The organism is Actinomadura atramentaria DSM 43919 (assembly GCF_000381885.1).
Classification (GTDB): Bacteria; Actinomycetota; Actinomycetes; order Streptosporangiales; family Streptosporangiaceae; genus Spirillospora; species Spirillospora atramentaria.
In genome coordinates, this window is sequence record NZ_KB907214.1 from 344,958 (window position 1) to 401,693 (window position 56,736).

General features: G+C 73.8%; 56 protein-coding genes, 1 tRNA gene and 1 pseudogene (2 of these 58 running past the window's edge). 35 read left to right on the forward strand and 23 right to left on the reverse strand.

The genetic code is table 11. From position 1 onward, the window contains the following. The 14 genes from G339_RS0119060 to G339_RS0119125 form a co-directional block, all read left to right on the forward strand. Positions 1-325 carry the final stretch of a DUF4097 family beta strand repeat-containing protein gene (locus G339_RS0119060; protein ID WP_019632670.1) on the forward strand. The gene continues 542 nt to the left of window position 1, outside the view, so the window shows 325 of its 867 coding nt (coding positions 543-867); its start codon lies off the left edge, out of view; the stop codon is at positions 323-325. A 67-nt stretch (positions 326-392) separates the two neighbouring features. Next, positions 393-590 (forward strand): hypothetical protein, encoded by a 198-nt coding sequence (locus G339_RS34390; RefSeq protein ID WP_019632671.1) that lies wholly within the window; start codon positions 393-395, stop codon positions 588-590. Next, complete coding sequence (locus G339_RS0119070) at positions 587-967, forward strand: RRQRL motif-containing zinc-binding protein (RefSeq protein ID WP_019632672.1); 381 nt, start codon at positions 587-589, stop codon at positions 965-967. The genes G339_RS34390 and G339_RS0119070 overlap by 4 nt, the downstream gene beginning before the upstream one ends. Positions 968-1,049: 82 nt before the next feature. After that, complete coding sequence (locus tag G339_RS0119075) at positions 1,050-1,457, forward strand: hypothetical protein (RefSeq protein ID WP_019632673.1); 408 nt, start codon at positions 1,050-1,052, stop codon at positions 1,455-1,457. Positions 1,458-1,482: 25 nt separating this feature from the next. After that, the gene (locus G339_RS0119080) at positions 1,483-2,112 is read left to right on the forward strand and encodes a hypothetical protein (RefSeq protein WP_019632674.1); all 630 of its coding nucleotides are present in this window, start codon (positions 1,483-1,485) and stop codon (positions 2,110-2,112) included. Between the two features lie 87 nt (positions 2,113-2,199). Then, positions 2,200-3,513, forward strand: coding sequence for a DUF2637 domain-containing protein (locus G339_RS0119085; RefSeq protein WP_019632675.1), 1,314 nt, complete (start codon positions 2,200-2,202; stop codon positions 3,511-3,513). Positions 3,514-3,613: 100 nt separating this feature from the next. Further along, entirely contained in the window at positions 3,614-3,796 is a 183-nt protein-coding gene (locus G339_RS0119090) for a hypothetical protein (RefSeq protein WP_019632676.1), read from the forward strand. Beyond that, positions 3,793-4,074: a hypothetical protein gene (locus tag G339_RS0119095; protein WP_019632677.1), complete on the forward strand. Its 282-nt coding sequence runs from the start codon at positions 3,793-3,795 to the stop codon at positions 4,072-4,074. The genes G339_RS0119090 and G339_RS0119095 overlap by 4 nt, the downstream gene beginning before the upstream one ends. Next, positions 4,064-4,873, forward strand: coding sequence for a hypothetical protein (locus G339_RS34395; RefSeq protein ID WP_019632678.1), 810 nt, complete (start codon positions 4,064-4,066; stop codon positions 4,871-4,873). The genes G339_RS0119095 and G339_RS34395 overlap by 11 nt, the downstream gene beginning before the upstream one ends. Before the next feature lie 15 nt (positions 4,874-4,888). Further along, on the forward strand, positions 4,889-5,260 hold the full coding sequence (locus G339_RS0119105; protein ID WP_019632679.1) for a hypothetical protein: 372 nt from the start codon (positions 4,889-4,891) through the stop codon (positions 5,258-5,260). Positions 5,261-5,420: 160 nt separating this feature from the next. Further along, the gene (locus G339_RS0119110; protein WP_019632680.1) at positions 5,421-7,664 is read left to right on the forward strand and encodes a winged helix-turn-helix domain-containing protein; all 2,244 of its coding nucleotides are present in this window, start codon (positions 5,421-5,423) and stop codon (positions 7,662-7,664) included. Between the two features lie 197 nt (positions 7,665-7,861). Next, positions 7,862-8,176 carry a hypothetical protein gene (locus G339_RS36900; protein ID WP_019632681.1) on the forward strand — a complete coding sequence of 105 codons (315 nt, stop codon included), beginning with the start codon at positions 7,862-7,864 and terminating at the stop codon, positions 8,174-8,176. Positions 8,177-8,275: 99 nt separating this feature from the next. Further along, entirely contained in the window at positions 8,276-8,980 is a 705-nt protein-coding gene (locus G339_RS0119120) for a hypothetical protein (protein ID WP_019632682.1), read from the forward strand. A gap of 42 nt (positions 8,981-9,022) precedes the next feature. Then, a complete protein-coding gene (locus G339_RS0119125; protein WP_019632683.1) occupies positions 9,023-9,655 on the forward strand; it encodes a hypothetical protein in 633 nt (210 codons plus the stop codon). Positions 9,656-10,447: 792 nt separating this feature from the next. Here G339_RS0119125 and G339_RS41120 read toward each other — a convergent pair. Continuing rightward, a complete protein-coding gene (locus G339_RS41120; RefSeq protein ID WP_205625582.1) occupies positions 10,448-10,669 on the reverse strand; it encodes a hypothetical protein in 222 nt (73 codons plus the stop codon). Positions 10,670-11,131: 462 nt separating this feature from the next. On the opposite strand from G339_RS41120, the gene G339_RS41125 reads away from it, so the two are divergent. The 6 genes from G339_RS41125 to G339_RS34415 all read left to right on the forward strand — a co-directional run bounded on the left by G339_RS41125 (position 11,132) and on the right by G339_RS34415 (position 16,478). Beyond that, positions 11,132-11,281, forward strand: a complete 150-nt coding sequence (locus G339_RS41125) for a DNA cytosine methyltransferase (RefSeq protein WP_205625583.1) — start codon at positions 11,132-11,134, stop codon at positions 11,279-11,281. 29 nt (positions 11,282-11,310) lie between these two features. Continuing rightward, positions 11,311-11,586: a DUF4326 domain-containing protein gene (locus G339_RS41130; protein WP_420804500.1), complete on the forward strand. Its 276-nt coding sequence runs from the start codon at positions 11,311-11,313 to the stop codon at positions 11,584-11,586. Then, positions 11,583-11,981 (forward strand): hypothetical protein, encoded by a 399-nt coding sequence (locus G339_RS41135; protein ID WP_019632685.1) that lies wholly within the window; start codon positions 11,583-11,585, stop codon positions 11,979-11,981. Before G339_RS41130 ends, G339_RS41135 begins: the two co-directional genes overlap by 4 nt. 34 nt (positions 11,982-12,015) lie before the next feature. Beyond that, the gene (locus G339_RS34410; RefSeq protein ID WP_019632686.1) at positions 12,016-13,995 is read left to right on the forward strand and encodes a DUF3987 domain-containing protein; all 1,980 of its coding nucleotides are present in this window, start codon (positions 12,016-12,018) and stop codon (positions 13,993-13,995) included. Positions 13,996-14,238: 243 nt separating this feature from the next. Then, the gene (locus tag G339_RS0119150; protein WP_019632687.1) at positions 14,239-14,490 is read left to right on the forward strand and encodes a helix-turn-helix transcriptional regulator; all 252 of its coding nucleotides are present in this window, start codon (positions 14,239-14,241) and stop codon (positions 14,488-14,490) included. After that, the gene (locus G339_RS34415) at positions 14,487-16,478 is read left to right on the forward strand and encodes a tyrosine-type recombinase/integrase (protein WP_157407869.1); all 1,992 of its coding nucleotides are present in this window, start codon (positions 14,487-14,489) and stop codon (positions 16,476-16,478) included. The genes G339_RS0119150 and G339_RS34415 overlap by 4 nt, the downstream gene beginning before the upstream one ends. A gap of 86 nt (positions 16,479-16,564) precedes the next feature. On the opposite strand, the gene G339_RS0119160 is transcribed toward G339_RS34415, so the two are convergent. Both G339_RS0119160 and G339_RS0119165 read right to left on the reverse strand, forming a co-directional pair. Continuing rightward, positions 16,565-16,646, reverse strand: a tRNA-Tyr gene (locus G339_RS0119160). A 60-nt stretch (positions 16,647-16,706) separates the two neighbouring features. Next, positions 16,707-17,504, reverse strand: coding sequence for a peptidoglycan-binding protein (locus tag G339_RS0119165; protein WP_019632689.1), 798 nt, complete (start codon positions 17,502-17,504; stop codon positions 16,707-16,709). 253 nt (positions 17,505-17,757) lie between these two features. On the opposite strand from G339_RS0119165, the gene G339_RS0119170 reads away from it, so the two are divergent. Then, positions 17,758-18,246 (forward strand): YajQ family cyclic di-GMP-binding protein, encoded by a 489-nt coding sequence (locus G339_RS0119170; RefSeq protein WP_019632690.1) that lies wholly within the window; start codon positions 17,758-17,760, stop codon positions 18,244-18,246. Between the two features lie 124 nt (positions 18,247-18,370). Here G339_RS0119170 and G339_RS0119175 read toward each other — a convergent pair whose 3' ends face one another. Then, positions 18,371-18,637, reverse strand: coding sequence for a helix-turn-helix domain-containing protein (locus G339_RS0119175; RefSeq protein ID WP_019632691.1), 267 nt, complete (start codon positions 18,635-18,637; stop codon positions 18,371-18,373). A gap of 51 nt (positions 18,638-18,688) precedes the next feature. On the opposite strand from G339_RS0119175, the gene map reads away from it, so the two are divergent. Continuing rightward, the gene (map, locus tag G339_RS0119180) at positions 18,689-19,456 is read left to right on the forward strand and encodes a type I methionyl aminopeptidase (RefSeq protein WP_019632692.1); all 768 of its coding nucleotides are present in this window, start codon (positions 18,689-18,691) and stop codon (positions 19,454-19,456) included. A 4-nt stretch (positions 19,457-19,460) separates the two neighbouring features. On the opposite strand, the gene G339_RS36905 is transcribed toward map, so the two are convergent. From G339_RS36905 to G339_RS0119220, 8 genes are all read right to left on the reverse strand, one after another. Next, entirely contained in the window at positions 19,461-20,264 is an 804-nt protein-coding gene (locus G339_RS36905) for a hypothetical protein (RefSeq protein WP_019632693.1), read from the reverse strand. A gap of 108 nt (positions 20,265-20,372) precedes the next feature. Beyond that, complete coding sequence (gene htpX, locus G339_RS0119190) at positions 20,373-21,227, reverse strand: zinc metalloprotease HtpX (protein ID WP_019632694.1); 855 nt, start codon at positions 21,225-21,227, stop codon at positions 20,373-20,375. A 62-nt stretch (positions 21,228-21,289) separates the two neighbouring features. Then, positions 21,290-22,789, reverse strand: a complete 1,500-nt coding sequence (locus G339_RS0119195) for an NADH-quinone oxidoreductase subunit N (RefSeq protein ID WP_019632695.1) — start codon at positions 22,787-22,789, stop codon at positions 21,290-21,292. A 5-nt stretch (positions 22,790-22,794) separates the two neighbouring features. Continuing rightward, positions 22,795-24,282, reverse strand: a complete 1,488-nt coding sequence (locus G339_RS0119200; RefSeq protein WP_051107893.1) for a complex I subunit 4 family protein — start codon at positions 24,280-24,282, stop codon at positions 22,795-22,797. A gap of 11 nt (positions 24,283-24,293) precedes the next feature. Continuing rightward, a complete protein-coding gene (locus G339_RS0119205) occupies positions 24,294-26,390 on the reverse strand; it encodes an NADH-quinone oxidoreductase subunit 5 family protein (RefSeq protein WP_019632697.1) in 2,097 nt (698 codons plus the stop codon). Beyond that, on the reverse strand, positions 26,387-26,755 hold the full coding sequence (nuoK, locus tag G339_RS0119210) for an NADH-quinone oxidoreductase subunit NuoK (RefSeq protein WP_019632698.1): 369 nt from the start codon (positions 26,753-26,755) through the stop codon (positions 26,387-26,389). Before nuoK ends, G339_RS0119205 begins: the two co-directional genes overlap by 4 nt. After that, a complete protein-coding gene (locus G339_RS0119215) occupies positions 26,755-27,270 on the reverse strand; it encodes an NADH-quinone oxidoreductase subunit J family protein (protein WP_019632699.1) in 516 nt (171 codons plus the stop codon). Before G339_RS0119215 ends, nuoK begins: the two co-directional genes overlap by 1 nt. After that, a complete protein-coding gene (locus tag G339_RS0119220) occupies positions 27,267-27,740 on the reverse strand; it encodes a 4Fe-4S binding protein (RefSeq protein ID WP_019632700.1) in 474 nt (157 codons plus the stop codon). Before G339_RS0119220 ends, G339_RS0119215 begins: the two co-directional genes overlap by 4 nt. 221 nt (positions 27,741-27,961) lie before the next feature. Between G339_RS0119220 and G339_RS34425 the strand changes: the two genes are divergently transcribed. Further along, the gene (locus tag G339_RS34425) at positions 27,962-28,579 is read left to right on the forward strand and encodes a ComEA family DNA-binding protein (RefSeq protein WP_019632701.1); all 618 of its coding nucleotides are present in this window, start codon (positions 27,962-27,964) and stop codon (positions 28,577-28,579) included. Between the two features lie 80 nt (positions 28,580-28,659). Next, a complete protein-coding gene (locus G339_RS36910; protein ID WP_157407870.1) occupies positions 28,660-29,370 on the forward strand; it encodes a ComEA family DNA-binding protein in 711 nt (236 codons plus the stop codon). Between the two features lie 9 nt (positions 29,371-29,379). Here the strand turns inward: G339_RS36910 and G339_RS0119235 are convergent, their stop codons facing one another. The 4 genes from G339_RS0119235 to G339_RS0119250 all read right to left on the reverse strand — a co-directional run bounded on the left by G339_RS0119235 (position 29,380) and on the right by G339_RS0119250 (position 32,564). Next, positions 29,380-30,342, reverse strand: a complete 963-nt coding sequence (locus tag G339_RS0119235) for a complex I subunit 1/NuoH family protein (protein ID WP_019632703.1) — start codon at positions 30,340-30,342, stop codon at positions 29,380-29,382. Beyond that, entirely contained in the window at positions 30,335-30,934 is a 600-nt protein-coding gene (locus G339_RS0119240) for an NADH-quinone oxidoreductase subunit C (protein ID WP_019632704.1), read from the reverse strand. Before G339_RS0119240 ends, G339_RS0119235 begins: the two co-directional genes overlap by 8 nt. Further along, positions 30,931-32,064: an NADH-quinone oxidoreductase subunit B gene (locus G339_RS40500; protein ID WP_019632705.1), complete on the reverse strand. Its 1,134-nt coding sequence runs from the start codon at positions 32,062-32,064 to the stop codon at positions 30,931-30,933. The genes G339_RS0119240 and G339_RS40500 overlap by 4 nt, the downstream gene beginning before the upstream one ends. Before the next feature lie 128 nt (positions 32,065-32,192). Next, complete coding sequence (locus G339_RS0119250) at positions 32,193-32,564, reverse strand: NADH-quinone oxidoreductase subunit A (RefSeq protein WP_019632706.1); 372 nt, start codon at positions 32,562-32,564, stop codon at positions 32,193-32,195. A 158-nt stretch (positions 32,565-32,722) separates the two neighbouring features. On the opposite strand from G339_RS0119250, the gene G339_RS0119255 reads away from it, so the two are divergent. The 5 genes from G339_RS0119255 to G339_RS0119275 all read left to right on the forward strand — a co-directional run bounded on the left by G339_RS0119255 (position 32,723) and on the right by G339_RS0119275 (position 40,065). Next, positions 32,723-34,078 carry a hypothetical protein gene (locus G339_RS0119255; protein WP_019632707.1) on the forward strand — a complete coding sequence of 452 codons (1,356 nt, stop codon included), beginning with the start codon at positions 32,723-32,725 and terminating at the stop codon, positions 34,076-34,078. 117 nt (positions 34,079-34,195) lie between these two features. Continuing rightward, complete coding sequence (locus G339_RS0119260) at positions 34,196-35,731, forward strand: hypothetical protein (RefSeq protein ID WP_026341591.1); 1,536 nt, start codon at positions 34,196-34,198, stop codon at positions 35,729-35,731. Between the two features lie 361 nt (positions 35,732-36,092). After that, positions 36,093-37,934: a 2-oxoacid:acceptor oxidoreductase subunit alpha gene (locus G339_RS0119265; protein WP_019632708.1), complete on the forward strand. Its 1,842-nt coding sequence runs from the start codon at positions 36,093-36,095 to the stop codon at positions 37,932-37,934. Beyond that, on the forward strand, positions 37,927-39,009 hold the full coding sequence (locus tag G339_RS0119270; protein ID WP_019632709.1) for a 2-oxoacid:ferredoxin oxidoreductase subunit beta: 1,083 nt from the start codon (positions 37,927-37,929) through the stop codon (positions 39,007-39,009). The genes G339_RS0119265 and G339_RS0119270 overlap by 8 nt, the downstream gene beginning before the upstream one ends. A 327-nt stretch (positions 39,010-39,336) precedes the next feature. Further along, a complete protein-coding gene (locus G339_RS0119275) occupies positions 39,337-40,065 on the forward strand; it encodes a SecDF P1 head subdomain-containing protein (protein ID WP_033323639.1) in 729 nt (242 codons plus the stop codon). Positions 40,066-40,101: 36 nt separating this feature from the next. Here the strand turns inward: G339_RS0119275 and G339_RS0119280 are convergent, their stop codons facing one another. Together G339_RS0119280 and G339_RS41005 are read right to left on the reverse strand one after the other, a co-directional pair. Next, complete coding sequence (locus G339_RS0119280) at positions 40,102-40,962, reverse strand: YceI family protein (RefSeq protein WP_051107885.1); 861 nt, start codon at positions 40,960-40,962, stop codon at positions 40,102-40,104. Positions 40,963-40,973: 11 nt separating this feature from the next. Further along, positions 40,974-43,793 carry an MFS transporter gene (locus tag G339_RS41005; RefSeq protein ID WP_084693314.1) on the reverse strand — a complete coding sequence of 940 codons (2,820 nt, stop codon included), beginning with the start codon at positions 43,791-43,793 and terminating at the stop codon, positions 40,974-40,976. Between the two features lie 86 nt (positions 43,794-43,879). Here G339_RS41005 and G339_RS0119290 point away from each other — a divergent pair, with 86 nt between their 5' ends. The 4 genes and pseudogenes from G339_RS0119290 to G339_RS0119305 all read left to right on the forward strand — a co-directional run bounded on the left by G339_RS0119290 (position 43,880) and on the right by G339_RS0119305 (position 48,218). Further along, positions 43,880-44,509: a TetR/AcrR family transcriptional regulator gene (locus G339_RS0119290; protein ID WP_240489854.1), complete on the forward strand. Its 630-nt coding sequence runs from the start codon at positions 43,880-43,882 to the stop codon at positions 44,507-44,509. A gap of 13 nt (positions 44,510-44,522) precedes the next feature. Then, a pseudogene (locus G339_RS39930) lies at positions 44,523-44,855 on the forward strand (TetR family transcriptional regulator C-terminal domain-containing protein); the annotation flags it as partial. Positions 44,856-44,913: 58 nt separating this feature from the next. After that, on the forward strand, positions 44,914-47,373 hold the full coding sequence (locus G339_RS34445; RefSeq protein ID WP_019632715.1) for an alpha/beta fold hydrolase: 2,460 nt from the start codon (positions 44,914-44,916) through the stop codon (positions 47,371-47,373). Next, the gene (locus tag G339_RS0119305; RefSeq protein WP_019632716.1) at positions 47,370-48,218 is read left to right on the forward strand and encodes an ABC transporter permease; all 849 of its coding nucleotides are present in this window, start codon (positions 47,370-47,372) and stop codon (positions 48,216-48,218) included. Before G339_RS34445 ends, G339_RS0119305 begins: the two co-directional genes overlap by 4 nt. A gap of 77 nt (positions 48,219-48,295) precedes the next feature. On the opposite strand, the gene G339_RS38990 is transcribed toward G339_RS0119305, so the two are convergent. From G339_RS38990 to G339_RS0119315, 3 genes are all read right to left on the reverse strand, one after another. Next, complete coding sequence (locus tag G339_RS38990) at positions 48,296-48,487, reverse strand: hypothetical protein (protein ID WP_157407872.1); 192 nt, start codon at positions 48,485-48,487, stop codon at positions 48,296-48,298. Positions 48,488-48,675: 188 nt separating this feature from the next. Continuing rightward, the gene (locus tag G339_RS0119310) at positions 48,676-49,596 is read right to left on the reverse strand and encodes a hypothetical protein (RefSeq protein WP_157407874.1); all 921 of its coding nucleotides are present in this window, start codon (positions 49,594-49,596) and stop codon (positions 48,676-48,678) included. Positions 49,597-49,621: 25 nt separating this feature from the next. Continuing rightward, positions 49,622-50,413: a patatin-like phospholipase family protein gene (locus G339_RS0119315; RefSeq protein ID WP_019632718.1), complete on the reverse strand. Its 792-nt coding sequence runs from the start codon at positions 50,411-50,413 to the stop codon at positions 49,622-49,624. Positions 50,414-50,592: 179 nt separating this feature from the next. On the opposite strand from G339_RS0119315, the gene G339_RS34450 reads away from it, so the two are divergent. Further along, complete coding sequence (locus G339_RS34450; RefSeq protein ID WP_019632719.1) at positions 50,593-51,858, forward strand: MFS transporter; 1,266 nt, start codon at positions 50,593-50,595, stop codon at positions 51,856-51,858. Positions 51,859-52,080: 222 nt separating this feature from the next. Next, complete coding sequence (locus tag G339_RS36920; RefSeq protein WP_019632720.1) at positions 52,081-53,682, forward strand: SAM-dependent methyltransferase; 1,602 nt, start codon at positions 52,081-52,083, stop codon at positions 53,680-53,682. A gap of 164 nt (positions 53,683-53,846) precedes the next feature. On the opposite strand, the gene G339_RS34460 is transcribed toward G339_RS36920, so the two are convergent. Beyond that, positions 53,847-56,228 (reverse strand): sensor histidine kinase, encoded by a 2,382-nt coding sequence (locus G339_RS34460; protein ID WP_019632721.1) that lies wholly within the window; start codon positions 56,226-56,228, stop codon positions 53,847-53,849. 180 nt (positions 56,229-56,408) lie between these two features. Further along, a protein-coding gene (locus G339_RS34465; protein WP_019632722.1) for an isoprenoid biosynthesis enzyme family protein crosses the window boundary here: on the reverse strand, positions 56,409-56,736 show its 3' portion. 548 nt of this gene lie beyond the right edge of the window; only the last 328 of its 876 coding nucleotides appear in the window; the start codon falls outside the window, past its right edge; it ends in the stop codon at positions 56,409-56,411.

Here is a 56,736-nt window from a genome sequence, read left to right on the forward strand (position 1 = left end):
CCAGGTGAACGTCGAAACGGTGTCCGGCGACCTGTGGGTCGGCGCCGTCGGGGTGCTCGAAGCCGTGACGGTTTCCGGCGACGTCCGGGCTTGGCACGCGACCTACGCCAACGTCCGCACGACCTCGGGTGACGTCCTCCTCAGCGAGATCGAGGACCGGGTGCGCGTCCACTCGGTGTCCGGCGACGTCGACGTCTCCGACTGCCGCGGACGCGCCGAGATCACCACCGTGTCGGGCGACGCCCGGCTTCGCGCCCGTCGGCCCGAGGACGCCACCGTCCAGTCGGTCTCCGGTGTCGCGCGGGTGTCCGCCGCGCCCCAGTAGCCGAGCGCCCGACGGCGCGGCAACTCGCCCCTTCGACTCCCGCCGAAGCGGGAGAAAGGACGCCTTCATGTCGGTCACCTATCTGCGCCCGCGCGTCCCGCCCGGTCGCGTCGGGCCGGTCAAGCACTGCCCGACCTGCCGCACCGTCCTGGACGGCGGGCCGGTCCTCTTCCGCTGCGCCTCCTGCAACCGCTCGGTGCGCGCCGCCGACCTGCCGTGCGAGGTCGCCCTCCCGGGGCCGGACGAGTCCGGCCTGGCAGCGTGACCCGCCGCAGCAACGCCCGGTTCTGGGACCCGGCCGGTCGGCGGTTCGGAATTCCGACGTGGCCGTGGCGGATGGCGCCCGGCCATCTCGCCACCCGCCGTCAGCTCGCCGCGGCCGGTCTGCGGCCCGGCGGGCAGCCCGTCGCCGGGCAGGTTCTTCGGCATCGCCCCCGCGGCCTGTTGGTCGCCTACCTCTACGACGTCGCTTTCGCCAAACCCAAGCGCGTCCCGACGACGGCGCAGCTCGCCGCTCTGGATCGGGCGCTGGCCGCGCGGCGGACGTGCCCGCGCTGCCGGACCGACGTCGGTTACGTCCTGCCCCGCCGCGTCGGCGCGTGCCTCGACTGCGCCGAGCCGTGGGAGCTGGAAGCCGCCTGACACGTTCGCGCCCCTGCCCGGTCCTCGGGCGGGGGCGCTCGTGCTCCTCTCCACCGCTGCCCCTGAACGAAAGGACCCGCTCATGCCCCGGCCGCTTCCCGCGCCGCTGCCCAGTCCGGTGACGCACCCGACGTCCATCACGGTCGACGTCCCGTCCCGGCACGGGTTCCAGCCGCTCGGATCGGTGCCCGAGGACGGGCTGCTCGACCTGGTCGCCGTCCAGATCGCGATGAGCGGGGAGCGGCCGGTCGAGCTGACCGCGCTTGAACGCCTCGTCGCCGCCGCGCAGATCCTCGCGGCGGGCGGGCACCCCCGCGACATCGCCGACCGGCTCCGCGTGAGCGACACCATCGCCGACTCGCTCGTCCGCCGCGTGCGCCTGGCGACGCCGAAACTGCGCGCCGTCCTGGACGCCGCCGACGACGCGCTGCGCGGTCGCCGCCCCGCGCCCGAACGCCCGGCCCGCGACGCGCGCCGCGCCGCCGCCTGACCCGCTTCGACCGAAGGAGAATCCCGTGACCACGTCCATCACCACGCCGGACGGCCTGCCGTCGCGCGGTACGCGGCCGAACCTCACCGTCCCGGACATCGACCCGCCCGCGCCGGTTCCGCAGTGCCGGACCGAGCAGGACGTCGCCGACCTCGCCGAGCTGGACCGCCTCGACCGGTACGAGCGGCAGACCCGCCGCAAGATCGGCCTCACCCTCGGCGCGCTCGGCGTCGGTGTCGCCGTCCCGGCGCTCGCCGTCACGCCGCCGGACGTCCTGGCGGAGTACGGCACGCGCGGCCTGGCGGTGCTCGGCGTCCTCGCGGTCGCCGACACCGTCGCGGGCCGTCTGCGCGACCGCTTCCAGTCCGCCCCGCACGGCCGGTACTGGCAGGTGTGGCGCTGGCGGATCGCGCGCCGCTGGTACGCGCCCGGCTCGACCGTCTGGACCTGCGCCGACGACGCCTGCCCGCGCCCGCTGGCCGTCCTGGACTGGAACGGAACCGGCGACGAGAAGTGGGTGCTCGTCACCGACGGCAGCGGCCCGAACTGCGCGCCGACGTGGACGCGTCTGGACGAGGTTTCCGCCGTCCCGCTCCGGCACGCCGCCGACTGCCCGTCCGCGACCCGCGCCGTCGCCTCTTCGGCGGCGGCCTGATCACTCGCCGTCCGTCATCGTCTGAGCCGTCTCGCCAGGGTCCGGCGCACCCCGGCGGGACGGCTCGCGCGTCCTGGAGGACCCGTCATGAGCTGGGATGTCAGAAGCGAGCGGATCACCGCTCGCGCCGCCGCCGACAAGGCGTCGGCCGAAGCCGAGAACCTGCGCGCCCGCACCGCCCTGGAGCTGCAGCGGGCGCGCGCCGAGGACGCCCGCGCCGAACGCGCCGAGCGGCGCCGCGAGCACGCGGAGCGCCGGGCCGAGCGCACCGCCCGGCGCACGGCGCGGCGGGCCGCCGCCGTCACCGCGGTCCGGACGCACGGCGCGTTGCTGCCGTCGATCGCCGCGATCGGCGCGCCCGCCGTCATCGCCTGGCGCGGCCAGCTCGCGTTCGCGCTCGACCAGATGCACCTGGGCGTGCTCGCGCCGCTGATGCCCGTCGCGATCGAAGGCGGCGTGCTCTACAGCGCGCTGCTCACCCACCGCGCCGTCGCCGCCGACGTGCCGTCGCTGCGGTACCGCGTCCAGACGTGGATCTGGGCGGTGCTCGCCGCCGCGATGAACTTCTGGAACGGCCGCTCCGAGGAACAGACGCACGTCGGGGTCGCGCTGGCCCTCACCAGCCTGGCCAGCATCGTCCTGCTGGAGAGCACGGTCGCGCTCCGCAAGGCGCTGGAAGGCAAGGCCCGGCACGGCCGCGACCTCGCGCACCTGCGGCGCGCGCTCATCCGCCGGGTGCGCTACCCGCTGCTCAGTCTCACCGCGACCGGCCTCGCCGCCGCCCGCGACCTGGACGCCGAGCGGGCGTGGGCCGCCGCCTGGACCGACCGGTACGGCGTCGGGCCCGACGCCACCCGCAACGAGCGGATCGCCGCGCGGGCCGCGCTCAAGCGCGACCGCAAGGCCGCTCGTCGCGCCGCCCGCTCCGGCCGTCTCGCGCTCGACAACGGGCGGCTCGTCCGCGTCGGCGAACCGGCGCGGCCGGACGGTCCCGCCGACGGCGACCGGTTCGTCCCGGGCGGCTCCGTCACCGACACGATCGCCGCGATCGAGACCGACGAGGGCATCGCCGAGATCGAGCGGTACCTGGCTGCCAACGCCGAAAACGGGCATGGCGCGCTTCGTGAGCTGCCGCCGTCGGGCACGCGCGAAGAGCCTTCGGAAGAGCCCCCGGCCGACGCTCCGAAGAGCCGGAGCGGCGGCAACCGCGCCCGCCGTCCCCGACGCGGCTCCTCGCGGGCTCCGCAGAGCGGCTACCCCGAACGGCTCGCGCGCGTCCGGCTGATGCTCACCGAGCGGCCCGACCTCACCGGGCGGCAGGTCGCCGACGAACTCGGCATCGGCCTGTCCACCGCGAAGAAGCTCCTCCGGGAAGCCCGGAGCGGCGACGACCGGCCCTGACCGTGCCTGCGGACCTCGTCCACACGCCGACGGCGGCGTGTGGACGGGGTCGGCGGGACGGACCCGCCCTGACCCGTCCACCGAACGAAGGGTTCCGATCATGATTCTTCTGGCCCTGCTCACGGGCGGGATCGCCGCGCTGATCTGGGCGCGGCAGACCCGCTGGTACGAACTCCTGATGCTGGGCGGCTGGGGGCTGCTGGCCGCCGGTACCCCGATGGGGCAGCCGGTCGCCGGTCTCCTGCACGACCTGTCCGCGCAGATGGGCGGCTGGTTCCAGTGAGCGGCCCGGACCAGAACGGCCCGGCGGACGAGCCGGGCTCGTCGTATCCGGTCACCGCGGGCGGGGTGGCGCGGCTGATGTGGCTGCGCCGCCCCTCGTTGGCCGAGATCGGCGTCGCGCTGACGCTCGTCGCGCTCGCCGACCTGGTCCTCGGCTTCCCCGTGCTGGCGGGGCTGGCCACGGCCGCCGCCCTCGTCGTCGTGATCGGGACCGCTTCGGCGGTCGCCGACCTGGTCGAGGCGCGCGCTCATATGGAGGAGGCCGACCGTGATCGCTGAAGCCGTCCTCGCCGCGGGCATCGCGGCCGGTGGATTCGCCGCCGCGAACAGCTCGAACGGCTCGTCGCGGTCGCAGCCCGGCCGGGCGTCCCAGCCGCGCGACTCCCGCCTCGTCAAGGCGTGGCACGCCTCCGGCGCCCCGGCCACCGGCGAGACGCAGCTCGCCGACGCGCTGGCGGTGCTGACCGGTCGCGCGGCCGGTCACGTCGCGCGGCGCGGGCACCGCTGGTCCCGGTCGGCGTGGCAGTCGGCGACCCGCCGCGCCCAGGTCCGCTGGGCCGACCGCGGTGACGAACGGCGGTCGCACCGGTTCGTCCGGCGCGTCCGCCAACTGCCCGCCGGGGCACCCGAACCCGAACCGCCCCGCGACGTTCCGGCGCCCGGCCCGGCCTCGCGACCGGAAACGCGTCGGCCCACCGGACCGACCGGAGACGGCCGCCCGACGCACGCCGACGACCCCACACGTGTTCCCGGCGGCCCTCCGCCGGGCGCGCGCTTCCGTGCGCAGGCGTCGCTGCCGCTGGCGGTCCCCGGATCCGACACCGAGTTCCTGAGCGAGTGCGGCCGGGTCGCGGTCGCCCTGCGCGGACTGGCGTCCCAGGTGCAGGACTGGTCGCAGGCCGTCGAGCAGTTCGGGCTGCCCGTACACGTCGTCGGTCCGCTCCACGGCGTCGCCGACGGGCTGGCCGACGCCGCGACCGGCGTCGCCAGAGCCGCCGGGACGTTCGTCGTCGTGTTCGAGGACGCCCGCCACATCGCCGCGCACGGCATGAAGTTCACCGGCGACGAAGCCGCCTGACCCGGAGGGTTGCCCATGGCCATCGAACGGTCCCACGAGGGGGCGCGGGCGCGCTGGCGTCCGGCGTACACGCCCGTCAACCAGCCATCGCAGAACGCCCAGCACGGCGGGGACATCCCGGTCCCCACCACCGACGGGGAGTTCCTGGACACCTGCCTGGCGATGGCCGCCCGGCTGCGTGGGCTCGCCGTCTCGCTGGAAGTCTGGTCCGGCGCGCTGGCGGCGCTCGGCGTGCCCGCCGAGGTCATCTCCTGGCTGGACGTCTCCGCGCACTCCCTGTACGAGGCCGCCGACGGCGCGACCCGCTCGGCGCTCACCTTCGCCACGGTCTTCGAGGACGCCCGCGACCTCGCCGCGCGCGGCCTGCACATCACCGGCGAATCCTGATCCGCGGCCATTCACCGGCCGACCGTCCCGAACCGCCCGATGCCCACTCGCTGGGCCTCGTCATCGGCGCGGCGAGCCCCCGCCCCTCCGGGTGGCCTTCGGGCGGCTCACGGGGTGAGGGCTTCGCCGCGCCCCACCTCGTGGAAGGAGGGGATCTTCGATGCACCGACCCCCGCGCCGCACGACCGGCCGCCGCACGACCCGGCGGCGCCGTTCCGCCGAGCCCGACATCTGGCAGTCCCCCTGGCCGGAGGACCACCGCCGGGGACGGATGCCCGAGGCAGGCCGCGCCGCCGGACTCGCCGCGTCCCTGACCGCGCTCGCCGTCGCACGCCGATACGGCCAGTGGCTGTCGAGGTCGCCCGACACCCGCGGGCTCGCGTCCGGGCTGGTCGCGCTCTACCCGGTCGGAGAGATCGCGCACCGGTTCACCGCCGCCGACGCCCTCCAGCTCGCCGCGTTCGCGCCGCCCGCCGCGCTCGCCGCGTGGGTCGGCACCTACAAGCGGCACCGTTCGGTCCGGTACTCGGCCGCGCTGACCGCGACGTTCGCCGGAGTTCCGGTGTGGCTGGCGACCGCCGCCCACCTCGGCGTCACGAACCTGTCCACCCTGCTCGGCTACAGCGTCGCCGCGTCCGCGACCTGGTCGGCCTACACCTGGTCCGACGTCCTCACCCAGCGGCGCGCCCACGCCGAGCGGCAAGCCGCCTGGCAGAACATCGCCGACCTGGCCGGCCTGCAGGGCTCGCGGCTCGTCGCGACCCACGACACCCGCGTCGGCGTCCGCTTCAAGGTCGACATCCGCGCCACCGGCAAGACGGCGAAGTTCCTCGCCTCGTCCGACCTGGATCAGCGCATCGCGCAGCAGTACAGCATCGGCACCGCCCAAGTCCGCGTCACCGAGGACGCCAAGCACGCGGGGATCGTCTGGATCACGGTGCAGCTCCGCGACCTGTGGGCCGAGGCGTGCCCGCATCCGGCCCTGACCGGCGAGACCGTCCGGCGTTCGGTCATGGACGGCCCGTTCGTCGTCGGCACCGACCCCGAGAACGGCGACGACCTGGCCGTCACCGTCTTCGACCACAAGGGGGGACGGCACACCCAGGTCTTCGCCACCAACGGCGGCGGCAAGACCGTGTTCCTGTCCAACCTGGTCGAGCAGGCCACCGCCTGCGACGACGTCCTGACCATGGCGATCGACCTGGGCAAGGGCACCATCCCCAGCCTGTGGAAACCCGCGCTGGACGCCGCCGCCGGGATCGGCGAGGAGGACCGGGCGCTGGCGATCCTGGAATGGGCCTGCCTGCTGATCGAGATCCGGTCGCTGACCACGGGCGGGGCCAACCATCGGCCCACCCCGACGGACCCGGTGCTCCTGCTCGTCATCGACGAGATCGACACCCTGGTCGGCGTCGAGTCACCCGTCGCGCATCTTGCGAAGCCGATGGTGAACAACATCCACCGGCGCGGCCGGTCCGCCGGGGTCGAGCTGGTCACCGCCGGGCAGCGCAACGTCGTCCAGTACACCGGCAGCAAGGACGGCAAGGCCAACGCGCCCAACAAGGTCATCCTGCGCGTCTCCGACACCGACGAGATGACGAGCGCGATGCCCGACTGGATGCAGCGCAAGATGCCCGACATGTCCACCTATGCTCCGGACACCGACGGCGTCGCGCTGCTCGTCGCCGGGGGCCGGTGGACCGCGGGCCGCATCCGCGATCTGTCCGATGTCGATGCCGTCCGCGCCCTGGCCGCCTCGCGCGGAACGCCCGTCGCGCGGCTCGCGCCGGACGTCGCCGCCCAGCTTCCCGGCTACGCCGAGCGCGGCCACGAGCCGGTGACGGTTCCGGCCACCGCGCCGGAGGCCGCCGCCGAGCAGCGGACCGCGCCGCCGGACCCGTCGGTCCCGGACGCGCCGCCCGCTCGGCCCGCCGGACAGACCGGCGGCACGGACCGGCGGCGCGCGTTCGGCATCGACCCCGACGACCAAGGCGCCGTCGACCGGCTCGCCGGAGAACTCGTCGCCGAGGTCGAAGCCCGGCTCCGCGACCTGCCCGAGCCGCCGGACAAGCCCGTGCCGCTGGCCGACCTGATGAACGCCAAAGCCACGTTCGACGCCGCCGAGTCCAACCCGCCCGCCACCAACCGGGCGCTCGGCGTGCCCGACCGCATCGCCCGCCCGATCCTCGCGCTGCTGACCGCCCGCGCCGGCCGTGGCGCCCAGCGCGCCGAGCTGGTGAACGAGGTCGGCAAGTCCAAGTCCACCGTCGCGAGCTGGCTGGCCGTCCTGCGCGACCAGGGCGTCATCACGACCCACGGCGAAGGCAAGGCCGCCCGCTACTACCTGCCCCAGCACGCACCCGCCGACGTCCGCGCTCACGACGAGTCCGGCGACGCCGAGTAACCGTCCTCCGAGCTTCCGACCGTCCGGCGAACGGTCCGGCGAACTGTCCGAGCCAACTGTCCACCACCCGCCTAACGCGCGAGAACCGGACAGTTGGACAGTTCACGCCGGACCGTTCGCCGGACAGTTCACCGACCCCGCAGCCCGTCACGCTCAGTGACCAATCAGCCCACCGCAACGCCCCAGCGAGGTGACCTGTGACCGTCCTGCCCACCGACCCGACCCCCGTCCTGCCCGCCGCGCCGCCCGCCGAGCACACCGGCAGCGGGATCGGCTTCTGGCTTCTGCTCGCGCTGCTCGGGCTGATCTGGCTCATCGCCTGGCGCGTCTCGCTGCGCCGCCACCCGTTCCGGTCGTGCGCCGCCTGCGGCGGCTCGGGCAAGCACCGCAGCTCGTGGTTCGCGGGCGCCTTCCGCGCCTGTGACCGCTGCGGCGGCTCGGGCCGCCAGCAGCGCCCCGGCGCCCGCGAGCCCTTCGTCCAGAACACCCACAAACAGCGCCGCCAGCGCTGATCCCTGACCGACCCACAACCGACAGCCACCGGGCGGACGGCCCGCGCGCTCATCCCCGCGCCCGCCGGGCCGATCCGCTCTCACTACCGAAGGAGTCACATGAGCCAGCATCACGATCTGCCGATCGTGGCGACGGCGACGCGCCGGGGGCGGCGTCGCTTCAACTGCGATGCCGTTTCGACGTTCACCGCGTCCGACGCAACGACCGCCGTCGCCGTCCTGGACGGCACGGGGAACTCCCGCGAGCTGGCCGAGGCGATGGAGCGGCTGGCGTGGGTCGCGGCGCGGGTCGCCGCCCAGCGCGGCGGGCTGGCCGGGATCATGGCCGCCGCGTCGGTGATCGCCGATCCCGGCACCAGCGGCGCGGCGCCCGACGGCGTCGCGGTCATCGCCGTCCGCCACCCCGACGACACCGACACCGCCATCACCTGGACCGGCGACGCCCGCGCCTACGGCTGGAACGGCACCCGCCTGCGCCAGTACTCCACCGACCACACCGTCGGGCAGCACCTTCGCCTCAACGGCATGCCGGTCGAGGTCGCCGAAGACCACGACAACTGGCTGCGCGTCTCGCTGGCCAACAGCACCGTCGGCACCGTCTACCAGGCCGCGATCCCCGGCGACGAGCTGGTCCTGCTCACCTCCGACGGCGTCCACGACAGCGTCCCCGAACCCGTGCTGCTCGACCTGCTCCGCACGCTCTACCTCGCCCCGCAGATGCTCGCCAACGCCGTCGTCGACGCCGCCGAACCCGACCCCGACACCGGATACCGCGACGACGCCACCGCCGCCGTCCTGCGCTGACCGACCCCACACGACCGACCGCCCACACGACAGGACAACCGCGTGTACTTCACCTTCGCCTACAACGACACGCTCGCCGGACACGAGCTGTTCGCCATCCCCGGCCTGTGGAATGTGACCGTCGACGAGGAACCGCGCGGACTGCCGCTGCACCTCATCGCCCACGACCTGAACCTGCCGCCCGTCGAACTGGCGGACCTGGAGTCGGGATACTCCCCGGTGCTGCTGGTCGGCGTCGAGCCCCACGGGCCGGTCGACGAGCAGTACCGCTGCCCCGCCGGGTGGCTCGTCGTCCGGCGCATGGACTGCGACAGGTTCCTCGGCCCCCAGCACGCGCAGATCCGCTCGGCCATCCGCCGGACCATCCACCACGACTCCGACCAGGACTGGCCCGACGCCGCCCGCACGGTGCCCCGCACCGACACCACCGAACACGCCGACGCCGCCCGCAACGCCCTGGACGCCCTGTCGGGCACCCGCGGCGCCGGACAGTGGTGGCTCGACCAGCCCGGCCTCACCGGCGGCCACGAACTGATCGCCCTGGCCGCACGCGACCTCATCGGCACCGTCCCCGGCTGGACCCGCGACGCCTACCGCGCCCTCACCACCCCCTACCGCACCGCCTACGGCACCTGGCCCCACCCCCACGACACCGACCACATCATCGGCACCTAACCCAAACCACCACACGACCACGGGGCGGTCCGGCTGTCAGGCCGGACCGCCCTGCTCCTTACCTGGAGGTTCGATGTCCTACACGCTGTACGACGAGTTCTCGGGCGCGGGCGGGTCGACGCAGGGCGCCGCCGCCGTGCCCGGAATCGAGCCGGTGCTCGCCGCGAATCACGACGACGTCGCCATCGCCTCGCACTCGGCGAACTTCCCCGGCATCGACCACATCAAGGGCGACGTCCGGGAGACCGCGATCACCCGCTTCCCCCGCGCGGACCTGTTCTGGGCGTCGCCGGCCTGCCCGCCCTGGACCGACGCGTGCGGCGTCAAGCGCGACTTCGACCGCACCAATCAGCAGGTGCTCTTCGGTCCGGACGGCCCCGAGCCCAACGTGGCCCGCGCCCGCGCGCTGATGGAGGAGGTGCCGCGCTACCTGCGGCACTGGGCCGAGCAGGGACGACCCGTCCTCGGCGGCGTGGTGGAGAACGTCGTCCAGGTCGTCCGGTGGGACGAGTTCGACCGGTGGCGGCGCGAGATCGCCGCGATCGGCCCGTACGACGTCCACGTCATCGCGTTCAACTCGATGCACGCCCGTCCCGTTCGCAGCCGACGGGCGCCCCAGTCGCGCGACCGCGCGTTCGTCCTCTACCTGCTGTCGTCGCTGGGCCGCCGCCCGAATCTGCGTAAGTGGCTGTCGCCGCGTGCCTGGTGCCCGACCTGCGAGCAGGTCGTGAACGCGATGCAGGTCTTCAAGCGGCCGGGCGAAGTCATGGGCCGCTACCGAGCCCAGTACGTCTACCGGTGCCCGAACGTCCGCTGCAGGAACCGGGTCGTGGAACCCGACGCGCTGCCCGCCGCCGCGGTGATCGACTGGTCGTTGACCGGTACGCGGATCGGCGACCGGGCCGTCCCGCTCGCGCCCGCCACGCTGGAGCGCATCAAGACCGGGATCGCCCGGTACTGGGAGCCGCTGCTCGTCCCGGCGGGCGGAACGTGGCGCGCCTCGGCCAGACGCACCGCCGAACCGATGCCGACCCGCACCACGCGCGAGACCGACGGCCTGGCCGTCCCTCCGCTGCTCGTGCCGGTCGAAGGGCGTCCCGGCAAGGTCGCCGCGACCGCCGCCCAGCCCCTGCGCACCCAGACGGCGCGCAACGAGACCGGCATGGCGCTCCCGCCGTTCCTGACGCCGCTGCGCGGAGGAGGCGATAAGGACAACGCCCGCCCGATCGGCGACCCGCTGTCGACGGTGACCGCCTCCGGCAACCACCACGGCCTCGTCACCAGCGACCAGCCCACCGGCCTGCTGGTCCCCTACTACGGCAACGGGACGTCCCGGTCGGCCGCCGAGCCGATCGGAACCCTGTCCACCCGCGACCGCTACGCGCTCACGACACCCGCGCAGCGCACCGACGACACGGTCGTCGACCTGGACGACGTCCGGTTCCGCATGCTCGAACCCACGAGATCGGCGCAGCGATGGCGTTCGCGCCGGACTACATCGTGCTCGGCAACAAGCGCCAACGGGTCCGCCAGTACGGCAACGCCGTCACACCGCCCGTCGCGGAAATCCTCATGTCCGCGCTGGTCGAGGCGATCAGCGGCGAGGAGTTGGAGCCCGCCGCATGAACAGCCGACCCATGCCGCGGCGCGTCCGGATGACGCGGTCGCGGCCGTGGCGCCGCGACCACCCGGACGCGGTGATCGTCGCCCGGCCGACGCGCTGGGGGAACCCGTTCCCCGTCCGGGCCGGGGACCGGGCCGCGGCGGTCCGCCGCTTCGCCGCGCACATGGCCGGACGGCCCGATCTGATCGACGCGGCGCGCGCCGAACTCGCCGGGCGCGACCTGGCGTGTTGGTGCCCGCCGGACGTGCCGTGCCACGCCGACGTCCTGCTCACCATCGCCAACCAACCAGAGAGGGAGACGCTTTGACCGCGCGCACCGTCACGTTCACCGCGCCGATCTGCGGCGGCGGCGCCCGAGAAGTCACCGGCTACCGGACCACCACACCGGGCCTGGTCGTCTACCAGGACGAGAACTGCGGCTACCGCCCCGGCGTGCGGGTGTTTCATGTCGCGCACGTCCGTTCCGGGCTGCAGTTCCCGTTCTGCTGGCGCTCGCCCGAGGCCGCGCTCGCCTTCGCCGACTCCGCGCGCCGGTTCGGCGACTGGCACGTCACCGGGACGCCGTTGGCCCGGCGGATCGCTCTGCCGTTCGTCCGGCGCGGCCTCATCGCTGACGCGCTGGCGGTCGGCGGGCACGACCACGGCGGCTACGGCGACCGCATCGGCGACGTCCACGCCGTCGACAACGGCCGCGTCGCCTGACCCACCCGACCCGAAGAGACGCGAGGAGCCGAGAATGAGCCGACCTGCCCCGCTGCGGGTCATCGACGGGAACGACGATCCGGAGCTGGGGCGGTCGCTCCCGCACAACATCCAGGCTGAGCAGTACGTCCTCGGGGCGGTCATGCTCTCTCCGGCCGTGCTCGGCGAAGTCCGCGCGCTGCTGGCGGCCGACGACTTCTACCGGCCCGCGCACGCGCTCATCTGGCACGCCGTCACGGAACTGGCCGACCGCAGCGAGCCCACCGACGCGCTCGCCGTCGGGAACCGGATCGGTGCGCGCCAGCTCGCCAAGGTCGGCGGCGCGCCCTACCTGCACACCCTGATCGCCGACGTGCCCGCCGCCGTCAACGGCGGCTACTACGCGCTCATGGTGCGGGACCTGGCCTATCGGCGTCGCGTGGCGACCGCGGCGACGCGGCTGACGCAGCTCGCCCACCAGGTCGACGGAGATTCCGACGTGCGAACGGGCGTCCTCGCCGAGCTGGCCGCGTTGACCGCCCAGGACGCGCGCGGGTGGGCCGAGCCGACGCCGCTCTCGGCCGTGCCGGACCTGCCCGAGTTCCCGAGCTGGACACTGCCGGAATGGATGGGCGAGTACGCCGCAGACATCGCCGAGGTGACCCAGACGCCCGTCGACCTGGCCGGGTGTCTCGCGCTCACCGTCCTGGCCGTCGCGGCGGGCGGCAACGTCTGGGTCAGCGCCGGCCCGTGGAGCGAACCCACGAACCTCTACCTGCTGATGGTTCTGGCACCCGGCAACCGCAAGTCCGAGGTCTACAAGGCGATGACCGCGCCGATCCGGGACGCCGAGTCCCGCTTGATCGAGCAGGCGCAGCCCGAGATCGCCGCCGCGGTCGTCGCCCGCAAGGTCGCCGAGGCCAACGCCGAGCGGGCGGAGAAGACCGCCACCGACCGGCCGCTCGACTCGACCGCTCGGGGCCTTGCCACCGACGCGCGGCTCGCGCTGGAGGACGCGACCATTCCCGCAGAGCCCAAACTGTTCGGCGGCAACGACTCCACCGTCGAGAAGGCCACCAGCCGCCTGGCCGAGCAGAACGGCCGCTACGCCGTCCTCGCGCCCGAAGGCGGAAAGCTGCTGTCGATCGCCGGGGGCCGCTACTCCGGCAGCCCCGACATCGGCGTTTTCCTGTCCGGGCACGCAGGCGAGGAGATTCGCATCGAGCGCATCGGGCGCGCGTCCGAACGCATCGACGCCGCCACCCTCACCATCGGCATCTGCCTGCAACCCGGAGTCCTGTCCGGACTCGGCGACACTCCGGAGTTCCGCGAGCAAGGTTTGCTCGGGCGGCTGCTGGTCTCCATGCCCGAATCGCTGCTCGGCCGCCGCAATCCCAACCCGGCGCCCGTCCGCCCCAGCGTCGCCGACGACTACCGCCGGACGCTCAAAGCCCTGGTGCTGTCGCTTCGCGAACACGGCGAACCCGGCCACCGACCCGTCACGCTCACCTTTACGCCCGAGGCTCAGCGCGCCGTCACGTCCTTGCTCGCCGAGATCGAACCGCGGCTCGCACCCGGCACCGGCGACCTGGCGCACATGACCGACTGGGCCGGGAAATACGTCGGCGCGGTCGTCCGCATCGCCGCGCTGCTCCACCTCGGAATTCACCTGCGCGACGGTTATCAGCAGCCGATCGGCCTGCAGACCTTCGACCACGCCCGCCAGCTCGGCGAGTATTTCATCGCCCACGCCCAGGCCGCCTACGACGCGATCGGCGCCGATCCCGCCGTCAACCACGCCCGCGCCGTCATCGACTGGGCTCGACGCACCGGCACAACCCGGTTCACCGCCCGCGACCTCATGCGCGGACCGCTCAAGAGCAAGTTCCGCAAGGTCGCCGACACCGAGCCCGCCCTGCGCGTTCTGGAAAGCCACGGTTGGGTGCGTCGTCACCCAGCGCCGCCTAACCCGGGAAACCGACCTCCGTCACCCACCTACGAGGTTCACCCAAGCGCTCTCGGCAGCGCCTCATGAACCGCACGGACCGCGCTCACGGTCCGCAACCGGCGACCGGGCAGCAATCCGCTCGCAGGGACACGGGGACAGGTGACAGAAGTCGACGAAAGTCTTCTGTCGACTTCTGTCACCTGTCACCACGTCCCCCGACGCGGCCCGGACCTGATCCGCCATCACACAGAGTCATCACCGCCCGGCCCACCACGACCCCGGCGAACGGCCGTTCGCCGGGGTCATCGCATGTCTGGAGGCAATCGTCCGATGAAGCGCTCTGACCGTCCCGCGCCGACCAAGAGCGTCAAGCTCGCCGAGGTCGGGAGCAGCGTCCCGGACCCGGACGAGAAGCTCACGGTCGCCGACATCTGCCGGGAGCTGAAGATCGCGCCGTCGACCTTCTACGACTGGCGGCAGAAGCGGCTCGCCCCGCCCTGCCTCACCCTGCCGAACGGGCAGCTCCGCGTCGTCCGGCGCGATCTCGACTCGTGGCTGAGCGGCCGAAGGGACGCCGCGTGACGCGCGAGCAGTCCGCCCAAGGTCCCGGCTCCCGCGCCGAGCCGGGACCTGTTCCTCGCACCGTGTCGTACGACGTTCGCGTTTTCGACACGATCCAAGCCGTCAAGCGGGTCAAAGGCGAGACGTATCGGGTGCGGTGGAAGGTCGGCGGCGAGCCTTGCAGCAAGACCTTCAAGACGAGCACGCTGGCCAAGAACCACCAAGCCAAGCTGCGGACGGCTGCGAACGAGGGTGAGCCTTTCGACGTCGAGACCGGCTTGCCTCTTTCGATGCTGCCCAAGGGTCGGCCACCCGAAGAAGCCGCCAACCAGCAGGGACCGACGTGGTACGAGTTCGCCTCGGAATACGTCGCGATGAAATGGAAGGGCATCGCGGGCGGCACCCGCCGAGGCGTTGCGGAGGGGCTCGCGACGGCGACCCTGGCTCTCGTCTCCTGGGAGGGCACGCACCCTGAGCCGGAGGACGTCTACCAAGCCCTGTCGACCTGGGCCTTCAACCTTCCTGCCCGACGGAACGGCCTTCCCGACGGGCTAGCGAAGACGATCGGCTGGGTCGAGTCCCGCTCGGTCAGTCTGGCGAGCCTCGGCGAGCCCGACGTGCTCCGGAAGGTGCTCCAACAGCTCGCCCGGCGCCTGGACGGCGAATCCGCCGCCGCATCGACCTACGCGCGCAAACGAGCGACCCTGTCCAACGCGCTGAGCTACGCGGTCGAGAAGAAGTACTTCGAGTTCAACCCGCTGCTTCGCGTCACCTGGACGGCGCCGAAGAACACCGAGGCGATCGACCGGCGACGCGTCGTCAACGAGGCCAAGGGACACGCGCTGATCGTCGCCGTCGGGCGGCAGGGCGCGACCGGACGCCATCTGCGCGCGTTCTTCGGCTCTCTCTTCCTCGCGGGTCACCGGCCGGCCGAGGCGACCGCCCTGACCGAGGACGAGCTGGCGTTGCCGACCGACCCCGAGGAATGGGGCTGGCTCGACCTGGGAGATTCGTCCCCGCAGACCGGCGGAACCTGGACCGACGCGGGTGGACGGGAGGTTCGATCGCTGAAACACCGCAGCGTCAAGGAGACGCGGCCCGTCCCGGTCTGCCCGCCGTTGGGAAAGCCCCTGCGCTGGCATCTCGCCGAATTCGGCACGGCACCTGACGGCCGACTCTTCCGTGCTGAAAACGGCGGACTGCTTTCCGAGAGCGTCTACACGCGCGTCTGGGAAGCCGCCCGAATCGACGCGCTCACTCCCCACGAGGTGAAGAGCGTCCTGGCCGAGCGGCCCTACGACCTCCGGCACGCCCGGCTGTCGATCTGGCTCAACGCCGGAATCTCCGACGCCCAGGTCGCCGAATGGGCGGGCAACAGCGTTCCGGTCCTGCGGCGCGTCTACGCCAAATGCCTGACCGACACGACCGAGCAGTCCCTCGCCAAACTCGGGCGCGCCCGGTCGAAGGGCGCCGAGGCACCGGGCGTGCTCGACTTCGAGGAGGACGCAGCCCTCGTCTCTCTGGAGGAGGCGTCCTGGTACGAGCTGGCTGTCAGCTACATCGACTGGAAATGGGGCACGGTGAAGCCGACGACCAGGCGCGGCATCACCGAGGCGCTGACGAAGGCGACCATCGCCGTCCTGCCGCGCTCGGGGCCGTGGCCGACGGACGTCCAACTCGGCACGGCACTCGCGTCGTACGTCTTCAACCGGGACCGCTGGTCGCAGGCTCCCGACCAGCACGCGGCCGTCATCGCCTGGATCGAGGACCACGCGCCGCCCACGGCCGCGCTCCGCGACCCCGAACAGCTCAGGATCGTCCTGGCGCACCTCGGACGTCGCCTCGACGGGCAGCCAGCGTCCGCAGCCGTCGCCGCCCGGCGGCGGTCCACGCTGTTCAACGTCTTCGAGTTCGCGGTCCGGGAACGGCTGCTGCCGAGCAATCCGCTTCTCTTCCGTTCCTGGACGGATGCGGAAACCGGGTCACGCATGGGGCACGGCCAGCCGTAGAAAGCCGTGAACAGCCGTAGCCAACCGGAAACCACAAAACGGCCCCTCCCAGCGTTTGCGCTGGTGAGGGGCCGTTCTTAGTGGTGTGGCGGGTGCAGGGTTCGAACCTGCGTAGGCTAAGCCGACGGATTTACAGTCCGCTCCCATTGGCCACTCGGGCAACCCGCCGTGGCGTCGCTCTCGCGACGGCACTTGGAAGGATAGCGGACGTCGCGGGTGGACGTGACATCAGCGGTGGACCCGGAGCAGGACGGGCCACGTCTGGGGGCCGACGACGCCGTCCACGTCGACCTTGCCCCACTTCTGGACGGCCTGGACGGCCTTCTCGGTGGCGTCGTCGAAGCGGCCGGTGACCTTGACGTCGGTGTGGGCGCGGGCCTGCAGGAGGGCCTGGACGGTCTCGACGTGCTCGCCGCGGTCGCCCTTCGACAGTTTCGGCAGTTTCTTCACCAGGGCCTCCGTCCAGTTGCCGTCGTAGTCGGGGCGGCCGAACCCGGCGATGACGGCCGCGGCGCGGACGCGGCGGCGCACCGCGTTGTCGGTGTTCGCCTCGATGGTCTGCAGGCGGCCGTCGCCGAGGTTCTTCTCGACGACGCCGACGTGGTCGATGGCGCCGATCGCGTTGGACGACCCCCAGTCGAAGAAGACGATGTCGCCGGGCTTGGCCTTCTTGACGTTGGCGGTGGTGCCGGCGTGCCACGTCCCGGCCTTCTTGAAGTCCTGCGCGTGGCTGACGGTGTAGGCGCGGTCGCCCTTCGGCAGGACGGCGTCGGTGTTGCCGGAGCGGCGCGCCCAGTAGGTGATCGCCATGTCGCACCAGGACGCGGTCAGGTACTCCTTGCCGTGCCGTTTCGCGTAGGCGCGGGTGATGGGGTTGGGGCGGCCCTTGAGGCCGATGGACTTGCGCGCCTCGGCCAGCAGGGACGACGGGGTCTCGTCCGCGTCCCGCGCCCGCTTCTCGTGTTCGGTGACGACGTGGTGCTCGTCGGGCTCGGTGGCGCGGTGCGCGTCCGGATGGGCGTCCACTTTGCCCAGAAGCTTGCGCGTCTTTCGTTTTGTCTGCCTCACCTGGCCTCCGGGTGGCGTCAGGGGGTGCGGCCGCCGGTTCGGCGACGCGTTCGTCGGCTGGCGTGCCCCGTCCGAGCCCCCGCACACGCACCCGGGAGGTGATGGCTCGCTACCCTGAGCGGACGCGTCGTCGTGCCGCCGGACCCCGTCCGCGAGTCCGTCCGGGCACCTTCAGCCGACCGTTTCCAGCAGCCAGGAGGATGGGCGTTCTATGGCGGATAGCAGTTTCGACATCGTGAGCAAGCTCGACCGGCAGGAGGTCGACAACGCTCTGAACCAGGCGGCCAAGGAGGTGGCCAACCGGTTCGACTTCCGCAACGTGGACGCGGGGATCAAATGGTCGGGCGAGACCATCGAGATCCAGGCGAACTCCGAGGAGCGCGCCAACGCCGTCCTGGACGTCCTGAAGGACAAGCTCGTCAAGCGGCAGATCTCCCTGAAGTCGATCGACGCGGGCGAGCCGAAGGCGTCCGGCAAGCTCTACAAGCTGAGCGTCGGGCTCAAGGAGGGCATCTCCCAGGAGGATGCGAAGAAGATCGGGAAGATCATTCGCGAGGAGGGCCCGAAGGCCGTCAAGGCGCAGATCCAGGGCGAGGAGCTGCGCGTGACGTCCAAGAAGAAGGACGACCTCCAGGAGGTCATCGCCCTGCTCAAGGGCAAGGACCTCGACGTCGCGCTGCAGTTCGTGAACTACCGGTAGTTCCGGCGGGCGGGCCGTCGGCTTCGTCGGCGGCGGCCCGCCGCACGGGGTGAGCGCGCCGGTCCCTCCCCCGCAGAAGGTCCGGCGCGCTCGTTGTCTGTGACGCGCCGTGCCGCCGGATGGTTCAGCCCGCGATCCGATTCTCTTCGAAACGCTCCAGGTCGCGGGCCAGTGCGGCGAGGTCGAGGTCCAGGACGCGGGCGAGCGCCGCGACCGTGAAGAACGCCGGGACGGCGATGGCACCGCGCTCGATCTTGCGCAGCGTGTCCAGGGAGATGCCCGCCGCGGCGGCGACGTCGGCGGCGGTGCGCGGGCCGCGCGCGGCGCGCAGGACCTGGCCGAGGGCGCGGCCCCGGTCGCGTTCGTCGGCGGTGAGCGGTGTGCGGACCATGCGGCGGAGTCTACTTGGAAGATTTAAATACTGGTATTACTATCTCGTCGCATGGTGACCTACCGGAGCCCACGCGAGTGGGAGATCATGCGCGAGGCCGGACGCGTCGTCGCGCACGCCCTGCGCGCGGCGCGGGACGCGGCCGCGCCGGGCGTCCCCGCGCGCGAGCTGGACGCCGCCGCGGCCAGGACGATCGCGTCGATGGGCGCGGAGTCGAACTTCCTGCACTACCACCCGTCCTGGGCGCCGACGCCCTATCCGGCGACGGCGTGCGTCTCGGTGAACGACGTCGTGGTCCACGGCCTTCCCGGCGACCGCCCGCTGCGGGAGGGCGACCTGGTCTCGGTGGACTGCGGCGCGGTGCTGCGCGGCTACCACGGCGACGCGGCGATCACGTTCGCGGTCGGGGAGCCGTCCGCCGCTGATCAGCGGCTGATGGACGTCACCGAGCGGGCTTTGGAGCGTGCCATCGCGCAGGCCGTCCCCGGCAACCGCGTCGGCGACATCGCGCACGCCGTCGAGAGCACCGCCCGCGCCGCCGGGTTCGGGATCGTCGAGGGCTCCGGCGGCCACGGCATCGGCACCGCGATGCACGAGGACCCGCCCGTCCCCAACACCGGGCGGCCGGGCCGGGGCCTGCGGCTGCGGCCCGGCCTGACGATCGCGATCGAGCCGATGGTCTGCGCGGGCGCGGGCGGCGACGGGCGCACGCTGGCGGACGGCTGGTCGGTCGCGACGGCGGACGGGTCGCGCGCGGCGCACTTCGAGCACTCGGTGGCGGTCACCGAGGACGGTCCGGTGGTCCTGACGCTGCCGTGAGCGCTCACGCGTCCACGAAGACGTCCACCGGCCGCCCGTCCGCGCGGTGCAGCACGACCGGCCAGTACCCGTCGAGGAACGCGCCGTCCGGGACCTTCTCGAAGTGCAGCTCGAAGTCGCCGGAGCGGTAGACGACGAGGCTCGTCGGACGGACCTCGGCGAGGAACGCGGCCTTCTCCTCGGCGGTCTCGTCGCCGGTCGCGCCCCAGTCCCACAGGTGGGCGACGGCGGCGGGCCCGATCTCGTCCATCGCGGCGAGCAGGCCCCGGACGTGCGGGAGCAGCTCTTCGACGCGGTCGGCCCCGGCGTTGTCGAACATGATCAGCAGCTCGCCGGCCGTCGCCTCGTAGGAGCCGGTGGACGGGTCGAACGCGACCTCCCCGAGAACGGCGTCGCGGACGGGCGGATGGCCCCCGCGCCCGCCCGGCAGCGTGTGCGCGGCGAGGAACGGGTCCGCGAGGTGCTCGGCGTAGGACGGGTTCAGCGCGGGCTCCACGATCCGCGTGAACGACGCGAACTGCCGTGGCGTGCCGCGCACACGCCGACCGTCGGCGGCGGTAAGGACGAACTCGCCGCCGTCGCGTTCCACGGCGGTGACGCGGAACGAGCGCGGCACCGGAAGCGCCTGCACGGTGCCGCCCCGGCCGAGGACGGCGACGGTGGCGCGCTGTTCGTCGCCGTCCGGCTGGACGAGCAGGACGCTCGCCAGGTCCGGCGCGACGCAGACGAACCCGTCCGGCCCGGCGAGCGCGCGCACCCGCGACTCGTCGCCGTCCAGCGCGGCGCGGAACACCCCGGACTCGTGCATGGCTCGCCCCCTCCCGGCCGCGCGAGGGGCGCGGCCCGTCAGCGCAGGATAACCAGCGCGCGACAGACGACACCGGGCGTTCGGGACGAGATAGTCAGTGCGTGACAATCAGCGCAGGCCGGCCATGCGTTCCAGCCGTTCGACGCGGTCGGCGGTCGGCGGGTGCGTGGAGAACAGCCGCCCGATGCCCGCGCCCCGGAACGGGTTGGCGATCATCAGCGAGCTGGTGGTGGCGAGTTCGGGGTCCTGCGGGAGCGGCAGCGCGCGGGCGCCCGCGTCGATCTTGCGCAGCGCGGAGGCGAGGGCGAGCGGGTCGCCGGTGAGCCGCGCCCCGGCCGCGTCGGCGGCGTACTCGCGGGTGCGGCTGACGGCCATCTGCACGACGGCGGCGGCGATCGGGCCGAGGACGAGCATCAGCAGCGCGCCGAGCACGCCGGGCCCGTCCTCGTCGTCCTCCCGGCCGATCGGCAGGAAGATCGCCAGGTGCGACAGGTAGGTGATCACGGTCGCGATGGCGGCGGCGACGGACGAGATCAGGATGTCCCGGTTGTAGACGTGCGACAGCTCGTGCCCGAGGACCGCGCGCAGCTCCCGCTCGTCCAGCGTCCGCAGGATGCCGCGCGTGCAGCAGACGGCGGCGTTGCGCGGGTTGCGGCCGGTGGCGAACGCGTTGGGCTGCGCGGTCTCGGAGACGTACAGCCGGGGCATCGGCTGCCGCGCCGCCGTGGACAGCTCCCGGACGAGCCGGTGCAGCACGGGCGTCTCGATCTCCCCGACCGGGTGGGCGCGCATCGAGCGCAGCGCGATGCGGTCGGAGAAGAAGTAGGCGACGCCGTTGGTGCCGAGCGCGACGGCGAGCGCGATGAGCAGGCCCGTCGCGCGACCGAACGCCCAGCCGACGACCAGCATCAATGCCGACAGGGCCGCGATGAGGGCCGCCGTCCTGACGCCGTTGAACCGCACCTGACCTCCCGCCGAAGTTCGATCATCCGAACAACGGTTTGACCAGGAGAAATGTTCCCTTATCAGGTGACGGAGGACACGGCCTGCAGCACGAGCTGGGGCGCGGCGGACAGCACGACCGCGCCCGCCCCGGCGGCGGCGACGGCGGCGCGGACGGGCACGCCGGGCACGGCCGCCGCGTAGGCGTGGCCGGTCGGCGCGGCGTACAGCCGCACGGCCCACCGCAGGTAGTAGACGAGCCCGATGACGGTGTTGAGCGCCATGATGACCGCGAGCCAGGTGACGCCGCCCGCGACCGTCGCGCGGAACACGACGACCTTCGCGAACAGCCCCATGACGCCCGGCGGCAGTCCGGCGAGGCAGATCAGGAAGAACGCGAGCGCGGCCCCGGCGGCGGGGCTGCGGCGGCCGAGCCCCCGGTAGTCGTCGAGGGCGTCGACGGGCGGGGTGCCCTCCCCGGCGGGCTCGAAGCGGCGGCGGAACCCGACGACGACCGCGAACGCGCCGAGGTTCATCACCGCGTACAGCGCGACGTAGGCGGTGGTCGCGGCGACGGCCTCGCCGAGCCGGTGGTCCCCGGCGGCCAGCGGCGCGAGCATGTACCCCGACTGCGCGACCGACGACCAGGCCAGCAGCCGGATCGCGGTCGTCTGCCGGAGCGCGAACAGGTTGCCGAGCGTCATCGTCAGCGCGGCCATGATCCCGACGAGCGGCCCCCACACGTGCCCGTAGGCGGGGAACCCGAGGGCGAGGACGATCGCCAGGCCCGCGAAGCCGGCGGCCTTGGACACCACGGACAGGAACGCGGCGACGGGCAGCGGCGCGCCCTGGTAGACGTCCGGCGCCCAGAAGTGGAACGGCACGGCGGCGATCTTGAACGCGAACCCGGCGAGCACGAGCATGATCCCGACGCCCGCGACGGGGTCGAGGTCGGACGGCAGCGACCGCAGCGCGGGCGCGATCCGGTCGAGGTGCATCGCGCCCGTCGCGCCGTAGACGAGGCTGACGCCGAACAGCATCACCGCCGACGACACGACCGACACCAGGAACAGCTTCACGGCCGCCTCGGACGCGACGCCGTCGTAGCGGCGCAGCGCGACGAGCGCGAACACCGGCAGCGACAGCGTCTCCAGCGCGACGACGAGCAGCACGAGGTCGCGGGCGGCGACGAGCGTGACCGCGCCGGTGACCGCGCACAGCAGCAGGAAGTGGTACTCCCCCGCCGGGATGCGGGACGCGGTGATCTCGCCGAGCGACAGCAGCACGACGATCACGGCGGCGACGAGCACGACGCCCTGGAACACGAGCGTGAAGTCGTCCGCGACGTAGGAGCACGACGCCGGGCCGCCGCCGCGCAGCCCGCCCGGCACGCAGAACGTCGCGCGCCGGTCGCCGAACGCGAGGGCGGCGACGGCGACGAGCGCGGCGCCGAACGCGCCGCCCGACGCCCAGCCGAGGACGCGGCGCGGGACGCCGAACGCGTCCGCGACCAGCAGCGCCAGCGCGGCGGCGGCGAGGATCAGCGGCGGCGCGACGGCCGCGTAGTCGATGCCCTGGATCATGGGCGTCAGCCACCTCCGAACAGCGCGCGCACCGGGCCGGTCGTCACGGCGAGCAGCGTCTTGGGCCAGAGCCCGACCAGCAGGGTCGCGGCGATGAGCGGGGTCCACGCGGCGTACTCGTAGGCGGAGATCCGCGCGACGCCGGCCGGGGCGTCCGGCTGCGGCGTCCCGTGCGTGATCTTGGCGAGCAGCCGCAGGAAGTACGCGGCGGTGAGGACGGCCCCGAGCGCGGCGACGGCCATGAACACGACGAACGTCGTGCGCGGCAGCGCGGCGTGCGGCTTGTACGCGCCGAGCAGCGCCAGCATCTCGCCCCAGAACCCGGCGAGGCCGGGCAGTCCGAGGCTGGCGACGGCCGCGAAGGTGAGCGTCCCGGCCAGGCGCGGCGAGGACGCGAGCATCCCGCCGCCGATCTCGCGCAGGTCGCCGGTGCCGTAGCGGTCCTTCACCGAGCCCGCGACGAAGAACAGGAGCCCGGTGATGAGGCCGTGCGCGATGTTCCCGAACAGCGCCGCGTTGATCCCGACGGGCGTGAGCGTCGCGATGCCGAGCAGCACGAAGCCCATGTGCCCGACGGACGAGAACGCGATCATCCGTTTGAGGTCCGTCTGCGCGAGGCAGGCGAGCGCGCCGTAGATGATCCCGATGACGGCGAACAGGCCGAGCCAGGGCGCCCAGTACGCCGCGCCCTGCGGGGCGGCCGGGAGCGCGACGCGGATGATGCCGTAGGTGCCCATCTTCAGCAGCGCGCCCGCGAGCAGCACCGATCCCACGGTCGGGGCCTCGGTGTGCGCGTCGGGCAGCCAGGTGTGCAGCGGCCACATCGGCGTCTTGACGGCGAAGCCGAGGCCCATCAGCAGGAACGCGGTGATCTGGACGCCGCGCGACAGGCCCGCGCCGTGCCGGGCGGCCAGCTCGGTCATGTCGAGCGTCCCGGCCTTGACGCCGACGAGCAGCATCCCGACCAGCAGCAGGCCGGAGCCGAGCAGCGTGTAGAGGATGAACTTGCGGGCGGCGAACGACCGGTCGGAGCCGCCCCAGATCGCGATGATCGCGTACATCGGGACGAGCACGATCTCGAACGCGACGAAGAACAGCACCAGGTCCAGCGCGGTGAACGTGCCGAGCATCCCGACTTCGAGGACGAGCAGCAGCCCGGTCAGCAGCCGGATCTGCCCGCCCGCGGGCGGGTGCTTCATCGTGTAGAGGAAGCACAGGAACGTCAGCAGCGCGGTGAGGACGATCAGCGGCAGCGAGATGCCGTCCGCGCCGAGATGGAAGCGCAGCCCGATCGACGGTGCCCAGGACGCGTTCACGCCGAGCTGCGTCTCGGACGCCTTGCCGTAGTCGAACGCGGTGGCCGCCGATACCGCCACGAGCAGCGTCGCGCCGGACACGCCCGCGCCGTACCGGGCGACGGCCGCGTCGCCCGGCAGGAACCGGCCCGCCGGGAGCAGCAGCAGGACGGCCCCCAGCAGGGGAATCGCCGTCATCAGCACGAAGATCACAGGAAGATCACCACCACGGCGACGATGACGACGACCCCGCCGAGCACCCCGGTGAGGTAGGTCTGCGGATCGCCGTCGCGGGGCAGCCGCAGCGCCCCGGCGAGCCGCTGGACGAGCCGGGCGGTGCCGACGACCGCGCCGTCGACGTCCTGCCGGTCCACGACGGCGACGCCGCGCGCGAGCCGCCGCACCGGGCGGACGATCGCGGCGGCGTACAGGGCGTCCACGCCGAACGCGGCGGCGAACGCGGGCCGCGCGCGGCCGAGGACGAGCGACGGGTCGGCACCCGTGCTACCGGACGTGTCGCGCCGCCACAGCAGGAACGCGGCGGCGCCGCCGAGCGCCAGCAGCGCGACGCCGAGCAGCGCGGATGCGACGTGCGGGCGCAGCTCGTCCGCGCCGAGCCCGAAGAACCCGAGGACGGCGGCGGGGACGGCCAGGACGGCGACCGTCCACGACATGGCGCGCGGGGACTCGCGCGGCTCGCCCGTCCCCCGGTACTCGCCGAAGAACGTCATGAGCCAGGCGCGCATCGCGTACGCGGCGGTGAGCGCGACGGTCAGCAGCAGACCCAGGTAGATCAGCCACGCGATGCCACTCGGGATGGTGGGAGGCGCCGAGTGAACCGTGCCCGACAGCACGGGCACGAAAGCGCCGGAGCCGGGACCGAACAGCGGCTGCGGCGGCGTGGAGTCGTAGAACCCCGCCGCCGCCGTCAGCTCGCCGCCGTGCAGGGCCGCGTGCTGCGCGCCCTCGATGACGGCGTCCTTGCTGAACCAGCCGCTGACCGGCGGGACGCCCGCGAGCGCCGCGAACCCGACCGTCATCGCCGCGAACGTCACCGGCATCCGGGCGCGCAGCCCGCCGTGCCCGGCGAGCAGGTTCGTGCCGGTCGCGAAGATGACGCTGCCCGCCGCGAGGAACAGCACCGCCTTGAACGCGCCGTGCGCGACGAGGTGGAACACCGCCGCCGACCGCGCGCCGACCGCCAGGCCCGCCGCCATGACGGCGAGCTGGCTGATGGTGGAGTAGGCGAGGACGCGTTTGAGGTCGTCCTGGGCGAGGGCGGCGAGCGCCGCGCCGACCATCGACACGACGGCGACGACGCCGAGGACGGCGAGCGCGGCCGGGGCGGCGGCGTACACCGGGTAGAGCCGCGCGACGACGTAGATCCCGGCGGCGACCATCGTCGCGGCGTGGATGAGCGCGCTGATCGGCGTCGGCCCGGCCATCGCGTCGGGCAGCCAGGTGTGCAGCGGGAACTGGGCGCTCTTCCCGGCGACGCCCGCGAGCAGCAGCAGCGCGGCGGTGAGCAGCGTGGCGTGCGGGACGTCGCCGAGCCGGGTCAGCAGGCGCGGGATCTCGAACGTCCCCGCGCCGACGCCCAGCATGATCACGCCGATGAGGAACCCGACGTCGCCGAGCCGCGTGACGAGGAACGCCTTCACGGCCGCCCGCGAGTTCGAGCGGTCCTCCCAGTGGTGCCCGATGAGGAAGTACGAGCAGACGCCCATGATCTCCCAGCCCGCGTACAGCACCAGCAGGTCGCGGGAGAACACCACGAGCAGCATCGCGGCGGTGAACAGGGAGATGAACGCGGCGTAGGACGAGTACCGCGCGTCCTTCGCCATGTAGGAGACGGAGTAGACCTGCACCGCGAGCGCGACCGCGCAGACGAGCACGGCCATCAGCGCCGACAACCCGTCCACGTGCAGGCCGACGCGGATCGGCACCGAGCCGGTCTGGATCAGCGTCAGTGTGCCCGCGCGCGGGCGCGGCGACTGCCACAGCGTCAGCCCGACGATGACGGCGAGGACGAACGACACGGCGGCGGGCACGCACGCGATCAGCGCGGGCCCGTTGCGCAGCACCGCGAACCCGGACGCGGCGGCCGCGGCGGCGGGCGGCGTCGCGCCCTCGTGCGCGGAGTCGGCGTCGGCGTCGGCCTCCGCGTCGGTGACGACCGTGCCGCCTGCGGGCGCGTCGGCGGCGGGCGCGCCGCGCAGCGCGCGGGTCAGCGCGGGGCCGCCCAGCATCCCGGCGAGCGCGGCGGCGAACGGCAGCAGGACCAGCAGCGCGGCGAGGACGGTCACAGCCCGGCCTCCACGGCCTCGGCCGCCTCGGCGGCGGGGTCGCCCTCGCCGGGCACGGCGTCCTCGCGCAGCGTGCGCAGCGCGTCCACGTCCACGACCTTCCTGTTCCGGTAGACGAGCAGGATGATCGCGAGCCCCAGCCCGACCTCGGCGGCGGCGATCACGATGGTGAACAGCGTGAGGACCTGGCCGCCGTGCAGCCGGTCCCGCCACCACACGTCGAACGCGACGAGGTTGAGGTTGACGGCGTTGAGCATCAGCTCGACCGCCATCAGCACGAGGATCGCGTTGCGCCGCGCCAGCACCCCGTACACGCCGACGGCGAACAGCAGCGCGGAGATGACGGCCGGATAGACGATGTGCATCAGTCGCCGTCCTTCGCGCCGATGTCGGTCCGGGACAGGACGATCGCGCCGACGAGCGCCGCGAGCAGCAGCACCGACGCGACCTCGAACGGCAGCACCCAGGTGCGGAACACGCTCGACCCGAGCGCGTCCGCGCTGCCCCCGCCCGGCTTCACGTCCTTGTGCGCGCCGCCGAACCCGAGGACCACCGTGGTGACGAGCAGCGCGGCGGTCGCGACCGCGACGACGAGCGCCACCCAGCGGTTCTCCGAGTCCAGCCCGTCGTTGCGGCCGATCGGCGCGCGCGTCAGCATGATGCCGAACAGCAGCAGCACCACGACCGCGCCGACGTAGATCAGCACCTGCACCCAGGCGACGAACTCGGCCGTCAGCACCAGGTAGGAGCCCGCGAGGCCGCCGAACGCGACGACGAGCCACAGCGCGGCGTGGACGATCTGCCGCGTCGTCACGCACAGCACGCCGCCGCCGAGCGCGACGACGCCGAGCAGCACCAGCGCCACGTCCTGGCCGGTCACGCGCCCCGCCCCCGTCCGGCCCGGGACGCCGCCTTCCCGGCCGCCGCGATCTCCTTCGGCGGCTCGCCGGACGGGTCGTGGGCCTGCGGCGGCGGGACCGTCCACATCCACTCGCGCAGGCGTTCCTTCTCGTGGGTCAGCTCGGCGATGTCGTACTCCGCGTACTCGAACTCCGGCGACCAGAACAGCGCGTCGAACGGGCACACCTCGACGCAGATCCCGCAGTACATGCACAGCGAGAAGTCGATGGCGAACCGGTCGAGGACGTTGCGGCTGCGCGCCCGCCCGCCGCCCTCGGCGGGCAGCGTCTCCTTGTGGGAGTCGATGTAGATGCACCAGTCCGGACACTCGCGCGCGCAGAGCATGCAGACCGTGCAGTTCTCCTCGAACAGCGCGATCACGCCGCGGGTGCGCGGCGGCAGATCGGGCTGCACCTCCGGGTACTGACGCGTGATGCTGCGCCGCGTCATCGTCCGCAATGTCACGGCCAGCCCCTTGGCCAGACCGCCTCCTGGTAGCCGTCCCACGGGGGACATGATGACGTACCGCGGGGTCGCCCGTGAACGCGGCGGTGACCCGGTGCGTCTGACGGGTAGGGACGACGAAAGGGGACAAGGTGGTCTGCGGTGACATATCGCCTGGCCGGAGCGGTCGCGCGCGCTCGATCCCGAAGGGCCTCGGCTACGCGGCCGTGCCGCTTCTCACGGCGGGAATCGCCACGCCCGTCCCGTTCGTCTACGCGGCCTTCCGCCACCGCTCCCGGCTCCAGGGCCTCATCGCGTTCGCGTACACCGTCGTGGTCTGCGTCACCGCCGGACTGACGGGCGCGCCGGACGGCAGCACCCGCGACTCCATCGCGACCGGGCTCATGATCGCGCTGTGGGTCGGCGGGTCGGGGCACGCGTTCGCGGTCGGGGCGTTCATCCGCCGCACCGCGCCCGCGCCGCCGCCCCTCCCGCCGCGAAGCGACGGCAACCGGTACGCGCTCGCGGAACTGGAGCGCCGCCGCGCGCTGCGCGCCGAGGCCCGGGCGCTCGCCGCGCGCGACCCGTCCGCCGCCTACGAGCTGGGCGTCGGCCGCCCCGACCTGCCGCGCGCCTACGACGACGGCGGACTCGTCGACGTCAACCACGCGCCCGCGCGCGTCCTCACGACACTGCCCGGCATCTCCGCGGCGACCGCCGCGCGGCTCGTCGAACGCCGCGCGGAACGCGGCGGGTTCATCTCCGTCGAGGACATGGCCCTGGACACCGACCTCCCACCCGACCTCCTGCCCTTCCTCGCGGACCTGACGATCTTCCTGCACTGACGACGGGTCAGCATGACGTCGCCCGTGAACGCGGTAGCCGCCTCCCGCGTCCCAGGAGCGGCGGCGAAGAGAGGAGCAAGATGGCCGAAGGCGGCATCGACGCTGATGAACGGCCTGGCAGACGAGGATGGGTCTTCTCCATCGGTGTCGGCGTCCTCTATGGGGCCGTGCCGCTCGTCACGCTCGGGATGTGCGCACCATTGCCGTTCATCTACGCGGCCGTCCGCCGGAACTCGTTTCCCCTGGGAATTTTCACGTCCCTCTACATCGCGTGGGTCATGGTCGTCTTCAAGATGGCGTCCGGAGGCGGTTCGCACAGCATGTTCGAGAACATGATGCTGGGCGGGCTGTGGCTCGGCTCGACGGTCCATGCTTTCGCGGTCGGGGTGATCGGCTGCCGCGGACCGCGAAGGCGGAAGCGGGACATCATCGTCACGCCGTTGGCCGTCGAACGCGACCGGATCGCGCAGGCCGCGGCGAGTCGGCGCCGCAGGCTGCGCGCCAAGGCACGGGCACTGGCGGAACGCGACCCCGACGCCGCCCGGGAACTCCGGATCGGCCGACCCGACCTCCCCCGCACCCATGACGACGGCGGACTCATCGACGTCAACCACGTACCGGCGAGGGTCCTGGCGACGCTGCCCGGCCTCGACTCGGCGGCCATCGTCCGGCTCATCGAACGGCGCGTGGCCCGTGGCGGGTTCAGGTCCGTCGAGGACATGGCGCGCGACCTCGCGCTGCCGACGGACCTCCTGCACGACCTCGCGGAGGTCGCGATCTTCCTGGGCTGACCCCGCGGGTCAGAAGGCGACCTTCAGGACGCCCGTCAGGGCGAGTTGGGCGAGGGCGAGGGGGACGAGCCAGGCCCACGCGAGTTTCTGGAGCTGGTCCTCGCGCATGCGCGGGTAGCTGACGCGCAGCCAGATCACCACGAACGACAGCGCGAACACCTTGAGCAGCATCCACAGCCAGCCCAGTTCCGTCTCCAGGAACGGGCCCTTCCAGCCGCCGAGGAACAGCACCGCCGTCAGCGCCGACAGCACGATGATGCCCGCGTACTCGGCCAGCAGGAAGAACGCGAACCGCAGCCCGCCGTACTCGGTGTACGGGCCGAGGATGATCTCCGAGTCCGCGATCGGCATGTCGAACGGCGGACGGCGCAGCTCCGCGAGCCCCGCCACGAAGAACACGACCGCGCCGACCGCCTGCCACGGCAGCCAGTACCAGCGCCACGCCTCCACGATCCCCGGCAGCGACAGCGTGCCCGCCGCCATCGCCGCCGACGACGCCGCGAACACCAGCGGCAGCTCGTACGACATGAGCTGCGCCGCGACGCGCATCCCGCCGAGCAGCGAGTACTTGTTCGCGCTCGCCCAGCCCGCCATGATCGCGCCGATCACGCCGACGCCCATCACCGCCAGGGCGAAGAACAGGCCGACGCCGAGGTCCACCGCGACCTGGCCGTCCGGCCCGATCGGCACCACCAGCAGCACCAGCAGGTACGGGACGATCGCGACGGCCGGGGCCAGCTTGAAGATCCGCCGGTCCGCGGCGGCCGGGACGACGTCCTCCTTCTGCGCGAACTTCACGCCGTCCGCGACGAGCTGCGCCCACCCGTGGAACCGGCCCGCGTACATCGGGCCGAGACGGCCCTGCATGTGCGCCATCACCTTGTGCTCGGCCTGCCCCACCAGCAGCGGCAGCACGCCGAACGCCGCGGCGACCGCCAGCAGCTTGAGCACGATCACCAGCAGGTCAGGCATGCGGTCCCCAGTCGTCGGGCACGCCCGGCGGGCGCACGCGGCGGCGGCTGGGCGCACCGTGGCCCGACTCGCCGGGTTCCTTCGCGCCCGGCCACGCCTTGGCGACGCGGGACGCGAGGACGAAGTCCTTGCGGAGCGGGTTGCCCTCGAACCCGTCCGGGAGCAGCAGCGGGACCAGGTTCGGGTGGCCCTCGAACTCGATCCCGAACATCTCGAACGTCTCGCGCTCGTGCCAGGCCGCGCCCCGGTACACGCCGGTCGCGGTCGGCAGCGCGGGGTACGCGCGCGGCACCCGCGTCCGGACGAGCAGGTGGTGGCGCTCCTCCAGCGAGTACAGGTGCGCGACGACCGCGAAGCCGTCGTCGACCTCGTCGACGCCGGTCAGCCAGTCGAAGAAGCCGCAGGCCAGGTCGTCGCGGGCGAACGTCAGCGCGTCGATCCAGCGGTCCGCGGGGACGCCGACGGACAGGCCGCCGTGGGTCTCCTCGGTGGTGACGTCGTCGGCGAACCGGTCGTGCCACGCGACCGCGAGGGGGTGCGGGGGCGGGGCCTCGGGTTCCGGGGCGTCCGGGGTGTCGGCGGCGTCGCTCACCGGTCGCCCCGCTCGTCGTCGTCGGTGAGGCCGGGGATGATCGACGGGTCGTGCTCGGGGTCGGGCTGCTCGGGCTGCTCGGCGGGCGGCTCGGCCCGGACGGCCGGGAGCGGGCTCGTCGTGTCCTCGGGGCCGACCGGGCGCAGCTCGGTCGTCTCGGTCGCGTCGGGGCCCTCGTCGGGGACGGACGGGACGGCGGCCGTCTCGGTGGAATCCGGGTTCACGGGCGGAACGGCGGTCTCCGTGGCGTCCGGGTTCACGGGCGGGTTCGCGGCGGTCTCGGTCGCGTCGGGGACGGGCGGGCCTGCGGCCGTCTCGGCGGCGTCGGGGACGGGCGGGTTCGCAGCCGTCTCGGTCGCGTCCGGGCCCGTGTGGAGGCCCGTGTGGGGGCCCGTGTGGAGGCCCGTGTGGGGGCCCGTGTTGAGGCCCGTGCGAGGGCTCGCGTCGGGGACCGGGTCCGGGACGGCGGGGACGGCGGCCGTCTCGACCGCGTCCGGCGCGGGCTCAAGCACGGGCTCGGGCACGGGCTCAAGCACGGGCGCGGGCGGCGGGGCGACGAGCGGGCGGCGCAGCACCGTCGCCGCCAGCGGCCGCGCGGCGGGCGCGGGCGCGACCGGCTCGCCGTCGCGCGTGTACCGCTCGCCCAGCGACTCGGCCGCGATCTTCTCCTGCAGCTTGACGATCCCGTGCAGCAGCGCCTCCGGCCGCGGCGGGCAGCCCGGCACGTACACGTCCACGGGGATGATCTGGTCGACGCCCTTGGTGACGCAGTACGAGTCCCAGTACGGGCCGCCGCAGTTGGAGCACGCGCCGAACGAGATGACGTACTTCGGCTCCGGCATCTGCTCGTACAGCCGCTTGATCGCCGGGGCCATTTTGTCGCTGACCGTCCCGGACACGACCATCAGGTCGGCCTGGCGCGGCCCCGGCGCGAACGGGATCACGCCGAGCCGGATGAAGTCGTGGCGGCTCATCGACGTCGCGATGAACTCGATCGCGCAGCAGGCCAGCCCGAAGTTGAACACCCACAGCGAATAGCGGCGCCCCCAGTTGAGGACGAACCGCATGGGTTTCGGCGCCAGCCGCGACAGCGGCCCCACCCCGGGGGGCGGGAGATCGACGGCGGTCATGCTGACGCCTCCGCTCGGCGGCTGGCTCGGCGGCTGCTCCCGGTCGCGTTCACGGCGACATTCTTACAGCCTTCCGGAGGCGTCCCCGAAGGCCGCCGCACGAGATCACACCCGCGCGGGGCCGCGCGTCACGTCCAGGACAGGACGCCCTTGCGCCCCGCGTACAGCAGTCCGGCCGCGAGGAACCCCAGGAAGACGAACATCTCCGCCAGCGTCGCGCCGCCGTAGCCGGGCAGCGAGAACACCGTCGCCCACGGGAACAGGAACACCGCGTCCACGGCGAAGACCACGTAGAGGTACGCGAAGACGTAGTACCGGACGTACGACTGCGCCCAGTGGTCGCCGACCGGATCGACGCCGCACTCGTAGGTGGTCAGCTTCTCGCGCGTCGGCCGGTCCGGGCGCAGCAGCCGGTTGGCGGCCAGCCCGCCGCCGACGACCGCGCCGCCCACGACGATGAGCGCGGCGAACACGGCGTAATCGTGGAAATAGTCGCCCACCAGTGACCTCCCGAAGGTGCCTGCGCCCAGAAGTATCCCGGAGATCACGGCGCGGTCGCGAAGCGGGCGCCGTCCGAACCCCCCGAGCGCGGCGGGCGTCTTTTGATGCAGACTAGACGTGCATTTTGAGGTCGCATGACCTGGAAGGACGTGACCGGATGAGCAACCCGCCGCCGCCCCCCGGCTGGGATTCGCCGGGGGGCTCCTCCTGGCCGCCCCCGCCGCCCGGACAGGGCGGTCCGCAGGACCCCGCGGCGCAGGGCGGCCCGCCGCCCCCGCCCGACCAGGGGTTCGGTCCGCCGCCCGCCCCCGACCAGGGCTTCGGTCCGCCGCCGGGCCCGCCCGGGCCGCCCCCGCCGCCCGGCCAGAACTACGCCCCGCCCGGCACGCCGCCGCCGTTCTTCCCCCCGCCCGGCCAGCAGTTCCCGCCCGGCGCGGGCCCGATGGGGCCGCCGCCCAAGCGCGGCATGGGCGGCGGGGCCATCGCGGCGATCGTCGGCGGCGTCCTTGCGCTCGTGCTGATCATCGCGGTCGTGGTCGTCGTGGTCGTCGTGTCCGGGGGCAAGTCGCCCGAGGAGCAGCTCAACGCGGCCGCCGCGAAGCTGTCGACGGCGCGCGCCCTCACCTACAAGGGCTCGATCACCAGCGGCGGCGAGACCCTCAAGGGCGAGCTGACCGTCACCAAGGGCGGCCGCGCGACCGGCCCCGTCACCTGGGACGGGACGAACGTCACACTGCTCGCCGCCGACGACAAGCTGTTCGTCAAGGGCGACTCGTCCTTCTGGCGCGACAAGCTGACCAGCACCAGCTCGCCGTGGTTCCTCAGCGGGCAGCAGTGGGGCAAGCTCGACTCGTCCGATCTGCGCATCGACTACAACGCGTCGCTCGCGCCCGCCGTGCTGTCCAGCAAGCTGCGCTCGGCCGCGCGCCTCAAGCCGAAGAAGCCGATCAAGGCCACGGTCGGCGGGCGCAAGGCGCTGAAGTTCTCCACCGGTTCGGCGACGCTGTACCTCTCGGACTCGAATGACCCGGAGCTGATCCGGTACGAGAGCCTGTTCCCGAACATCCAGGCGGACGTGAGCATCGCGGACTCCAGCGCGATCAACACCATGCGCCAGACGATGGGCGAGCTGAGCGACGCGTTCGACGCGTCCGCGCGGCCGTCGATCGCGTCGTGGAACAAGAGCAACTGCGGCGACAGCAGCGGCGGGTGCGCGGTCTCGGCGAAGATCCAGCCGCCGTCCGGGCTGACGGGCTCGACCGAGATCGAGGTCCGCTTCACGATCAACGGCAACTCCCCGACCGGCCCGAACCTCGGGAACTGCACCACGAAGATCACCGTCAGCGGCGACTCGTCGGTGACGGCGGGCTGCAAGGTCACCGGCTCGGCCTGGAACAACTGGGCCAAGGGCGCCAAGAACGGCACGCTGTTCTACAAGAGCGCGCAGTACAAGGTGGCCGGGGCGACGTCGTCGGACATCCAGTCCATGCAGTCGAACCTCGACCAGGAATAAGCGTCCGCGAGCATGCCGGGCGTTCCGGGGCGCGCCGCGCACCCCGGAACGTCCGGCATCCTTGTGTCCGGCCAGACCGGCGGGAGGAGCGGCGATGACGACGGCACGGGACACCCGGTGAACGACGACCCCCGCGCACGCCGCACGTCCCCCGACGCCCTCCCCGCGACCCCGCCCGGCGGACGTCCCCCGCGCACGCCGCCGCGCGGCACGCACGTCCCGGGCGCGCCCGGACACGGGACGCCCGCCCCCGCCGGACCGCCGCGAGGCGCGCGCACGCCCGGCACGCCGCCACGCGGCACGGCCGCGCCCGGCGGGCCGCCGAGCGGCGCAAGGTCGTCCGGCGGGCCGCCGAGCGGCACGGCGCGGCTCGGCACGCCGCCGGGCGGCGCGTCCGCGCTGGACGCGGCGGGTGCGGGGCCGTGGATCGTTCCGCCGGAGGGGTCCGGGATCGAGCTGCCGCCGTTGCCGTACCGGCCGGCGGGGGCGCGGGCGCGGCGGCGGCGGACGCGGCTGCTGTTCGGCGCGGGCGGCGCGGCGATCGTGCTGGTCGCGGCCGGGGCCGGGGCCGCGCTGTACTCGTCCGGCGGGGACGTCCGGCGGGCCGCCGCGCCGAAGGGGACCGTCCCGGCGGCGTGGGCGGCGGAGGCCGCGCGGGTCGTCGGCGCGCTGCCCGCCGTCCGGTTCGACGCGACGCTCGGCGACGGCGGCACGGCCGTCCGGGCGCGGCTGCGCGTGACGCGGCAGGGCTCGGCGACGGGCAAGGTCACCGCGTCCGGCGCGGACGCCGACCTCGTCACCGTCGCGGGCGCGACCTACCTCAAGGGCGGCGAGAGCTTCTGGCGCGCGACGCGGGACGCGGGCGACGGCCGTCCCGCCGACTACGCGGGCCGCTGGACGAAGGCCCCCGCGTCGGTGTTCGGCGTGGACGTGCGCGGCGCGCTCGCCCCCGCCGCCGTCGGCAAGGCGCTCGCCAAGGGCCCGGGCGGGACGGAGACCACCGGCCCGGGCGGCGTCCCCGCGTACCGGGTCACGACCCGCCGCGCCGAGTACGTGATCACGCGCGAGGCGCCGTTCCGGCTGCTCAGCGTCCGCGTCGGGGACGGCCCGGTGTTCACCGCGACGCCGCTGGACGACGCCGCGCCCGTCTTCTCGTCGGTGCGGTCGCGGGCGGCCGCGCTCGGCGGCGCGGTGGACCCGGCGCTGCGGTTCGCGCCCGGCACGCTGTCGTTCGTGAACTGCGACCAGAACGTCGACAGTTGCACGGTCAGCGTCCCGGCGACGCTCAGCGCGCCCGACCGCGTCCCGGACGGCGCGCGTGCCGAGCTGACCGCGACGGTCACCGCCGAGGGCGCGTCGCTCGGCTCGTGCAAGGCCGCCGCGGCGGTCCCGTCCAACGGCTCGATGGTGCTGCGCTGCACCGTCGCGGGCGGGGCGTGGCGGGCGTTCGTCAAGCGCGCGATGGACTCCCCCGGCCGCCACCCGTACGGCGCGACCGCGCGGATCGTCGGGCAGGCCGTCGCGCCCGGCGACGTCGCGGCGCTGCTGGCGAGGATCGACCGGGAACGCGCCGCGCAGCCGCGCAACGCGGTCGCCGGGACGCCCGCGACGGGCGGCGCGACCGCCCCCGCGAGCCCGCGCGCGACGCCCTGACCGGGGGCCGGTGCCGCCGCGTCAGAAGCGGCTTATCTATAGTCGCTGGCGTGAACTCCGCGTCCCCGGCGCTCGTGCGGCGGCTGCACGTCGACCTGTGCCGGCTGTCGAGCCAACTGTGTCGGCGCTGATCCCGGAACGTTCCGGCGGCCTCGGGACCGCCGCCCGGAAGCCCGTCGCCGAGTTGCTCGGGAACGGGCGAAATCGCCTGTCCGGCGGGTGACTGTTCGTACCTCCGGGCGACGCGTTCCCCGCCGGCACCACCGGTCCCCCGACATACCATGAAGGCAAGCCTAAGCAGCGTCGCGATCCCGGGTGCCTCCCCCGGGGCGGGCGCCGCGCGTCGAGGAGGTCTTCCTCTGTGACCAAGCAGGTCGAGCAGCTCGACCGCGTCATCATCCGCTTCGCCGGGGACTCCGGCGACGGGATGCAGTTGACCGGCGATCGCTTCACCCAGGAGACGGCCGCGTTCGGCAACGACTTGTCGACGCTGCCGAACTTCCCCGCCGAGATCCGCGCCCCCGCCGGGACCCTCCCCGGCGTGTCCAGCTTCCAGCTCCACTTCGCCGACCACGACATCCTCACGCCCGGCGACGCCCCGGACGTCCTGGTCGCGATGAACCCGGCCGCCCTCAAGGCCAACCTCGGGGACCTCCCCCGCGGGGCGGACCTGATCATCAACACCGACGAGTTCACCAGGCGCAACCTCGCCAAGGTCGGGTACGCCGCCGACCCCGTCGAGGACGGGTCGCTCGGGGAGTACCGCGTCCACGCGCTGCCGCTGACGTCGATGACGGTGACCGCCCTCACCGGCTACGACATCTCCAAGAAGGACGCCGAGCGCGCGAAGAACATGTTCGCCCTCGGCCTGCTGTCCTGGCTGTACCACCGTCCCACCGAGGGGACGCTGGCGTTCCTGGAACGCAAGTTCGCGAAGAAGCCCGAGATCATGAAGGCGAACGTCGCGGCGTTCCACGCGGGCTGGAACTACGGCGAGACGACCGAGGCGTTCTCCGTCCAGTACCAGGTGAAGCCCGCCAAGCACGACGCGGGCCTGTACCGGAACATCACCGGGAACGTCGCGCTGGCGTACGGGCTGGTCGCGGCGGGGCAGCGCAGCGGGCTGCCGGTGTACCTCGGGTCGTACCCGATCACGCCCGCGTCCGACATCCTGCACGAGCTGTCCAAGCACAAGCGGTTCGGCGTGAGAACGTTCCAGGCCGAGGACGAGATCGCCGCCGTGGGCGCGGCGCTCGGCGCGTCGTTCGGCGGGTCGCTGGGCGTCACGACGACGTCCGGGCCGGGCATCGCGCTGAAGAGCGAGACGATCGGGCTGGCCGTCGCGACCGAGCTGCCGCTCGTCGTCATCGACGTGCAGCGCTCCGGGCCGTCCACCGGCATGCCGACCAAGACCGAGCAGGCCGACCTGCTGCAGGCCATGCACGGCCGCAACGGCGAGGCGCCGGTGCCGGTGATCGCGCCCCGGTCCCCGTCGGACTGCTTCGCCGCGGCGCTGGAGGCGTCCCGGATCGCGGTGAAGTACCGGACGCCGGTCATCGTCCTGTCCGACGGCTACCTCGCCAACGGCTCCGAGCCGTGGAAGCTGCCGGACGTCGACGCCCTCCCCGTCATCGAGCCCGGCTTCGCCGCGCCCGACCAGGAGGACTTCCAGCCGTTCCGCCGCGACCCGGAGACCCTCGCGCGCCCGTGGGCGGTCCCCGGCACGCCGGGCCTGGAGCACCGGATCGGCGGCCTGGAGAAGGCGGACGGGTCCGGCAACATCTCCTACGACCCCGCCAACCACGACCGCATGACGCGGCTGCGGCAGGCGAAGGTCGACGGCATCGCGGCGGACATCGAGCCGCTGTCGGTGGACGACCCGTCCGGCGCGGCGCGCGTCCTGGTCCTCGGCTGGGGCGGGACGTTCGGCGCGATCTCGGCGGCCGTCCGCGCCGTCCGCGAGCGGGGCGGGCAGGTCGCGCAGGCGCATCTGCGGCACCTCAACCCGTTCCCGGCCAACCTCGAACCGGTGCTGCGCTCCTACGACAGGGTCGTGGTCCCGGAGATCAACCTGGGCCAGCTCGCGCTGCTGCTGCGCGGCCGGTTCCTCATCGACGTCATCAGCTACAACCAGGTGCGCGGCCTGCCCTTCAAGTCCGAAGAGCTGGCGGGCGTCCTCCAGGATGTGATCGACCGTGACTGAGCTGCTCAACGGGCACGCCGGGGAGCACGCGGAGGGGCGCAGCCCGCTCTCGCTGGTGCCGAAGGCGGACGGCAAGCAGTCGTTGAAAGATTTCAAGACCGATCAGGAAGTGCGCTGGTGCCCCGGCTGCGGGGACTACGCGATCCTCGCGGCCGTCCAGTCGTTCCTGCCCGAGCTGGGGCTGCGCCGGGAGAACATCACGTTCATCTCGGGCATCGGCTGCTCGTCGCGGTTCCCGTACTACATGAACACCTACGGGTTCCACTCGATCCACGGGCGCGCGCCCGCCATCGCGACCGGGCTCGCCACGTCCCGGCCGGACCTGTCGGTGTGGGTCGTCACCGGGGACGGCGACGCGCTGTCGATCGGCGGCAACCACCTGATCCACGCGATGCGCCGCAACGTCAACCTGAAGATCCTGCTGTTCAACAACCGGATCTACGGGCTGACGAAGGGCCAGTACTCGCCCACGTCCGAGACCGGCAAGATCACCAAGTCGACGCCGATGGGCTCGCTGGACGCGCCGTTCAACCCGCTGTCGCTGGCGATCGGCGCGGAGGGCACGTTCGTCGCCCGCACCATCGACTCCGACCGCAAGCACCTGCAGTCGGTGCTGCGCGCGGCGGCGCAGCACCGGGGCACCGCGCTCGTGGAGATCTACCAGAACTGCAACATCTTCAACGACGGGGCGTTCGACCCGCTGAAGGACCCCGAGGTCCGCGACGACATCACGGTGCGGCTGGAGCACGGGCGGCCCATCGTGTTCGGGGCGGACGGGCAGAAGGCGCTGCGCCGGACGCCGTCGGGGTCGTTCGAGGTCGTCGCGACGGCCGACGTCCCGGCCGCCGACATCGCCGTCCACGACGCCCACAACCCGGACCCGTCGCTGGCGTTCGCGCTGTCGCGGCTGGACTCGCCCGCCTTCGAGCACACGCCGATCGGCATCTTCCGCGACGTGGACCGCCCGTCCTACGACGAGCTGCTCCGCGCGCAGGTCGAGGAGGCCGTCGAACAGCAGGGGCCGGGCGACCTGGCCGAGCTCCTCCGCAGCGGGGACACCTGGCGCATCGACTAGGCGGTGTTTCAAAGTCCCGGCCCACGCCCTCGCCTGGCGGCTCGGGCCTCACCAGGACTTCGCGAGCGGGGCATCGCGCACTCGCGCTGAGGCACTTTGAAGCAGGCCCTGGGGTTCCCCGACCGGCCCCGGTCCCGTTCTCGGGACCGGGGCCGTTTCCGGTTTCGGTCTCTTGTGACAAGGGCGGGAGCACTCGGTGACAAAAACGGGGGCGGGTGGGGCGTCCGGTTTGTCGGGGAGGGGTCGGGGTCGTCCCAGATCGGTCCGCGGGGATGCGGACGCGCCGCACGACTGGAACACTTGGAGATCATCAGCCGGGAGGTGACGATGCGGGTCGGTTCGCGCCGCAACAAGCACGTGGGAGCGCCGAAGGTGGCGTCCGCACCGCAGGAACGGTCCCGGCCCGCCGCGCCGCCCGCGCCGCCGGACGAGGCGGCCCGCCGCCGCGAGCGTTCGCAGCGGCGGCAGCGCGAGGCCGCCGACCTCAAGCGCGCCCGCCGCCGGTCCCGCAAGCGGCCGCGGCCCGCGGGCTCCGACCGGGCCGCGCGCGAGCACCGCTCCGCGCTCGTGGTGATGGTGATGACGCTCGGCCTGCTGATCGCGGCCGTCGCGGTGACCGGCGGCGTGCTCGCCTCGCGGATGCGCGAGAAGCCGATCACGCTCGCGTCGCCGCTGCTGGTCTACCCGGTGACGCAGACGACGCCGGGCCAGTGCCCGAACGGCACGCAGGGCATCACCGGCACGGCCGTCGCGGGCCTGACCTGCTACCAGCTCGCGCAGGGCATCACGATCCGCAAAGTGACGGAGCTGCGCGTGCAGAAGGCGCGGCAGTCCGGCGCGTACGATGTGGCGATGACGCTGCGCTCGGCGGACCGGGACGCGTTCGCGAAGCTGACGCGCGCGATGGTGGGCCGCGACCTGGCGTTCGTCGTCGGGACGCAGCTCATCACGACGCCGCGCGTCGACATGCCCATCTCGGACGGCAAGATCGTCATCACGGGCCCCCCGAACCGCGACAACGCGAACCTCCTGGCCCGCCAGCTCCGCGGCCGCTGACCCACCGTGCAGGCCCGCCGCCCCCACCGGGCGGGGTCAGGTGGGGAGGGTTTCGCCTTGGGCGGCCTGGATTTCGAGTTCTACGCGGAGGCGCTCGCCGACCGCCGCGACACCCGCTTCCAGAATCTGGTTGTAGCGGATCGCGAAGTCCGTCCGGCGGAGCGTCGCGGTGGCGCGGAAGGCGGCGCGGGTGCCGCCCCACGGGTCCGGGCCGACGCCCAGGTAGGTCAGGTCCAGGTCGACGGGGCGCGTGACGCCGTTGAGGGTGAGCCGGCCGTGGACCGTCCAGCGGTCGCCGCCGCGCGCCGTCAGCCCGTCGCCCGTGTAGGTGATCTCGGGGTGGGCGGCGGCGTTGAGGAAGTCCACCGAACGCAGGTGGTCGTCGCGGAGCCTGGTGCCGGTGTCGATGCTCGCGGCGTCGATGCGGGCGGTGACGGTCGAGCGCTCGACGGGGTCGGCGACGTCGATGCGGCCGCCGAACGACGCGAACCGGCCCCGCACGCTGGACAGCCCGAGGTGCTGCGCGACGGCCGCGACGCTGGAGTGCGCCGGGTCGATCGTCCACGCGCCGGGCGGCGGCAGCTCGACGCCGCCCGCGCGGGCGAGCACGACCGTACCGAGGTCGGCGGTGCCCGACGCGGTGACGATCACCGTCCGGGCGGACGGCTCGTAGCCGAGCGCGGTGACGATGGCGGTGTACGTCCCGGCGGGCGGGGCGGGGGCGGCGGCGCGGCCGTCGCCGCCTGCGCGGACGCGGGCGGCCTGCCGCCCGGCCCGGTCCGTCAGCGTGACGACGGCGTGCGGCACCGCCCAGCCGTCGCGGGTGCGCACGGCGGCGCGCAGCCCGCAACGGTCGTCCCCGCCCGCTTCTCCGCCTGGTCCCGTGCCTGCTTCCATGCCGGCTCCCCTCAGTCCTCGGGGTGGCCGAGCTCGAAGTCGTGCGCGCCGTCGCCGTCGAGCCGGAGCTCGCTCGCCACCGGCGGGTAGCCGGACGCGATGACCGTGTACCGGCCGTCGAGCAGGTCGGGGAACGCGTACTCGCCGTCCGGGCCGGTCACGGTGCGGCCGATGACGTTGCCCGCGCCGTCCAGCAGCGTGACGCCCGCGTCGCGGAGCGGCGCGCCCGACCGGTCGCGGACGGTGCCGCGCAGGTGGAGCCCGGCGGGCAGGTCCACGTCGCGCCGGGTCCGGCCGCTGCCCGCGACCTCGACGGGGAGCGCGACGGGCCGGTGCCCGTCCGCGCTGACCGCGAGCGTGTAGGCGCCCGCGGCGAGGTCGGTGAGCGCGTACGCGCCGTCCGCGCCGCTGCGGGCCGTCCCGACGACCTCGCCGCGCACGTCGGTGACGACGACGGCGGCGTCCGCGACGGGCTCGCCGCCGGTGCCCCGGACCGTCCCGGCGAGGCCGCCGCCGCCCGTGAGCAGCAGGTCGAACTCGACGGGCCGGTCCCCGACGACGAGCGTCGCGGCCTGCGGCTCGTGCCCGGCCGTCGAGGCGATCAGCACGTAGCTGCCGGGGCCGGGCGTGGGCAGCGAATAGCCGCCGTCCGGGCCGGTGACGGCGCGGCCGAGCTGCCGCCCGCCGACGTCGATGAGGGTGAGCGCGGCGGCGGCGACGGGCGCGCCGTCCGCGCCGCGCACGACGCCGCCGATCGGCGCGCCGTCCGGCCCGGCCGACCCGGGCTCCGCGACAGCCTGCGCGCTCGGCGCGAACCGCGCGGCCGACGCGACGCGCGCGCCCTGCGCCGGTGCGCCGGGCGCGGCCTGCGCGGCTGATCCACTCTGCCCAGGCGAGGTGGTCTGCGCGGCTGATCCACTTTGCGCGGGCGAGGTGGTGTGCGCGGTCTGCGCGGGCGCCGCGAACTGCGCGGTCGGCATGGGTGACGCGGTCGGCGCGGGCTGAGTCGTCTGCGCGGACGCCCCGGCCGGCGCGGGCGCCCCGGTCTGCGCGGCTGACGCGGCTGACCCGGCTGACGCGGGTGACCCAGTCGGCGCGGGCGGCGCGGGTGACTCGGCCGGCGTGGGTGACGCGGACTGCGCGCTCAGGGCGGCTGACGTGGACTGCGCGGCGGTTGCTGTCTGGGGTGCCGTCGCGGTCGGGGCGGTGAGGGCGTCCGGTGTCCCCGTGGGCGCGAGACTCGCCGCGTGGCGGGGGCTGGGGGCGGCCTCGGCCGCGCGCTGGGCGGCGCCGCGCAACGGCAGTTCCTTCAGGCACAGCACCGCGACGAACCCGATGACCGCGACCGGCACCCCGACGATGAACACGCTCTCCAGCGCCTTGGTGAACGAGCTGAGCACCAGCGACTGGAACGGCTCGGTCAGCCGGTGGATCGCGTCCGGCGACCCGAGGTTGCCGCTGCCCGGCGGCGGCGCGATGTGCAGCCGGTGCAGCCCGTCCGCCAGCTCGTCCTTGAGCCGGTTGTTGAGGATCGCGCCGAACGCGGCGACGCCCATCGACCCGCCGAGGTTGCGGAAGAAGGAGACGCCGGACGTCGTCGCGGCGAGGTCCTTCATGTCGGCGGCGTTCTGCGCGGCGAGGATGAGGATCTGGAGGGTGAGGCCGAGCCCCGCGCCGAGGACGGCGACGTCGATCCCGATGACGACCTTGCTGGAGTCGACGTGCAGCCGCGACAGCAGGAACATCGCCGACCCGACCAGCAGCAGCCCGGCGACGGGGAACGCCTTCCACCGGCCGAGCCGCGTGACGATCTGCCCGGACGTGGTGGAGGTGACGAACATCGCGACGACCATCGGGATCGTCATCAGCCCCGATCCGGTCGGGCTCAGCCCCTTGACGATCTGGAGGTACTGCGGCAGGTAGATCATGCCGCCGAACATCGCGATCCCGACGCACAGCGACGCGACCGACGCGAGGACGAACGTCCGGTTGCGGAACAGCCGCGGCGGGATGATCGGGTCGCCCGCGAGCCGCTCGGCGAACACCGCGAGGACCAGGAGCACGACCGTGCCCGCGCCGAGCCCGTACGTCCACGCGGAGTTCCACGCGAACTCCTGGCCGCCGAGCGACAGCAGGAGCATGAGGACGGCGGCGGCGCCGGTGATGGTGAGCGCGCCGAACACGTCGAGGCGGGTGTCGCGGCGGACCTTCGGCAGCTTCAGCACGCGCTGGATGACGAGGAACGCGACGACGGCGAGCGGCACGCAGACGTAGAAGCACCAGCGCCAGCCGAGCCCGTCCGCGTCCACGATGAACCCGCCGAGCAGCGGCCCGGCGACGGTCGAGACGCCGAAGACCGCGCCCATGTACCCGGCGTACCGGCCGCGCTGGCGGGGCGGGACGACGTCGCCGAGGATGACCTGGGCGAGCGCGGACAGGCCGCCGACGCCGAGGCCCTGGAGGGCGCGCGCGCCGATCAGCTCGCCGATGTTCTGGGAGAGGCCCGCGCAGACGGACGCGGCGACGAAGAGGACGAGCGCCGTCTGGAACGTCAGCTTGCGCCCGAAGATGTCCGACAGCTTGCCCCAGAGCGGCGTCGAGGCCGTCATGGTGAGCAGCGACGCGCTCGCCACCCAGGAGAGCTGGTCCTGCCCGCCGAGGTCTCCGACGATGGTCGGCAGGGCCGTGCCGACCACGGACGTGGAGATCATCGCGGTGAGCATCGCCATCATGAGCCCGGAGAGGATCTCCAGGATCTGGCGGTGCGTGTATGTGGGCGGTGTTTCCGCCCGTCCTGTCGGACTCTGCGTCCCCGTGTCCGCCTGAGCCACCCTGCCCCCAGTAGCTTAATTACCTGTGTTCTGCATATATGTTAGGTAGCCGGGTGATTACTTGCAACTCGGGGGATAATCGGAGCGTGACCGGAGCGCCCGTGGACGACCGCACCGCCCCGAGCCGTCCGACTTCGACGCAAATGCGGGGCGACCAGCGCGAACGCGACCGGCCCCGGCGCGACCGAGCGGCCACCCGCCGCCGCATCCTGGACGCGGCGCGCGACCTCTTCGGAACCCAGGGTTATGACACTGTCACCGTGCGGATGATCGGGGCGGCGGCGGACGCGAACCCCGCGCTCGTCCACCGCTACTTCGGCTCCAAGGCGGAGCTGTTCGCCGAGGTCCTGGCGGGCGAGTCGCGGCTGGCGCAGGTCGTCGCCGGGGACCGGGCGGGCCTGCCGCGCCGCCTCGCGGAGCACTTCGTGCGGCAGGCGCGCGGCGGCCCGCTGTCCCCGCTCCCCCGCATCGTGGACCGCTCGGCCGGTGATCCGGCGCTGCGGCAAGTCCTGCGCGAGCATGTGGAGAACGTGCTCGTCGGGCCGCTCGCCGCGCAGCTCGGCGGGCCGGACGCCCGCGCCCGCGCGACGCTCGCCGCCGCGCTCGTGATGGGCGGCGGGCCGCTGCGCCGCCTGCTCGACACCGCGCCGCTGCACGACGACCCGGACGGCGCGACGCGCCGCCTCACGGCGATGTTCGCCGCCGCCCTCGCCTGAGTCAGCGGTCCGCGACGCGCTGCTCGAACACCGCCGGGCCTGGCTGGACCTGCTGACGGGCGAGCTACGGCGCTCGGTGGACGCCGGGGAGATCGCGCTGGTCGACCCTGATCTGGCGGCGTTCCAGATCGACGCGGTGCTCGTCGCGGCGAACACCGCGCTGCGCCTCGACGGAACCGCGATCGGCAAGGTCCGCCGCGTGGTCGAAATCTTCCTGTGCCTCCCTGACGCCCCGCCGCGACAGGAGACGTCCCCACGAACACCCGCGCCGGGCGATCCGCACGGGCGGCGCTCCCCGGGAAGCCGTCCGAGTCGCCCCGGCGGGCGCGTACGCCCGGGGGCGTAGGCGGGGTCGCGACTCGCGGCGGAGGGGCGCCGGGGCGCAGCGGCCTAGTCTGCTGGGCATGCGGATCGGCGAATGGCGGCGGTGGCTCGCGGGCGGGGCGGTCGTCGCGGTGCTCGCAACCGGCGGGGCCGTCTGGGGATTGTCGGACGGCGGCCCGCCCGTCCGCAGCGTCGAGCAGCGCGTCGCCGTCGTGGACGGCCCGCACGACGACCAGCACGTCGTCCTCGACACGACGTTCACGGCACCGCGCCGCCCCGGCCGCTTCCCGGCCGTCCTGCTCGGCCACGGCTTCGGCGGCACCAAGGCGGACGTGCGCGGCGAGGCCGAACGGCTCGCCCGCGACGGATACGCCGTCCTGACGTGGTCGGCGCGCGGCTTCGGCCGCTCCACCGGTGAGATCGCGCTGGACTCCCCCGACTACGAGGTGAAGGACGTCCGCCAGTTGATCGACTGGCTCGCGCGGCGGCCGGACGTCCGCCTCGACCGCCCCGGCGACCCGCGCGTCGGCATGACCGGCGAGTCCTACGGCGGCGCCATCGCCCTACTGACCGCCGCGTTCGACCCGCGCGTGGACGCCGTCGCGCCCCGAATCACCTGGAACAGCCTCGCCGACGCGCTGTTCCCGGACGCGGCGGCGGGCGGCGACGCGTCGTCGGGCGTCTTCAAGAAGCTGTGGGCAGGGCTGTTCTTCTCCAGCGGCGCGGGCCGGAGCGCGTGCGGGCGGTTCCTGCCGGCGCTGTGCGAGCAGTACCAGAAGGCGGCGGAGGCGGGCCGCCCCGACGCGGAGGTCGTCGCGACGCTGCGCCGCTCCAGCCCGGCGTCGTACCCCGGCCGGATCAAGGTTCCGGCGCTGCTCGTCCAAGGGCAGACCGACTCGCTGTTCCCGCTCGACCAGGCCGACGCGAACGCCCGGCTGATCGCCGCGACCGGCGCGCCGGTGTCGGTGGCCTGGTACCAGGGCGGGCACGACGGCGGCGACCCGGAGACCGGGCGGGTGGACGAACTCGTCCGGGAGTTCTTCGACCAGCGGCTGCGCGGCGACGGCGGCGGCCCGGCGCGCTTCACGGTGACGCGCGCGGGCGGCATCGACTCCGCCACCCAGAAGACGGTCGTCACGGCCGCGACCGCGCCCGGCTACCCCGGCACGGCGAACCGGCCGCGCGCGCTCGCGCTGACCGGCCCCGTCCAGCCCGTCCACCGCCCGGCGGGCGGCGAGCCCGCGTCGATCTCCGCGCTGCCGGGCCTCGGCGCGCTCGGGAGCCTGGACGCGCTGGGCGGGTCCGCGCTCGCCGGGGCGGTGGACGTGCCCGGGCAGTCCGCCGTGTTCGACACCGCGCCGCTCGCGGAACCCGTCCGGCTCACCGGCGCGGCGACCGTCCGGCTGCGGGTCGCCGGGCCGGGCGACGTGCCGCTGTTCGCGAAGCTGTACGACGTCCCGCCGTCCGGCCCGGCGGCGCCCGCGCGGCGGCTGGCCGCGCCGTTCAGCGTCGCGCGCGCCGGCGCGGGCCGGGACGTCACGGTCACGCTGCCCGCGATGGACCGCCTCTTCGACCGGGGCCACCGGTTGCGCGTCGTCGTCTCCACGACGGACATGGGGTTCGCGACGCCGCCCGCGCCCGGGACGTACCGGATCGCCGCCGCCGGGCCGCTGACCGTCCCGACCGTGCCCGCGCTGCGCGCGCCCGCGCCCGGCGTGCCCGCGTGGGTGTGGGCGCTGCCCGCCGCGGCCGTGCTCGTCGCGGCGGCGCTGCTGGCGACGGGCCGCGTCCGGCGCCGCGACTCGTTCGACCCGGAGCTGGCGGACGTCCCCCTGGAGATCACCGGGCTGACGAAGGCGTACCGCGACGGGCACCTCGCCGTCGCGGATCTGTCGTTCCGCGTCGAACGCGGCCAGGTGCTCGGCCTGCTCGGCCCGAACGGCGCCGGGAAAACGACGAGCCTGCGGATGACGATGGGCCTGATCAGGCCGGACGCCGGGGAGGTCCGCATCTTCGGGCACCGCGTCGCGCCCGGCGCGCCCGTCCTGTCGCGGCTCGGCTCGTTCGTGGAGGGCCCCGGGTTCCTGCCGCACCTGTCCGGGCGCGACAACCTCGACCTGTACTGGCGCGCGACCGGCCGGCCCGCCGACGACGCGCACCTGGAGGAGGCGCTGGCCGTCGCCGGCCTCGGCCCCGCGCTCGACCGGCCCGTCCGCGCCTACTCGCAGGGGATGCGGCAGCGGCTCGCCATCGCGCAGGCGATGCTCGGGCTGCCGGACCTGCTCGTCCTGGACGAGCCCGCGAACGGGCTCGACCCGCCGCAGATCCGCGAGATGCGCGACGTCCTGCGCCGGTACGCGGCGACGGGCCGCACGGTCATCGTGTCGAGCCACCTGCTGTCGGAGGTCGAGCAGACCTGCACGCACGCCGTGGTCATGGCGGGCGGACGGCGCGTCGCCGCCGGGCCGGTCGCGGAGCTGACCGGCGCGGGCCGCCGCCTGGAGGACGCGTTTCTGGAGATCATCGGGGAGGCGCCGTGACGGCGGCGGGCGGGGCTCAGGGGTACGCGGCGCGGCGGACGCTGCCGCTGCGGGTGGAGGCGGTCCGGCAGTTCCGGCGGCGGCGGACGCTCGTCGCGTTCGGCATCCTGCTCGTCCTGCCGTGGGTGCTCGTGCTGGCGTTCCAGCTCGGCGGCGACCCCGGCCGCGACGGCGAGCCCGGCCTCGTGACCGTCGCGACGTCGAGCGCGCTCAACTTCGCGCTGTTCGCGCTGTTCGTCTCGGCGGGGTTCCTGCTGGTCGTGGCGGTGGCGCTGTTCTGCGGGGACACGGTCGCGAGCGAGGCGGGCTGGTCGTCGCTGCGCTACCTGCTCGCCGCGCCCGTGCCGCGCGGGCGGCTGCTGGCGAACAAGCTCGCCGTCGCGCTCGCGTACGCGGCGGCGGCCGTCGTGGCGCTGCCCGCGATGTCGCTCGTCGCGGGGACGGCCGCGTTCGGCTGGGGGCCGGTCGCGCTGCCGACCGGCGGTTCCGTCCCGGCCGGGGACGCGCTCGGCCGCATGGCGCTCGTCGTCGCGTACGCGCTGGTGAGCGAACTCGTCGTCGCGGCGCTGGCGTTCCTGCTCTCGGTCACGACCGACTCGCCGCTCGGCGCGGTGGGCGGCGCGGTCGGCCTGGTGATCGTCAGCAACATCCTCGACGCGGTCACGGCCCTCGGCGCGTGGCGCGACTTCCTGCCGACCCACTGGATGTACGCCTGGACGGACGCCCTCCAGCCCGACGTCGTCTGGACGGGCATGGCCAAGGGCGCGTCCCTGTCGGTCTCCTACGCGGTCGTCCTCCTGGCCCTGGCCTTCCGCCGCTTCCGCGTCCGCGACATCACCTCCTGACGCCGCCTGTGTGATGAACGTCACATTCGACCGGGCGGGGCGGGGTGTTGGGCGGCGTATGGCGGGTTTTGTGGGACTCAAGGGCGACCCACGGTGGCGTCACCGTTACCCAAAGCGAGCGTAACGGCCTCAAAATCGGTCGAACGCTCCGAGGTGGTCGCATAGGCTCGGCGAACCGTACGAACGTCGCGCTCCACGGGAGGAACAGAACGCGACATCGTCTCGATCGGCGGATTAACTTCCGGCACGACGGGGGAGATGATCACCATGGCACGGCAGCAGCTCATCAAGCGCCCGAAACCGCCACGTCAACCGAGCCCGATCGACCTACGGACCCCCTCGGGACGTCTCCTGCCGTACTGACGAGACCTCCGCCTCCCGCGGGACCTTGGCATCCGACCAGGGCCTCGGCCGCGCCTCCGCGCCCGGCCGAGGCCCTGTCGCGTTCCGGCCCCGGTCAGTCGCGGGGGGAGGGGTCGGTGATGTCGGCGGTCCAGTCGAGGCCGAGGGCGCGGCCGGCGGCGAGGAGGGCTTCGCGGGTGCGGCCGGCGGCGATGAGTTCGGCGTCGCCGTCGCCCGCGTCGTGCTGGAGGATCACGTCCGGGCCGCCGTGCAGCACCGCGTGGCGGCCCAGTTCGCGCCACGGCTCGAAGCCCAGTTCGGGGAAGCCCGCGCGGAGCCGCGCCAGCGCGTCCGGCGGGAGCGTGCCGACCTCCACCGACGGCCGCAGCGCGGCGGGCAGCCGCACCGCCGCGAGCGCCAGGTAGAACTCCGTCACCGAACCGGCCTGCCGCCACCACCGCGCGCCGCCGTCGCTGACGTACACGCGCGGGTCGGCGAGCGCCGCGTCCGCCGCCGCGTAGCCCCACTCGTTGCAGTACTGGTACTCGGCCATCAGGACGCAGACGCGCAGGTCCCCGTCCGGATCGGCGAACCCCGACTCCGGCGGGAACGCCTCGGACACGCCGTACCCGGACGGGTCGGGCCGCACGGTCGGCGGCCACACCGGGTTCGTCCAGTACAGCCGCGCGTCGCGGGTGAACGAGTTGAACGGCAGGTCCCACCACTCGTCCACGGCCCGGGGGATCGGGAGGGAGACGTCGACGCCCTCCAGGTCCTCCTCCTCGTCCTCGTCGAGGAGTTCGCCGCGCAGCTTCCGGACGTACAGCTCGTGCTCGGACTCGTCCTCGCGCCGCCACGACGGCGGCCCGGACGGCACGTACCCCCACTCGTCCTGGAACCGGCGCAGCAGTTCCCAGCGCGGTCCCGTGTCGGCGAGGTGCGCGGCGAAGTCGGCCTCCGCCATGAACGGCCGCTCGTCCCAGCGCGGCATCACCGACCGGAGCCTTCCGGCGAACGACCCATAGTCCACGATCATGGAGCGAGCCTAGGGTCAACGCCGCCTACAGCGCGCGGCCCTGCGCCCGGCCCGCCTCCGCGCTCGGCGTGCGGGTGTCCGGCGACAGCGGGTCGGTGCCCTGCGCGGCGACCGACGCCTCGTCGGGCGTGACGACGCGGACCTTCCCGGCGAGCGCGGCGACCTGCGCGTCCAGCGCCGGGTCGGGCAGCGGCGCGAGGATCAGGATCTCGTCGTGGCCCGCCGCGAGGTCGGCGTTCACGCTCGTCCGCACGCCGCCGTCCACGTACCGGACGCCGTTGATCGTGACCGGCGGCCAGATCCCCGGCACCGCGCAGCTCGCCGCGACCGCGTCCACCAGCCCGACGCCGGAGGCGCGGTCGAACACCACCGGCACGCCCGCGCCCGTCTCGACCGCGACGATCCGCAGGTCCCGCTCCGGCCACGCGTGGACGGGCAGCCGCCCCGCGATCACCGCGCGCCGCCGCTCCTCCGGCACCGTCTCGGCCGCCAGCGCGTACTCCGAGACGGCGCGCCGCAGGTCGGCGGGCTCGGGGTGCTCGGCGGCGAGCCCGAGGATCGTCTCCATGACCGACGCGATGGAGACGGACGGCACCAGTTCCTCGTACTGCAGCGCCGGATCGGCCTGCCGCGCGTACAGGTCCGCGAGCGGCAGCCCGCTGCCCAACTGCGCCGCGACCGCCGACCCGGCGGACGTCCCGACGATCAGGTCGGCGTCCGTCCAGTCCGTGCCCGCGTCGGCCAGCCCCGCCAGCACGCCGGTCTCCCACGCGATCCCGGCCACGCCCCCGCCGCCGAGCACCAGTGCCTTCGTCATCTCCGCGCCTCCTTGATCACCGGAACCAGCATGCCCGCCGTCTCGTCCCCGGGCGTCATGGTTCCCGCGCACCCGGTTCCACGTCGGGTGACGCTACTCCCCCGGGTTGTCCAGATTCTTCTGGAGGTTGGCGCTAAAAGCGCTTTTCGCCGAACGGCTGCGGGCTGCACAGTGACCTGGTGTCCAGACTCTTCCCGCACCGGGCTTGGCCGGTCGCGTTCGTGGCGTTCGTCGCGCTGGTGGGCGCGGCAGGGTTCCGGTCCACGCCCGGCGTCCTGATGGTCCCGCTCCAGGACGAGTTCGGCTGGTCCCGCGCGACGACGTCGCTGGCCGTCTCGGTGAACCTCGTCCTGTACGGGCTGACCGCGCCGTTCGCGGCGGCGCTCATGGACCGGTTCGGCGTCCGCCGCGTGACGGCCGCCGCGCTGCTGCTCATCGCGGCGGGCAGCGGCCTGACCGTCGGCATGTCCGCGAGCTGGCAGCTCGTCGCGTGCTGGGGCGTGCTGATCGGGCTCGGCACCGGCTCGATGGCGATGGTGTTCGCGGCGACGGTGACGGGCCGCTGGTTCGTCCGCCACCGCGGCCTGGTCATCGGCGTGCTCACGGCGGGCGGCTCGACGGGCCAGCTCGTGTTCCTGCCGGTGCTGGCCGTGCTGGTCCGCGACCACGGCTGGCGGTGGGCGTCGCTGGCGACGGCGGGCGCGGCGCTGGCCGTCGTGCCGCTGGTGGTGCTCGTCCTGCGGGACCGGCCCGCCGACGTCGGGCTGCTCCCCTACGGCGCGACCGGGCCCGTCCCCGAGCCGCCGCGCGCGCCGGGCGGCCCGGCCGGGACGGCGCTGCGCACGCTGCGCGGCTCGCTGCGGTCCCGGGCGTTCTGGCTGCTGGCGGGCAGCTTCTTCGTGTGCGGCGCGACGACGAACGGGCTCGTCGGCACGCACTTCATCCCGGCCGCGCACGACCACGGGATGCCGGAGACGACGGCGGCGAACCTGCTCGCGCTGGTCGGGATCTTCGACATCGTCGGGACGGTCGCGTCGGGCTGGCTCACCGACCGCGTGGACGCCCGCGTCCTGCTGGGCTGGTACTACGCGCTGCGCGGCCTGTCGCTGCTGGTCCTGCCGGTGCTGTTCGCGTCCACGCCGCACCCGAGCATGCTCCTGTTCATCGTGTTCTACGGCCTGGACTGGGTCGCGACGGTCCCGCCGACGATCGCGCTGGCGCGGTCGGTGTTCGGCGCGGAGCGCGGGACGATCGTGTTCGGCTGGGTCTTCGCCGCCCACCAGCTCGGTGCGGCGGTCGCGGCGGCGGTCGCGGGCGCGCTGCGGACGCGGCTCGGCTCGTACACGCTCGCCTGGTGGGGCGCGGGCGCGCTGTGCCTGGTGGCGGCGGTGATGGCGGTGTCCATCGGACGGCCCCGGACGGTTCCGGCGATCGTCGCGGATTAGGCCGTTGCGAGCATTTTTCATAACCGCCGCGCGCCCTGTTCGACAGACCGTCGAAAAGGACCGTTCCCTACGCCCGATGCGACCGCTCCCGAGTGCCTGGAACCCCTGCCCCGTAGGGCCTCCCGACGCCCCCGTGAACCGTTTCCCCCTCTTTATCTGAATTGCACCGGGAGCCGGGAATTAGGCAAAATCGAGCCGGGCGCACGAGCGAGGTGGACGGCCATGCGGATTTCCGTGCTCGGTGATCTGACGCTGCGGGACGACGACGGCCGCCCCGTGAACCTGGGCGAGCGCGGCCGCCCGCGCCGCCAGTTGCGCGCCCTGCTGTGCGTCCTGGCCGTCGAGGACCGCCCGCTCCCCGCCGCCGCGCTCCGCGCGCTGCTGTGGGACGACGACCGCGACCGCGCGTCCCTGCTCACCAACCTCGTCGCGCAGGCGCGCCGCGTCCTGCCCGCCGGACGGCTCGCCACCGAGACCGGCCCCGGCGGCGGCCGCGCGTACCGGCTGCGCCGCCTGCCCGGCGACGAGACCGACGCCGAGGAGTTCGAGCGCGCGGCGGCGCGCGCCGACACGGCCCGCGAGAAGGGCCTGCTCGCGTCCGCCGCCGTCCACTACCGGACCGCGCTCGCCCGGTGGGACGGGATCGAGCCCGGCGCGGAGCTGCGCGACCTGCCCGACACCCCCGGCACCCGCCACCGCCGCGACGCGCTGCTGGCCCGCCGCGCGCACGCCGCCGAGGCGTCGGTGGCCGTCCGCCTCGACCTCGGCCGCCACGGCCCCGGCCTGCTCGACGAGATCGAGGCGCACCTCGCCCGCGACCCGGCGAACGAGGACCTGCACCGCCACCGGCTCGTCGCGCTGTACCGGCTCGGGCGGCGCGCCGACGCACTGCGCGCCTACCGGCGGGCGGCGGCCGTCCTCGCCGCCGAGCTGGACGCGCCGCCCGGCCTCGCGCTGCGCCGCGTCCGCGACCGGATCGCCGCCGACGACCCCGGCCTGCTCCGCCCGCCGCCCGGCCCGCCGCACCCGCCGCGCCTGCTGCCCGGCCGCGAGATCGGCTACCGGGGCGTCACCGACTACCTGCTCGGCGGCAAGGACAACACCGCCCGCGAGCGCGCGTTCGTCGACCGGCTCGTCGCCGAGACGGGCACCGACGCGACCGCGCTGCCCGCCGAGAACCGCGAGTGCGTGCTGCGGATGGTCACGGCGATGGCGCGGCGCGGCGTCCGGCAGTTCCTCGACCTCGGCTCGGGGCTGCCCGACCCGGTCCGGCCGGGCGTCCACGACGCCGCGCGCCGCGCCGCCGCCGAGCCGCCGCTGGTGGTGTACGTCGACAACGACCCGGTCGTCGCCGTGACGTCCCGCGCGATGGTCGCCGGGGACGGCGTCGTGTTCCTCGAACTGGACCTGCGCGACGTCGAGGCCGTCCTGGACGCCGCGAGCCGCCGCCTGGACTTCGCCGAGCCGATCGGGCTGATCGTCGCGAACACTCTCCAGTACGTCGGCGGCCTGGACGCCGACCTCGGCACCGGCGAGGTCGTGAAGATCATGGAGGGATACGCGGGCGCGCTGCCCGCCGGGAGCCTGCTCGCGCTCACCCACATCACCGGCGAGGGCATGGACCCGCGGCTGCGGCCCGTCGTGGACTCGGTCGAACCCGCCGCGCCGCTCCCGCAGCACCTGCGCGACGCGCGGCAGATCGAGCGGCTGTTCGCCGGGCTGCCGCTGCTGCCGCCGGGCCTGGCGGACGTCGGCGCGTGGCGGCCCGAGCGCCCGCCCGTCGCGCGCTCGATGCGGATTCTCGCCGGGCTCGCCGTGAAGTGACGCGCCGGATGACGAGCCGCCGGTAGCGTCGCCGGACGGGACCGCTCCCCCGAGTGCGCGGCCGAGCGCGGCCCCGGCAGGCGCCGCCGCGCACGGTCCGGCCCCGCCGCGTCTCCTCTCCCTTGGACGCGGCGGGGCCGGACCCCTGGATCAGTGCCCCCGGATCAGTGCTCGGTGTCGCCCGTCGAGGCGGAGACCTCGTCGCGGCGCTCCTCCGACTCGGCGGCCTCCGGCTTCACCTGCGGCTGCTCGCCGGTGCCGACGCGGCTCGCGTCGGCGCGGCCCTGCCGGGTGCCGCGCTGGAACGACCCCATGATGCGCAGGACGTCCTCCGGCGAGCGCGTCTCGACGGGCTCCTCCGGCTCCTCCGCGACGACCGGCTCCTCGGTGCGCAACTGCTCGACGATGCTGGCCTGCGGCTGCCGGATCGGCAGCCCGTGCCGCGTGGTGTCGGTCTCGTCGGCGTCCTCGGCGGACCGCCGGGCGGGCGCGGGCGCCTCCGGCGGCGTCGGGTGCGGGCCGCTCTCCCGCGCGACCCGCAGCGCGGGCGGCCCGGCGGGCTCGGCCGGGCGCAGCAGCGCGAGGCTGCCGTTCTGCCGGACGGGCGCGTCCTCGGCGGCGCGGCGCGGCGCCTCCGGGACCGGTCCCGTCGCGGCGGGCGGCTCGGCCTCGAACAGGTTGTTGGGCAGCAGCACGACGGCCATGACGCCGCCGAACGCCGAGCCCTTGAGCGTCACCGTGACGCCGTGGCGGCGCGCGATCAGCCCGACCACCAGCAGGCCGAGCCGGCTGCTGGACGCCGCGTCGAACGGCGGCGGGTCGGCGATGAGCGCGTTGACCGTGTCGAACTGCTCGGGCCGCAGCCCCAGCCCCTTGTCCTCGATCATCACCGCGAGGCCGTTCGCGGTCGCCTGCGAGGTGATCTCGACGGTCGTGTCGGGCTCGGAGAAGCTCAGCGCGTTCTCGATCAGCTCCGCCAGCAGGCTCGTGACGTCCAGCGCGCGCCCGCTGAGCCAGCGGTCGTCCAGCCGGGGAACGTTGACGCGCTGGTAGTTCTCGACCTGGCCGATGGCGAGGCGGACGACGTCCACCAGCGCCATCGGGCGGCGCGTCCCGCGGTGCGCCTGCCCGCCCGACAGCAGCAGGATGTTGCCGGTGTGGCGGCGGATGCGGGTCGCGACCTCGTCGATCTTGAGGATGTCGCCGAAGACCTCCGGGTCGAGGTCGCGGCGGCGCTCGACGCGGTCGAGGACGTGGTGCTGCTGCACCGACAGCGCCTGCGTCCGCAGCGCCTGGTTCCGCAGGATCTCGCGGAAGCCGCGCCGCTGCTCGGCCTGCCCGACGGCGGCCGCGATGGCGATCTCCTGCACCCGGTTGATCTCGCGGCCGACCTGCCCGATCTCGTCGTCGCCGAACTGCAGCGGCGGCGCGGCGGACGCGACGTCGACCTTCTCACCGCGGCTCAGCCGCTCGACGACCTCGGGGAGCTGCCGCTCCGCCAGCTCCCGCGCGGCGATCTTCAGCCGCTGGATCTGCCGCAGCAGCAGCCGCGACGTCGTGACGGCGAGGACGACGGACGCGACGACCGCGACGAGACCGAGACCGGCGATGAACACCAGCCGCAGGATGACGCCGTAACCGATCGGCTGCGCGCGCTCGACGACCGCGTCACCGCCCTTGTCGACGATCCCGTCGAGCTGGGTCAGCACCGGCCGCGTCGTGTTCTCCCACTGCGTCGCGGTGACGTTCGGCTTCGTGCTGCGGTGCGACTGCTGGATGATGCGGTCCTCCAGCGCCTTCAGCTTCCCGGCCGTCGTCCCGGACGCGAACGCGTCGTAGCGCGCCTGGTCGGACGGGTGGAGCTGCGCGTACGCCGCCTCCAGCGAGTACCGGTAGACGCCGACCGCCTGCGCGAACTGCGTCGCCTCGGTCGGGCCGACGCGCCGGGCGGTGAGCATCGCCTCCGCCAGCGCGTCCTCGCGGGACAGCAGCTCGCGGGCCTGGGTGAGCGCGATCAGCGCGCGACCGTCGGATGAGATGTCCGGGTCGTCCAGTTCGGCGTTCGCCATGTTGATGAGGAACCCGGCGTCGATCGCGTCGTTGTACGGCTTCGCGGCGGCGGACGCGTCGATCGAGCCGCCGTCGATCGCGCTGCGGATGCCCGCGAGGGACTGCAGGCGCTGGCTCGTCAGCTCGATGTGCCGCTGGATCTTGGCGCCGGGCGCGTCCTTGGCGGACGTGCGCCAGTGCGCGATGGCCTGGTCCGTGCGCTCGCGCTGCTCGGCGAGGTCGGGCGGGGCGACGTTGCGGTGGCGCGCGGCGAGGTAGACCAGCGACAGGCGGCGCTCGTCCTGGAGGACGTTGATCAGCGTCTTGGTCGGACGTCCCGCCGTGGTGTCGCGCTCGGAGGTCTGCAGAAGGTTCCATCCGTCCCGGACGGTGACCCATGCGGCGAAGCCCCACAGCGCCGTCAGCGACAGCAGGACGGCCGTGATCTTCAGCCTCATGCGGATCTTGCGGGACTCGGGGGGCTTGCGGAAGCGCATCAACCAGTCCTAGCAGGTGGATCAGGGGGAGTACGGCCGCCGGCGCGGAAAGCCTCCGGCCGGGGCGCGGGGCGGCGGGGACAGATCGTCACCAAGCATCTGATTGCACGCGCAGCACCCTAGCAACGGGCGGTGCGGTATTAGGGGCGAACGCTCAGCGCGGGTTTGGATCGCTCCGAATCAGAGGGCGTCCCAGTAGTCGTTGTCGCCGCCGTAGAACGCGGTGCTGAACGCGATCTGCCGCCGCAGGTAGTCGGCTTCCCGCGCGCAGTCGGCGGGCAGTCCGGCCAGCAGGTTCTCGCACTCGGCGGTCAGGTCCGCGATGCGCTGCTTGATCCACGTCTCGTCCGCGCCGAGGAGCTGGGCGTTCAGGTCGCCCCACGTCTCGTCGCGGCCCAGCGTCGCGCGGTCGTTGAGCAGCCGCAGGATCTGCTGGACGAGCCCGCTCGCGGCGCGCAGCGTGCCGAGCCGGGCGCGGACGGCGGGGTCGCCCAGCGTCGCCCAGTGC

Coding starts and splice junctions, on each gene's coding strand:
- G339_RS34390 (WP_019632671.1), top strand. CDS start 393: ATGTCGGTCACCTATCTGCGCCCGCGCGTCCCGCCCGGTCGCGTCGGG.
- G339_RS0119075 (WP_019632673.1), top strand. CDS start 1,050: ATGCCCCGGCCGCTTCCCGCGCCGCTGCCCAGTCCGGTGACGCACCCG.
- G339_RS0119085 (WP_019632675.1), top strand. CDS start 2,200: ATGAGCTGGGATGTCAGAAGCGAGCGGATCACCGCTCGCGCCGCCGCC.
- G339_RS0119090 (WP_019632676.1), top strand. CDS start 3,614: ATGATTCTTCTGGCCCTGCTCACGGGCGGGATCGCCGCGCTGATCTGG.
- G339_RS0119105 (WP_019632679.1), top strand. CDS start 4,889: ATGGCCATCGAACGGTCCCACGAGGGGGCGCGGGCGCGCTGGCGTCCG.
- G339_RS0119110 (WP_019632680.1), top strand. CDS start 5,421: ATGCACCGACCCCCGCGCCGCACGACCGGCCGCCGCACGACCCGGCGG.
- G339_RS0119120 (WP_019632682.1), top strand. CDS start 8,276: ATGAGCCAGCATCACGATCTGCCGATCGTGGCGACGGCGACGCGCCGG.
- G339_RS41125 (WP_205625583.1), top strand. CDS start 11,132: ATGGCGTTCGCGCCGGACTACATCGTGCTCGGCAACAAGCGCCAACGG.
- G339_RS41130 (WP_420804500.1), top strand. CDS start 11,311: ATGACGCGGTCGCGGCCGTGGCGCCGCGACCACCCGGACGCGGTGATC.
- G339_RS34410 (WP_019632686.1), top strand. CDS start 12,016: ATGAGCCGACCTGCCCCGCTGCGGGTCATCGACGGGAACGACGATCCG.
- G339_RS0119150 (WP_019632687.1), top strand. CDS start 14,239: ATGAAGCGCTCTGACCGTCCCGCGCCGACCAAGAGCGTCAAGCTCGCC.
- G339_RS0119170 (WP_019632690.1), top strand. CDS start 17,758: ATGGCGGATAGCAGTTTCGACATCGTGAGCAAGCTCGACCGGCAGGAG.
- G339_RS0119175 (WP_019632691.1), bottom strand. CDS start 18,637: ATGGTCCGCACACCGCTCACCGCCGACGAACGCGACCGGGGCCGCGCC.
- map (WP_019632692.1), top strand. CDS start 18,689: ATGGTGACCTACCGGAGCCCACGCGAGTGGGAGATCATGCGCGAGGCC.
- G339_RS36905 (WP_019632693.1), bottom strand. CDS start 20,264: ATGCACGAGTCCGGGGTGTTCCGCGCCGCGCTGGACGGCGACGAGTCG.
- G339_RS0119195 (WP_019632695.1), bottom strand. CDS start 22,789: ATGATCCAGGGCATCGACTACGCGGCCGTCGCGCCGCCGCTGATCCTC.
- G339_RS0119200 (WP_051107893.1), bottom strand. CDS start 24,282: ATGACGGCGATTCCCCTGCTGGGGGCCGTCCTGCTGCTGCTCCCGGCG.
- nuoK (WP_019632698.1), bottom strand. CDS start 26,755: ATGCACATCGTCTATCCGGCCGTCATCTCCGCGCTGCTGTTCGCCGTC.
- G339_RS0119220 (WP_019632700.1), bottom strand. CDS start 27,740: ATGACGCGGCGCAGCATCACGCGTCAGTACCCGGAGGTGCAGCCCGAT.
- G339_RS36910 (WP_157407870.1), top strand. CDS start 28,660: ATGGCCGAAGGCGGCATCGACGCTGATGAACGGCCTGGCAGACGAGGA.
- G339_RS0119235 (WP_019632703.1), bottom strand. CDS start 30,342: ATGCCTGACCTGCTGGTGATCGTGCTCAAGCTGCTGGCGGTCGCCGCG.
- G339_RS40500 (WP_019632705.1), bottom strand. CDS start 32,064: ATGACCGCCGTCGATCTCCCGCCCCCCGGGGTGGGGCCGCTGTCGCGG.
- G339_RS0119255 (WP_019632707.1), top strand. CDS start 32,723: ATGAGCAACCCGCCGCCGCCCCCCGGCTGGGATTCGCCGGGGGGCTCC.
- G339_RS0119275 (WP_033323639.1), top strand. CDS start 39,337: ATGCGGGTCGGTTCGCGCCGCAACAAGCACGTGGGAGCGCCGAAGGTG.
- G339_RS0119280 (WP_051107885.1), bottom strand. CDS start 40,962: ATGGAAGCAGGCACGGGACCAGGCGGAGAAGCGGGCGGGGACGACCGT.
- G339_RS34445 (WP_019632715.1), top strand. CDS start 44,914: ATGCGGATCGGCGAATGGCGGCGGTGGCTCGCGGGCGGGGCGGTCGTC.
- G339_RS38990 (WP_157407872.1), bottom strand. CDS start 48,487: ATGGTGATCATCTCCCCCGTCGTGCCGGAAGTTAATCCGCCGATCGAG.
- G339_RS0119310 (WP_157407874.1), bottom strand. CDS start 49,596: ATGATCGTGGACTATGGGTCGTTCGCCGGAAGGCTCCGGTCGGTGATG.
- G339_RS0119315 (WP_019632718.1), bottom strand. CDS start 50,413: ATGACGAAGGCACTGGTGCTCGGCGGCGGGGGCGTGGCCGGGATCGCG.
- G339_RS36920 (WP_019632720.1), top strand. CDS start 52,081: ATGCGGATTTCCGTGCTCGGTGATCTGACGCTGCGGGACGACGACGGC.
- G339_RS34460 (WP_019632721.1), bottom strand. CDS start 56,228: ATGCGCTTCCGCAAGCCCCCCGAGTCCCGCAAGATCCGCATGAGGCTG.